The sequence below is a fragment of the Sporosarcina sp. SAFN-015 genome, from assembly GCF_059415085.1.
This window is the reverse complement of the sequence record NZ_JBPFDR010000001.1, coordinates 1-57,671: the sequence shown is the minus strand read 5'-3', so window position 1 is coordinate 57,671 and position 57,671 is coordinate 1. Positions and strand designations below refer to the sequence as shown.

Annotated in this window: 53 protein-coding genes (1 of these 53 running past the window's edge); 41 read left to right on the top strand and 12 right to left on the bottom strand. The window is 43.2% G+C overall.

Annotated elements, in window-relative coordinates:
- From pcaC to ACR65H_RS00145, 25 genes are all read left to right on the top strand, one after another.
- Positions 1-13, top strand: the end of a protein-coding gene (gene pcaC, locus ACR65H_RS00265) for a 4-carboxymuconolactone decarboxylase (protein WP_440498054.1). It extends 368 nt beyond the left edge of the window; the window shows 13 of its 381 coding nt (coding positions 369-381); the start codon falls outside the window, past its left edge; it ends in the stop codon at positions 11-13.
- A 23-nt stretch (positions 14-36) separates the two neighbouring features.
- Positions 37-960, top strand: a complete 924-nt coding sequence (locus ACR65H_RS00260; protein ID WP_440498053.1) for a hydroxymethylglutaryl-CoA lyase — start codon at positions 37-39, stop codon at positions 958-960.
- Positions 961-987: 27 nt separating this feature from the next.
- The gene (locus tag ACR65H_RS00255; RefSeq protein WP_440498052.1) at positions 988-1,794 is read left to right on the top strand and encodes an enoyl-CoA hydratase/isomerase family protein; all 807 of its coding nucleotides are present in this window, start codon (positions 988-990) and stop codon (positions 1,792-1,794) included.
- Between the two features lie 26 nt (positions 1,795-1,820).
- Positions 1,821-2,987: an acyl-CoA dehydrogenase family protein gene (locus tag ACR65H_RS00250; RefSeq protein WP_440498051.1), complete on the top strand. Its 1,167-nt coding sequence runs from the start codon at positions 1,821-1,823 to the stop codon at positions 2,985-2,987.
- 18 nt (positions 2,988-3,005) lie between these two features.
- Positions 3,006-4,367 carry an MmgE/PrpD family protein gene (locus ACR65H_RS00245; RefSeq protein WP_440498050.1) on the top strand — a complete coding sequence of 454 codons (1,362 nt, stop codon included), beginning with the start codon at positions 3,006-3,008 and terminating at the stop codon, positions 4,365-4,367.
- Positions 4,368-4,381: 14 nt separating this feature from the next.
- Complete coding sequence (locus ACR65H_RS00240; RefSeq protein WP_440498049.1) at positions 4,382-4,885, top strand: PaaI family thioesterase; 504 nt, start codon at positions 4,382-4,384, stop codon at positions 4,883-4,885.
- Positions 4,886-4,915: 30 nt separating this feature from the next.
- Positions 4,916-5,761: a fumarate hydratase gene (locus tag ACR65H_RS00235; protein ID WP_440498048.1), complete on the top strand. Its 846-nt coding sequence runs from the start codon at positions 4,916-4,918 to the stop codon at positions 5,759-5,761.
- Between the two features lie 11 nt (positions 5,762-5,772).
- Positions 5,773-6,327, top strand: a complete 555-nt coding sequence (locus ACR65H_RS00230) for a Fe-S-containing hydro-lyase (protein ID WP_440498047.1) — start codon at positions 5,773-5,775, stop codon at positions 6,325-6,327.
- Positions 6,328-6,352: 25 nt separating this feature from the next.
- Positions 6,353-7,270 (top strand): NAD(P)-dependent oxidoreductase, encoded by a 918-nt coding sequence (locus tag ACR65H_RS00225; RefSeq protein WP_440498046.1) that lies wholly within the window; start codon positions 6,353-6,355, stop codon positions 7,268-7,270.
- A 143-nt stretch (positions 7,271-7,413) separates the two neighbouring features.
- Positions 7,414-8,085 carry a GntR family transcriptional regulator gene (locus ACR65H_RS00220; RefSeq protein WP_440498045.1) on the top strand — a complete coding sequence of 224 codons (672 nt, stop codon included), beginning with the start codon at positions 7,414-7,416 and terminating at the stop codon, positions 8,083-8,085.
- 33 nt (positions 8,086-8,118) lie between these two features.
- The gene (locus tag ACR65H_RS00215; protein ID WP_440498044.1) at positions 8,119-8,811 is read left to right on the top strand and encodes a class I SAM-dependent methyltransferase; all 693 of its coding nucleotides are present in this window, start codon (positions 8,119-8,121) and stop codon (positions 8,809-8,811) included.
- A gap of 126 nt (positions 8,812-8,937) precedes the next feature.
- On the top strand, positions 8,938-10,326 hold the full coding sequence (locus ACR65H_RS00210; RefSeq protein WP_440498043.1) for an SLC13 family permease: 1,389 nt from the start codon (positions 8,938-8,940) through the stop codon (positions 10,324-10,326).
- 81 nt (positions 10,327-10,407) lie between these two features.
- Positions 10,408-11,484, top strand: a complete 1,077-nt coding sequence (locus ACR65H_RS00205) for a tartrate dehydrogenase (RefSeq protein WP_440498042.1) — start codon at positions 10,408-10,410, stop codon at positions 11,482-11,484.
- Positions 11,485-11,529: 45 nt separating this feature from the next.
- Positions 11,530-12,501: a 2-hydroxyacid dehydrogenase gene (locus ACR65H_RS00200; protein ID WP_440498041.1), complete on the top strand. Its 972-nt coding sequence runs from the start codon at positions 11,530-11,532 to the stop codon at positions 12,499-12,501.
- Between the two features lie 354 nt (positions 12,502-12,855).
- Entirely contained in the window at positions 12,856-14,007 is a 1,152-nt protein-coding gene (locus tag ACR65H_RS00195; RefSeq protein WP_440498040.1) for a Gfo/Idh/MocA family protein, read from the top strand.
- A gap of 27 nt (positions 14,008-14,034) precedes the next feature.
- Positions 14,035-15,015, top strand: a complete 981-nt coding sequence (locus ACR65H_RS00190; RefSeq protein WP_440498039.1) for an ABC transporter permease — start codon at positions 14,035-14,037, stop codon at positions 15,013-15,015.
- 12 nt (positions 15,016-15,027) lie between these two features.
- Entirely contained in the window at positions 15,028-15,906 is an 879-nt protein-coding gene (locus ACR65H_RS00185; RefSeq protein WP_440498038.1) for a carbohydrate ABC transporter permease, read from the top strand.
- A 15-nt stretch (positions 15,907-15,921) separates the two neighbouring features.
- Positions 15,922-17,535, top strand: a complete 1,614-nt coding sequence (locus ACR65H_RS00180) for an extracellular solute-binding protein (protein ID WP_440498037.1) — start codon at positions 15,922-15,924, stop codon at positions 17,533-17,535.
- Positions 17,536-17,597: 62 nt separating this feature from the next.
- Positions 17,598-18,239 carry a YesL family protein gene (locus ACR65H_RS00175; protein ID WP_440498036.1) on the top strand — a complete coding sequence of 214 codons (642 nt, stop codon included), beginning with the start codon at positions 17,598-17,600 and terminating at the stop codon, positions 18,237-18,239.
- 25 nt (positions 18,240-18,264) lie between these two features.
- Positions 18,265-19,473, top strand: coding sequence for an N-acetylglucosamine-6-phosphate deacetylase (nagA, locus tag ACR65H_RS00170; RefSeq protein ID WP_440498035.1), 1,209 nt, complete (start codon positions 18,265-18,267; stop codon positions 19,471-19,473).
- A 59-nt stretch (positions 19,474-19,532) separates the two neighbouring features.
- Entirely contained in the window at positions 19,533-20,264 is a 732-nt protein-coding gene (locus ACR65H_RS00165) for a GntR family transcriptional regulator (protein ID WP_440498034.1), read from the top strand.
- Positions 20,265-20,460: 196 nt separating this feature from the next.
- A complete protein-coding gene (locus ACR65H_RS00160; RefSeq protein WP_440498033.1) occupies positions 20,461-21,303 on the top strand; it encodes a class II fructose-bisphosphate aldolase in 843 nt (280 codons plus the stop codon).
- Positions 21,300-22,232 (top strand): 1-phosphofructokinase, encoded by a 933-nt coding sequence (gene pfkB, locus ACR65H_RS00155; RefSeq protein ID WP_440498032.1) that lies wholly within the window; start codon positions 21,300-21,302, stop codon positions 22,230-22,232. The genes ACR65H_RS00160 and pfkB overlap by 4 nt, the downstream gene beginning before the upstream one ends.
- A gap of 13 nt (positions 22,233-22,245) precedes the next feature.
- Positions 22,246-23,265 carry an SIS domain-containing protein gene (locus tag ACR65H_RS00150; RefSeq protein WP_440498031.1) on the top strand — a complete coding sequence of 340 codons (1,020 nt, stop codon included), beginning with the start codon at positions 22,246-22,248 and terminating at the stop codon, positions 23,263-23,265.
- A gap of 9 nt (positions 23,266-23,274) precedes the next feature.
- Positions 23,275-24,216 (top strand): ROK family protein, encoded by a 942-nt coding sequence (locus ACR65H_RS00145; RefSeq protein ID WP_440498030.1) that lies wholly within the window; start codon positions 23,275-23,277, stop codon positions 24,214-24,216.
- An 87-nt stretch (positions 24,217-24,303) separates the two neighbouring features.
- Here ACR65H_RS00145 and ACR65H_RS00140 read toward each other — a convergent pair whose 3' ends face one another.
- From ACR65H_RS00140 to ACR65H_RS00115, 6 genes are all read right to left on the bottom strand, one after another.
- On the bottom strand, positions 24,304-25,410 hold the full coding sequence (locus ACR65H_RS00140; RefSeq protein WP_440498029.1) for an ABC transporter ATP-binding protein: 1,107 nt from the start codon (positions 25,408-25,410) through the stop codon (positions 24,304-24,306).
- Positions 25,411-25,569: 159 nt separating this feature from the next.
- The gene (dgoD, locus tag ACR65H_RS00135) at positions 25,570-26,718 is read right to left on the bottom strand and encodes a galactonate dehydratase (RefSeq protein ID WP_440498028.1); all 1,149 of its coding nucleotides are present in this window, start codon (positions 26,716-26,718) and stop codon (positions 25,570-25,572) included.
- Complete coding sequence (locus ACR65H_RS00130; RefSeq protein ID WP_440498027.1) at positions 26,715-27,611, bottom strand: SMP-30/gluconolactonase/LRE family protein; 897 nt, start codon at positions 27,609-27,611, stop codon at positions 26,715-26,717. Before ACR65H_RS00130 ends, dgoD begins: the two co-directional genes overlap by 4 nt.
- Positions 27,604-28,251 (bottom strand): bifunctional 4-hydroxy-2-oxoglutarate aldolase/2-dehydro-3-deoxy-phosphogluconate aldolase, encoded by a 648-nt coding sequence (locus tag ACR65H_RS00125; protein WP_440498026.1) that lies wholly within the window; start codon positions 28,249-28,251, stop codon positions 27,604-27,606. Before ACR65H_RS00125 ends, ACR65H_RS00130 begins: the two co-directional genes overlap by 8 nt.
- 9 nt (positions 28,252-28,260) lie before the next feature.
- Complete coding sequence (locus ACR65H_RS00120) at positions 28,261-29,211, bottom strand: sugar kinase (RefSeq protein ID WP_440498025.1); 951 nt, start codon at positions 29,209-29,211, stop codon at positions 28,261-28,263.
- Between the two features lie 15 nt (positions 29,212-29,226).
- Positions 29,227-30,009 (bottom strand): SDR family NAD(P)-dependent oxidoreductase, encoded by a 783-nt coding sequence (locus ACR65H_RS00115; RefSeq protein ID WP_440498024.1) that lies wholly within the window; start codon positions 30,007-30,009, stop codon positions 29,227-29,229.
- A gap of 210 nt (positions 30,010-30,219) precedes the next feature.
- Between ACR65H_RS00115 and ACR65H_RS00110 the strand changes: the two genes are divergently transcribed.
- The 8 genes from ACR65H_RS00110 (at position 30,220) to gcvPB (ending at position 41,606) form a co-directional block, all read left to right on the top strand.
- Positions 30,220-31,413: an ROK family protein gene (locus tag ACR65H_RS00110; protein WP_440498023.1), complete on the top strand. Its 1,194-nt coding sequence runs from the start codon at positions 30,220-30,222 to the stop codon at positions 31,411-31,413.
- 170 nt (positions 31,414-31,583) lie between these two features.
- On the top strand, positions 31,584-34,658 hold the full coding sequence (gene ebgA, locus ACR65H_RS00105) for a beta-galactosidase subunit alpha (protein ID WP_440498022.1): 3,075 nt from the start codon (positions 31,584-31,586) through the stop codon (positions 34,656-34,658).
- Between the two features lie 23 nt (positions 34,659-34,681).
- The gene (locus tag ACR65H_RS00100; protein WP_440498021.1) at positions 34,682-35,971 is read left to right on the top strand and encodes an ABC transporter substrate-binding protein; all 1,290 of its coding nucleotides are present in this window, start codon (positions 34,682-34,684) and stop codon (positions 35,969-35,971) included.
- 65 nt (positions 35,972-36,036) lie between these two features.
- Positions 36,037-36,927 carry a carbohydrate ABC transporter permease gene (locus ACR65H_RS00095; protein ID WP_440498020.1) on the top strand — a complete coding sequence of 297 codons (891 nt, stop codon included), beginning with the start codon at positions 36,037-36,039 and terminating at the stop codon, positions 36,925-36,927.
- Positions 36,927-37,754, top strand: coding sequence for a carbohydrate ABC transporter permease (locus ACR65H_RS00090; protein WP_440498019.1), 828 nt, complete (start codon positions 36,927-36,929; stop codon positions 37,752-37,754). Before ACR65H_RS00095 ends, ACR65H_RS00090 begins: the two co-directional genes overlap by 1 nt.
- Positions 37,755-37,802: 48 nt before the next feature.
- A complete protein-coding gene (locus ACR65H_RS00085; RefSeq protein WP_440498018.1) occupies positions 37,803-38,588 on the top strand; it encodes an SDR family NAD(P)-dependent oxidoreductase in 786 nt (261 codons plus the stop codon).
- 27 nt (positions 38,589-38,615) lie between these two features.
- Complete coding sequence (gcvPA, locus tag ACR65H_RS00080; RefSeq protein WP_440498017.1) at positions 38,616-40,001, top strand: aminomethyl-transferring glycine dehydrogenase subunit GcvPA; 1,386 nt, start codon at positions 38,616-38,618, stop codon at positions 39,999-40,001.
- Positions 40,002-40,019: 18 nt separating this feature from the next.
- A complete protein-coding gene (gcvPB, locus tag ACR65H_RS00075) occupies positions 40,020-41,606 on the top strand; it encodes an aminomethyl-transferring glycine dehydrogenase subunit GcvPB (RefSeq protein WP_440498016.1) in 1,587 nt (528 codons plus the stop codon).
- 156 nt (positions 41,607-41,762) lie between these two features.
- On the opposite strand, the gene ACR65H_RS00070 is transcribed toward gcvPB, so the two are convergent.
- Positions 41,763-42,650, bottom strand: coding sequence for a PucR family transcriptional regulator (locus tag ACR65H_RS00070; RefSeq protein WP_440498015.1), 888 nt, complete (start codon positions 42,648-42,650; stop codon positions 41,763-41,765).
- 249 nt (positions 42,651-42,899) lie between these two features.
- Positions 42,900-43,973 carry an S-layer homology domain-containing protein gene (locus ACR65H_RS00065; RefSeq protein WP_440498014.1) on the bottom strand — a complete coding sequence of 358 codons (1,074 nt, stop codon included), beginning with the start codon at positions 43,971-43,973 and terminating at the stop codon, positions 42,900-42,902.
- Positions 43,974-44,159: 186 nt separating this feature from the next.
- Here ACR65H_RS00065 and ACR65H_RS00060 point away from each other — a divergent pair, with 186 nt between their 5' ends.
- Positions 44,160-45,455, top strand: a complete 1,296-nt coding sequence (locus ACR65H_RS00060; protein WP_440498013.1) for a serine hydrolase domain-containing protein — start codon at positions 44,160-44,162, stop codon at positions 45,453-45,455.
- A gap of 132 nt (positions 45,456-45,587) precedes the next feature.
- Here ACR65H_RS00060 and ACR65H_RS00055 read toward each other — a convergent pair whose 3' ends face one another.
- Together ACR65H_RS00055 and ACR65H_RS00050 are read right to left on the bottom strand one after the other, a co-directional pair.
- Entirely contained in the window at positions 45,588-45,983 is a 396-nt protein-coding gene (locus ACR65H_RS00055) for a VOC family protein (RefSeq protein ID WP_440498012.1), read from the bottom strand.
- 431 nt (positions 45,984-46,414) lie between these two features.
- A complete protein-coding gene (locus ACR65H_RS00050; protein ID WP_440498011.1) occupies positions 46,415-47,122 on the bottom strand; it encodes a DNA alkylation repair protein in 708 nt (235 codons plus the stop codon).
- Positions 47,123-47,323: 201 nt separating this feature from the next.
- Between ACR65H_RS00050 and rihC the strand changes: the two genes are divergently transcribed.
- Together rihC and rbsK are read left to right on the top strand one after the other, a co-directional pair.
- A complete protein-coding gene (rihC, locus tag ACR65H_RS00045) occupies positions 47,324-48,247 on the top strand; it encodes a ribonucleoside hydrolase RihC (protein WP_440498010.1) in 924 nt (307 codons plus the stop codon).
- A 24-nt stretch (positions 48,248-48,271) separates the two neighbouring features.
- Positions 48,272-49,147 (top strand): ribokinase, encoded by an 876-nt coding sequence (rbsK, locus tag ACR65H_RS00040; protein ID WP_440498009.1) that lies wholly within the window; start codon positions 48,272-48,274, stop codon positions 49,145-49,147.
- A gap of 155 nt (positions 49,148-49,302) precedes the next feature.
- On the opposite strand, the gene ACR65H_RS00035 is transcribed toward rbsK, so the two are convergent.
- Positions 49,303-49,653: a DUF192 domain-containing protein gene (locus ACR65H_RS00035; RefSeq protein ID WP_440498008.1), complete on the bottom strand. Its 351-nt coding sequence runs from the start codon at positions 49,651-49,653 to the stop codon at positions 49,303-49,305.
- 352 nt (positions 49,654-50,005) lie between these two features.
- On the opposite strand from ACR65H_RS00035, the gene ACR65H_RS00030 reads away from it, so the two are divergent.
- Positions 50,006-50,617, top strand: coding sequence for a hypothetical protein (locus ACR65H_RS00030; protein ID WP_440498007.1), 612 nt, complete (start codon positions 50,006-50,008; stop codon positions 50,615-50,617).
- A 207-nt stretch (positions 50,618-50,824) separates the two neighbouring features.
- Here the strand turns inward: ACR65H_RS00030 and ACR65H_RS00025 are convergent, their stop codons facing one another.
- Positions 50,825-51,484: a Crp/Fnr family transcriptional regulator gene (locus ACR65H_RS00025; RefSeq protein WP_440498006.1), complete on the bottom strand. Its 660-nt coding sequence runs from the start codon at positions 51,482-51,484 to the stop codon at positions 50,825-50,827.
- Positions 51,485-51,546: 62 nt separating this feature from the next.
- On the opposite strand from ACR65H_RS00025, the gene ACR65H_RS00020 reads away from it, so the two are divergent.
- From ACR65H_RS00020 to ACR65H_RS00005, 4 genes are all read left to right on the top strand, one after another.
- Complete coding sequence (locus ACR65H_RS00020; protein ID WP_440498005.1) at positions 51,547-52,689, top strand: aminotransferase class V-fold PLP-dependent enzyme; 1,143 nt, start codon at positions 51,547-51,549, stop codon at positions 52,687-52,689.
- 16 nt (positions 52,690-52,705) lie between these two features.
- The gene (locus tag ACR65H_RS00015) at positions 52,706-54,232 is read left to right on the top strand and encodes a Na+/H+ antiporter NhaC family protein (RefSeq protein WP_440498004.1); all 1,527 of its coding nucleotides are present in this window, start codon (positions 52,706-52,708) and stop codon (positions 54,230-54,232) included.
- 260 nt (positions 54,233-54,492) lie between these two features.
- On the top strand, positions 54,493-55,512 hold the full coding sequence (locus ACR65H_RS00010) for a hypothetical protein (protein WP_440498003.1): 1,020 nt from the start codon (positions 54,493-54,495) through the stop codon (positions 55,510-55,512).
- Positions 55,513-55,763: 251 nt separating this feature from the next.
- Positions 55,764-57,290, top strand: coding sequence for a Na+/H+ antiporter NhaC family protein (locus ACR65H_RS00005; RefSeq protein ID WP_440498002.1), 1,527 nt, complete (start codon positions 55,764-55,766; stop codon positions 57,288-57,290).
- The last annotated feature ends 381 nt before the right edge of the window (positions 57,291-57,671 follow it).

Below are 57,671 nucleotides of genomic sequence, written 5' to 3'. Positions count from 1 at the left end.
AGAATCCAAATAAGAACGCATACGAGGGGGATAACAATGGACTTCCCTAAAGAAGTACGGATCAATGAAATGGTTTTACGTGATGGTTTACAGCTCGAGAAAAAAATATTGACGGTTGAAGAAAAGAAGCTCCTCTTCTCATCCTTAAAGGACGCAGGAGTGAAGTCATTCGAGTTCGGCTCATTCGTTCACCCGAAGTTGGTGCCGCAAATGGCTACGAGTGGTGAATTGTTCGAAGAGATTGCAGGTGAGGCTGTAAACTTAGTAGCCCTTGTCCCAAATTTGAAGGGAGCAGAAAGAGCGAAGGAATTCGGAGTGGAACAGATCAACTTCGTTTTTTCGGCAAGTGACACGCACAATATGCAGAACGTCCATAAAACTACAGAACAATCGATCGCGGAACTGAAAGAAATAAATGACTTTTGTAATCAAAATCATATAGTTCTCAATACAACAATTGCTACTACATTCGGCTGTCCATTCGAGGGAGAGATCCCTGAAGAGCGTATTCTAGCTATTATTAATCAATTGCTAGATTTTACAATTCATCAGCTCTCTTTGGCTGATACGACAGGTATGGCGAATCCGAAGCAAGTCTATGAATTATTAACAGAAGTGAAGGCAGCATTTCCGGAGCAAAATCTCAATTTACATTTCCATAATACGAGAGGAATGGGGTTAGCAAACATACTCGCAGGGTTACAAGCTGGGGTGACAAGCTTCGATGCTGCTTTGGGCGGCTTAGGGGGATGTCCTTTTGCTCCGGGGGCGACAGGAAACGTTTGTACAGAGGATGTTGTTCATATGTTGCAATGTATGGGAATCCGGACGGATATCCGACTGGATGGACTGCTAGAAGCATCAGCTTTGCTGGAGACAATTATCGGACATCCGAATAACAGCTATCTCCTTAAAGCGGGACCGTATGATCGGAAATACGCTGTACCCATTTCACAATAGACGAGACCAATAATCAGGAGGGTGACTATGCAGTTGACAACGAGCAAATGGGAAACACTCAAACTGGATGAATCGTATGCAGAAGGCAATGTATACGTCCTGCAGCTTAATCGTCCCGAAGCTATGAATTCCTTAAATACATTGATGGCGGTTGAGCTTATTGAATGCTTATCAATCTTGAAAGATAAAAAGGATTTGAGAGTACTAGTTCTAACCGGCGCCGGAGAAAAAAGCTTTTGTGCAGGGGCGGATTTGAGAGAACGAAAAACAATGGATAATGAGCAGTGGAAAAAACAACATGATATTTTTGAAGATGCGTATCATGCCTTGCGAAATTTTCCGTTCCCGGTTATTGCGGCTATTAATGGATATGCCCTTGGGGGTGGCATGGAGATGGCCTTAAGTTGCGACCTCCGCTATATGGCCGAACATGCAAAAATGGGCTTGCCGGAAGTGACATTGGGAATCATCCCGGGGGTCGGGGGGACTCAGCTTCTTCCTAGAGCCATCCCTGTCGCGTTAGCAAAAGAATTTTTATTCAAAGGAAATCACATTACAGCAAAAAGAGCAGCCGAAACCGGTCTTGTGAACGATGTGTATTCCGGTGATGAATTATTCGAGAGGACAATCGAGTCGGCTCGTGAAATAGCTAAAAATGCTCCTTTGTCCCTTCAGTCGATTAAAAAGTCAATTGACAGGGGCCTTCAAACCGATTTACATACGGCCCTGTCAATCGAGTTGGACCAATATTACAAATGCGCTAACTCAGAAGATCGAAAAGAGGGCGTATTGGCCTTCAATGAAAAACGAAAACCAAACTGGCGAGGAATTTAACAAATAGGAATAGGAGAGTGTGTCACATGGTCACTACGAAAAGTTCTGCAGACGAAATTGAATTAATCCGAAAAAGCATACGTGCGTTATGCAGCAAGTTCCCGGAGGATTACTGGGCGAAACTAGATAAAAATAAAGAATACCCAGAGGAATTCATTAAAGCGTTAACGGATGAAGGATGGCTCTCCGTGTTGATTCCCGAAGAATATGGCGGAGCCGGGCTCGGCATGCTGGAAGCGAGCGTGATTTTGGAGGAGATTAACCGATCAGGCGGAAATGCTGGAGCGGGCCATGCGCAAATGTATACGATGGGTGCGCTGCTGAATCATGGTAGCGAAGAGCAAAAGAACCGGTTCCTGCCTAAGATTGCGACTGGTGAATTACGTTTGCAGGCATTCGGAATTACGGAGCCTACGGCGGGCAGTGATACGACGAGCATCAGTACGACAGCAGTCCGTAAAGGTGACAAATATATTGTAAATGGTCAAAAGATCTGGATTTCCCGGACGATGTATTCGGACTTGATGTTGCTGCTCGCAAGAACAACGCCAAAAGAGGATGTAGAGAAAAAGACAGATGGACTGAGCCTATTCATCTTGGATATGAACGATCAAAAAGATAATATTACAATCCGTGAAATCGATACGATGATCAACCATGCGACGACTGAAGTGTTCTTGGAAAACGTAGAAATCCCGGTTGAGAATTTAATTGGCGAAGAAGGAAAAGGTTTCCGATACGTATTAAGCGGCATGAATGCTGAGCGCATTTTGATCGCATCAGAAAGTATTGGCGATGGATATTATTTCGTGGATAAAGCCGTTCAATATTCCAACGAACGTGTTGTCTTCGATCGTCCTATCGGCCAAAACCAAGGGGTGCAGTTCCCGATCGCGAAAGCATATATGGATATTGAAGCTGCGAAATTGATGAGGGATAAAGCCGCGGCCATGTTCGATGCAAATGAGAAAGGCGGCGCAGAAGCGAATATGTCTAAATACTTGGCATCCGAAGCCGCTTGGAAGGCCGCCAATGCCGCAATGGATGCTTATGGCGGATACGGTTTTGCAACAGAGTACCATATTGAGAGGAAATTCAGGGAAGCGCGCTTATTCATGATAGCACCAATTTCTAATAACTTGGTTGTCAGTTTTGTAGGACAGCATGTTTTAGGAATGCCAAGATCATTTTAACGGAATGAGGGAGGGCAAATGAATTTGAGTGAAGAGTTGGCAAAGTATTATGCAGAACTAACATATGAAGATTTGCCGGAAGACGTAATTTCATTTACAAAGCTCTGTATATTGGACTACTTCGGTTCCGCGCTTGCAGGTATATCAAAAGCTCCAATCCAAATGATCAGCGAAGCAGTCGGGGAATTTGGAGGCAACCCTCAAGCTACTCTCTTAACAGGCGGCAAATCATCTGTCTTGAACGCTGCCCTCGTGAACGGTGCTTCCAGTCATATCGTTGAATTGGATGATATTCACAAGTCCTCCATCATCCATGCTGCAACAGTCGTCATACCGGCAGCGTTAGCTGTGGCGGAATGGAAAAAGCTGAGTGGCAAAGATCTTATTTTGGCTGTCGTTCTAGGTTACGAAATTTGCTTTAGAATCGGTGAAGCCGTTTCGCCTTCGCATTATCATTATTGGCATAATACAGCGACATGCGGAACGTTTGGCTCGGCGGTTGCTGCAGCGAAATTACTTCATTTAAATGAAGAAGCATTCATCAATTCCCTTGGAAATGCAGGATCCCAGGCGGCTGGACTATGGGAATTCATTGAAGATGGAGCTATGACGAAGCAGCTTCATACCGGGAAAGCCGCAATGAATGGCTTATTGGCAAGTTTATTGGCACAAAAAGGGTTTACCGGCGCCAAGAAGATTCTAGAGGGCGACAGAGGCTTTTTCAACGCTATGAGCGATGTTCATGATGGGAGCAAAATCACTAGGAATCTTGGAAATGAATATAAAATTTTGGAGAACTCATTCAAAGTGCACGCCTCATGCCGACATACGCATGCAGTCATCGATCTGGCAATAGAAATTGCAAACGAGAACAATTTTGAACTAGAAGATATCGATCATATCGACATCGGAGCATACAAAGCAACCTTGGAAATAACGGATAACAATGATCCAAGAACTGAATATGCATCCAAGTTCAGCGTTCAATATTGCACTGCTTTGGCATTGGTCAAGAAAAGCGCAGGATTGGATGACTTTGGCGGGGGAAATCTTTGGGATGCGACCATCCGCGGAGTAATGGACAAGGTGAATGTAGCATTGGATCCAAATATAAATGCTAACTATCCGAAAGAATGGGGAGCTAAAGTAACCGTCGTTCTGAAGAGCGGGGAAGCGTTTCGTAAACAGACTGATTTCCCTAAAGGCGACCCGGAAAATCCGGTTTCGACAGAGGATTTACGTAATAAATTCGTCAAGCTTGCAACAAGTTTGCCAGAAGAGAGCCGTCACCTTTTTGCGGACCGCGTGCTAGCGATTGAATCAATGGATAATATCGCTGATCTGATGGCCGAGCTGAATACGAATGTCCAATATATATAGAAAGAGAGTTTTCCATGATAACTCCTGATCATAACGACAAAGAGCTGCTAGAAACAATCGCAAGTAAACTGGATGGATTGTCAATCAAGCAATTAGAGGAAGTGGACTACTTACTATCCGCATATATGGATTTGTCCGAGCCGCAAGAAGGAAATAAAGCCTCTATGCATTTATACGGAAGGTTGACAGGTCTCAAGCAATTGGAAGAGGATCAAGTCGAAATGAGCTTGGGACCGCATAATGTCAATACGTATGGCGTAGCCCAAGGAGGCTCCCTATACACATTAGCCGATGTGGCAATCGGTTTTATGATATTGAGAAGACTTTCAGAAAATCAAAAAGTATTCACATTGGAAATGAAAATGAATTTTATTAAAAAAGGGTCAGGATCACAGTTACTAGCGCTCCCATCGATAGTAAGATGGGGGAAAACGACAATTGTCGCCGAATGTACAATTGAGGATTCCGAAGGGGATATCGTCGCTAAAGCTTTAGGTACGTTTTACGTCGTCAATTGATGGAAGGCGTGGGACAGAGGGGGGAAACGAATGAAGGAAATAACGTATGAAGATATCGTCCATCATGTCAAATTGATGTGTCAAAAGGTCAATTATGATTTAGGCGAAGATGTATACTCGGCATTCAAAAGAGCTTTACAGACGGAGAAATCCGATACAGGCAAAGAAATTCTCTCCCAATTGGTTGAAAACGCCGATATCGCAAAACGCGACCAAGTGCCAATGTGCCAAGATACAGGAACGGCAGTCTTCATCGTCGAACTGGGCCAAGATTGTAGAATAGCAGGCGGAAGTCTAATCGATGCAATTAATGAAGGGGTTGCAAAAGGCTACAGCGAGGGATACCTACGAAATTCAATGATTTACGATCCTCTTAACCGCAAGAATACAGGCAATAACACCCCAGCGATCATCCATATTGAGTTAGTGGAAGGGAGTCAATTGACTCTTCATATGACAGCAAAAGGTGGCGGAGCTGAAAATATGAGCAGCTTGAAAATGCTAAAACCTTCGGATGGCTTACAAGGAATTAAAGATTATGTATTGGACGTTGTGAAAGTAGCCGGACCAAATGCATGCCCACCACTAGTTGTCGGTGTTGGCATAGGTGGGAATTTTGAGAGGTGTGCCTATTTAGCAAAGAAGTCTTTATTCAGACCGATTGGCGTCCGCCATTCAAGTAAAGAGATTGCTGAGCTGGAAGAGGAACTCATTCAACAGATTAACCGCTTAGGGATCGGACCACAAGGAATGGGCGGAAGTACGACGGCGTTGGATGTGAAAATAGAATCGGAGGCATGTCATATCGCTGCGCTTCCGGTAGCAGTGAACTTAAATTGCCATGCTAGCCGGCATGAAACGGTTCAATTGGGGTAGGAGGCGTCATGATGCCGATAAAAATACAGCTTCCATTAACGGAAGAGAGTGTAAAGACATTAAAGGCCGGCGACCGCGTATTGTTATCCGGTACTGTATATACCGCGAGAGATGCGGCGCATAAACGGATGGTGGAGTTCATCGGGGAAGGGAAGCCATTGCCCATACAGTTGAGCGGCCAAGTCATCTATTATGTGGGCCCGACTCCTGCCAAGCCTGGAGAAGTAATCGGTTCGGCAGGTCCGACAACGAGTGAACGAATGGACTTGTATACGCCGGTTTTATTGGAAAAAGGTTTAAAAGGAATGATCGGAAAAGGGCATCGAAGTGAAGCGGTTAAGCAAGCAATGATAAATCATAGGGCAGTCTATTTTGGTGCTGTTGGAGGGGCGGCAGCTCTCATTTCCCGCTCCATCAAGTCATCGGAAATGATTGCTTATGAAGATTTAGGAACTGAAGCGATCCGTAAATTGGAAATCGAAAACTTTCCTGTCGTCGTCATTAACGATATATACGGTGGAGATGTATATAGGGATAGCGTATTAGAATTTAGACAAGACGGCTAGCGATTCCAAGCAAGGGGTGATGTAGATGAGAGTAGGAATTATTGGGCTAGGAAATATGGGGAGCAGGATCACGCAAAGACTTCTCGAAGTTGGAGTTTCTGTTGGAGTATACGACATCAATCAAGCCGCAGTAGATGAAATGGTTGCATTAGGAGCTGTTGCTGAACGCTCGCCTGCACATTTAGCAAGTAATTATCCATATGTTATTACCCTTTTACCGAATGCATTGATCGTTAAGGAGATCGTCCTCGGGGCGGAAGGTCTAGTACATGGGATGGGACCGGAAAGTCTGTTGATTGAGATGACGACTTCTGATCCTTCTTCAACAAAGGAATTGAATGAAACTTTAAAAAGCAAAGGTTTGAGGATGATCGATGCTCCTGTCAGCGGAGGTGTAGCGAAAGCGAGGAATGGCACTCTTTCCGTAATGGCAGGCGGTGAAGAAAGAGATTTTAAAGAGGTTGAATCACTTTTATGTAAGATCGGCAAAAATGTTATTCATGTAGGAGCAATCGGTGCGGGACATACAATTAAAGCGTTGAACAATATGGTATCTGCAACGACCCTTGCTGTTACAGGAGAAGCAATCGCGCTTGGCGTAAAGTTAGGCTTAGATCCCGATAAAATGCTCGCTGTCATTAATACGAGTACGGGAAGAAGTGTTTCAAGTGAGTTGAAGTTTCCTAGTCAAATAGTCAATCGGAAATTTGATTCGGGATTCACTCTCGATTTAATGGTAAAAGATTTAACGATTGCCAATCTCATAGCTGAAACTGAAAACGTCTCGTTGGATGTTGCTACTACGAATCTTCAATTATGGAAACAAGCTTCGGATCAGTTGGGAAAAGGTGCGGATCATACAATGATCGTTAAGCATATTGAAGAAAAATACAAAGTTGAAATCAAAAGCGTTCATGATTCGATGAACGTTATATCTTCATGAAAACGACGTCAGATTCTTATGAATTACTTTTGACTATTGGATAACAGCATATAAAATGGAAGGGAGCGTCTTTCGTATTACATAAGTAGTTTGTAAATGGAAGGCGCCTTTTATCTAGAAGTCAAATAGAAGCGAGGAAGAACATGAATAACTACAAACTGCCTGATTATGATCGAATGACGCTGCAATTCAAAGTAACAACTAGATTACGCGAACTCATTTTAAAAGGTGAATTTAAAATGGGGGAACGACTGATGCAAGAGGAATGGGCCAAAAAACTAGGTGTAAGCAGGATGCCTCTCAGGGAAGCGTTGCGCCAACTGGAAACGGAAGGCCTCGTTCATATTGAGCCGAGGAGAGGCGCAATCGTAACACCAATTTCAATTGAGGATATTGAGGAAATATATCGGTTGCGAGCATTATTAGAAGGAGAAGCTGTAGCGCAATCTTATAAATTTTTAACAGATGAAGACTTTGAAGAGTTAGAAGAATTATATATGAAAATGTCTAGCTTACTTGGAGATGACGAAGACATTGAAGAATATATGGTTCTCAATGAAAAATTCCATACAGTATTAATGGGAGGCTGTTCGTGGAGAAGGATTAAAGGATTTATCGATACGCTTTGGAAAGGAATTCCGTCTTATACGCCGAGTCTGCTCGCAAATACGATAGATGAAGGACGTAAAGAACATCTTCAAATGTTGGAATATGCTAGGCAAGGAAATGGCGAGGAACTAAGAAAAGTTACTGAAAAACATATATTAAGAACGAGAGATAACTTAATTAATATGATGAAAAACAACCAAAATTAAAGAGTCATACGATAGTAGATGGGGGGTGCTATAGTGCCTGAAAAGATGGAGTTCGATTCAAAGATTGCAGTTGAATATGACAGAGGGGTACGGCGGACACTTCCGACGTACGATCCTATGATGCGACTGTCCCAAACATTTTTACGTGCGAATCTTAAAAAAGACTCTTCTCTCCTTATTGTTGGGGGAGGAGGGGGCAATGAACTGAAAGCGTTTGGAACGACAAATCCAGGCTGGACCTTTACAGCTGTCGATCCGGCAAAATCGATGCTTGAGTTGGCGAAATTCAAGTCGCATGAACTAGGAATCGATAGTCGTGTGGAATTTATCAACGGAACGGTTGCGGATGTGCCGGAAGGATATTCTTTCGATGCCGCAACATGTATTTTAGTTCTTCATTTCATTGCAGACGTAGATGAAAAACTAGCGTTATTGAAAAAGGTAAAATCACATTTGAAGCCTGGTGCTCCGTTCGTACTTGTGAGCAAATGCGGCGATCCGGATGACCCTGAGTTTCAAATGCTCGTTTCCCTTTGGAAAGATTATTGGCTGGATACGACAAGCATGCCGGAAGAAAAAGTTGAAGAGCTCATGAAAGGTACGTTGACCGAATCTTCTATCCCCGAGCGAGACATTCGTAGATTGCTCGGCGAAGCTGGTTTCCACAAAATAGCAAATTTTTTTAGAACGAATCATTTTGCGGGCTGGGTCTGTTTCGCCGAATAAAGAAGTCTTTTGTCATAAAAACACAACCAGAGAATACATCTTTTTCGTTTATGACAAGAGTCAAGGGGTGTTGAACAGGAAAGGTTGTGGGCTTTATAAATGCGTAAGACGCAGGAAGCAACTCCGATGTTGTATATTGCTTTAGCGATTTTATGTTTCCTTGGCATGTTCTTCTTATTGCCTGATACATTTTCTACTACGGGGAAACTGATGATGAGCATTATCATCTTTGGCATTATTTTATGGTCATTGGAACCGATACCTATTGGTCTTACTGCGTTGATTTTGCTGTTGTTCATGCTAATCTTTAATGTGGCCGATTCATCGATCATCTTTAGCGGCTTTGCCTCCCCTGCCACATTTCTAATTGTTGCAGGGATGATGTTGGCGGCAGCCGTAAATGAAACGACTCTCATTAAGAGAATGACATATGAAGTATTAAAAAGATGGGGCAACAGTTCAAAAGGATTGGTAGGAAGCATAATTATTGTCCAACAGATCCAAGCTTTTTTCATTCCGTCGACAGCGGTCCGTTCAGCATTGATGTTACCGGTTTCGTCGATGATCATCGACACGATTGACGCTAAACCTGGCAGCAATCTGCGGAAGATGATCATGTTAGGCGTTGCTTTTGGCGGCGTTATTAGCGGTACGGCAGTTATGACCGCGGCGATTGGGAACATTTTGACTGTAGAGCTTTTAAATCGTTTTGCCGGCATTAACATAACGTATTTACAATGGTTCTACTATACATTTCCATTATGGCTCATCTTGATTCCTTCAATATGGTACTTATTGCTGAAAATATTTCCGTTACCTAAGGAACAACAATACTACCCTTTAATTCGAAAAGAGATGGAAGCAAGATTGAATGAAATAGGGCCGGTAAATAAACGAGAGATCCGCTGTTTGCTCATATTGTTTTTCATTGTCGGGCTTTGGTTGACAGAACCATTACATGGAATGCATCCGAGCATCCCAGCTCTAATAGGAGTTGTTCTGATGACGCTGCCTAAAATTGGCATTGCTGCATGGGAACCAATCGTGAAAATTGATTATAATACGGTCCTGTTGTTAAGTGTTACGTTGTCAATCGGCTATACATTTGTCGATTCTGGCGCAACGCATACAATCAGTCATTATTTAAGTGTGGACTGGTTTGTGACACTGCTGCAAAATCCTTTCATAACGATAATTGTTGTTATTCTTACAGCGCAGTTGTTCCATAAATTGATATCGAATGTTTCAACAGCCGTCGTCACGTTGGTGCCGATCATGATAAGTGTGGCGACAAATGCAGGGCTAGATCCGTTAATTGTCGGGTTTACGACTGGACTCACATGTCTCTTTGGATTCATTTTAATTGTGGAGTCAATGCCAAATGTATTGGCGCACAGCACGGGAATGATATCGCAAAATGACTTCTTGAAACCAGGTTTATATGCGACACTCATAACGATTATAGCTACCGTTTTTATTGCCTCCACATGGTGGAGATGGATAGGATTGATTTGAATTTGTTGTTCTATCATTATCTCGTAAATTGTTTGAATAGTTAGTAATATAATTGATTTATATAAAAAGGGAGGATTTTTGATGAAGAAATACAAAATCGCTTCGATACCAGGAGATGGAATTGGACGGGAAGTCGTACCAGCGGCAATTGATGTACTTCATACAATCGCGGATGTACATGGCGGATTAAAATTTCAATTTGAAGAGTTTCCTTATAGCTGCAACTATTACTTAGAGCATGGAAAGATGATGGATGACGATGGTCTTGAAAAATTGAAGAACTTCGATTCCATCTTTTTAGGGGCAGTGGGAGACGCCACACTTGTGTCCGATCATATTTCCCTTTGGGGACTTCTAATAAAAATCAGGCGTGAATTTGAGCAAGTCATTAATCTCCGCCCTGCAAAACTAGTTAAAGGCGTCCGTTCTCCATTAGTTAATCCGAAAGACTTCGACATTATGGTAGTCCGTGAAAATAGTGAAGGGGAATATAGCTCTGTTGGCGGGAGAATCTATCAAGGCGAAGACGAAATTGCAATCCAAAATGCTATCTTCTCAAGAAAAGGTACTGAGAGGGCAATGCGATTTGCATTTGAGCTGGCGGCCAAACGGAAAAAGCATGTAACGAGTGCTACAAAATCGAATGGAATCTTCCATTCCATGCCGTTTTGGGATGAGATATTTAAAGAAGTTGCCGCAGAGTATCCTGATATTAAAAGTGATTCGCAACATATCGATGCGCTCTCGGCATTTTTCATTACTCATCCGGATAAATTCGATGTCGTTGTTGCGAGCAACCTGTTTGGAGATATTTTAACAGACTTGGGCGCTGCCATTATGGGAAGCATCGGCATAGCACCAGCGGCAAACATCAATGTGAACGGAAAATATCCTTCTATGTTCGAACCTGTGCATGGTTCTGCTCCTGACATCGTTGGAAAAGGGATTTCGAATCCGATTGGACAAATTTGGACTGCTAAAATGATGTTGGATCATTTCGGAGAAGAGGAGCTCGGTCAGGAATTGTTGAATACGATTGAAGCTGTCACGAACGATGGATTCTTAACACCAGACATTGGTGGCAAGCATACTACAGCTGAAGTTACAGAACAAATTATCGGTAGATTGAAATCGGGTAAAGTGGCGATTGGAAATTAATCGTTAAGTGTGGTGAATGTAAATACGCAATAGGAGTGATTGTAATTGAGCGAAAAAGTGTTGATCTACAGTCCGCTTCCTGAAGATAGAATAAGAGAACTGGAAGAACAGTTTGCAGTTGTCATTGCCAAACCGGGGACTTCGGAATTCGAGGATGAGCTTCCTACAATAACAGGATTGATTGGTAGAGGATTAGAAGTGGACTCTCGACTTCTTGACCAAGCACCTTTATTGAAAGTTGTTTCAAATATTTCGGTAGGATATGACAATCTGGACATTGAGGAACTGACGAGACGGGGAATTTTAGCGACGAACACACCAGACGTTTTAACCGAAACAACTGCCGATGCCATTTTTGGCCTGTTAATCGCTACAGCGAGAAGAATTCCCGAACTCGACAAGTATGTGAAAGAAGGACAATGGCATGCAAGGTTAAGTCCGTCTCTCTTCGGTGTAGATGTACATGGGAAAACGCTTGGCATCATAGGGATGGGGAAGATAGGACAAGCGATAGCAAGGCGGGCGCACTTCGGGTTTCAAATGGACATCCTCTATCACAATCGGTCAAGGAATCTTGAGGCTGAAAAACAGTATGGTGCAACGTACTTGGAAATGGACGATCTACTGCGACAAGCGGACTTCGTTTGCCTGATGGCGCCACAAACGCCGGAAACTATTAACCTGATGAGCCGTCGTGAGTTTGAACTTATGAAAAATAGCGCAATTTTCATTAACGGATCAAGAGGTGGCTTAGTAAATGAGGATGATTTGGCGGCTGCTTTGAAGGAAGGCGAAATCCTTGCTGCAGGATTGGATGTCTATGTACAGGAGCCCATTGCAAAGGATCATCCATTCCTAGACTTACCCAATTTAGTGACCCTCCCACATATCGGATCGGCGACCGCTGAAACCCGTGCGAATATGGAGAAGATGGCTTGTCGGGACTTCATTGCCGCGCTGACTGGTAAGAGGCCGGGAGCGTTAATCAATAAAAATGTTATAGCAGATAGGGTTTAAGGAAAGGGAGATATAAGAAGGTGTAAAATATCAAAAGATTATTTATTGATATCAATGGAATAACATTAATTTTTCAAGAGGACAGCCTACTTATGGTTGTCCTCTAGTGATGCTGACCTTCAAAAAAAACAAAAAACTATCTTGACATGATTAAGACTACTCTCTATAATTCTCATTATACTAATGTTCAGAAATCAATTCTGGCATTTTTTATTTAGAGTAACTTGTACCAACAACCTAATGACGTGTTGTAGTGAATGACCAAATGATGTTGCATACATCCAATGAATTTTTTACGATGAGTTGAAAACGTTTCCATGATTTTATTTTATAAAAGGAAAGGATGGGGCCATTTTGAAAAAGGTGAGGATTGGGGTAATTGGTGCTGGTTTACGGGGAGGTTTGGCGCAGTACTGGCATAAGCCGGATGGCGAGTCTGAGATTGTAGCGCTTGCGGATATTTCTGAAGCGAGGCAACAGAAGTTTCAGGAAATGATTGGTTCTCCGTTGTTTTTAACGAAGGATTATCGGGATCTTTTGAACAAGGACGATATTGATGCGATTGCTGTCCTGTCACCGGATTATTTACATGAGGAGCATGTGATTGCCGCTTTGCAAGCAGGGAAGCATGTCTATTCCGAAAAGCCGCTAGCGATTACGGTCGAAGGTTGTGATCGGATTTTGGAGGCTTGGAAAGCATCGGGCAAGCATTTGATGGTCGGTTTCAATATGCGATATATGAGTATGTATCAGACGATGAAGGGTCTTATCGATTCAGGAGCGATTGGTGAGTTGAAAGCGGTTTGGGTCCGTCATTTTGTCGGTTTCGGCGGATACTTCTACTATCATGACTGGCACGGTCAATCGAAAAATACAACGTCGCTTCTCTTGCAGAAAGGGTCGCATGATCTCGATGTCATCCATTGGATTTCAGGGAGATACACGACGAGAGTGTCGGCGTTCGGCAGTTTGGATTACTATGGCGGCAATATGCCGAACAATTTGACATGTCCTGAGTGCAGTTTGAAGAAAACTTGTCCTGAGTATGTTCCACATACTTTCACGGAATGTGCATTCCGGGAAGAAATCGATGTGGAAGATAACAACATGCTTATTATGGAGCTTGAAGGCGGAGTGAAAGCATCGTATTTGCAATGCCATTTCACGCCGGACTATTCGCGCAATTACACGTTCATTGGAACGGAAGGCCGGATTGAAAACGATGATGTAAATGGAAAGGTTTATCTGAAAACACGGAAGACGAATACGTGGAAAGAATTCAGTGATGTCACGTATGACATGAAAGCTGAGAAGGGTAGCCATGGCGGGGCTGATCCGAAAATTGCACAAGACTTCGTTGAGCTCGTACTGTATGACAAAGAACCGCTAACGTCGCCTTTCGCAGGCAGGATGAGTGTTGCAGTCGGTTGCGCGGCTACTGAGTCTATTCGTTCAGGAGGCAAGGTGGTAGAGGTTTCACAAACATCTAGCATTGTACATAACTGATGATGTTTGAATGAAAGGGGTGTGTGTATGACCAATGTAAGTGAAAACGTCCAGTCGGTGAAAAAGTTGGAAGCGGATGAACGGAAAAAAGCAAAACGGAAAGCAAGGGCGAAGTGGTGGAAATCGATCTGGCAAAATTGGGAGCTCTACCTCCTTATTTCACCGGTCATCATCTATTTTATCGTGTTCCACTATTTCCCGCTTTATGGGCTGCAAATTGCGTTCAAGGATTTCATCGCATCAAAGGGAATCCTAGGTAGCCCGTGGGTAGGATTTAAGCATTTCGAACGGTTCTTCGACAGTTACTATTTTTGGAGATTAATTAAAAATACGGTAGGCATTGGAGTATTCACATTAGCCGTGTCATTCCCGATTCCAATCATTATCGCGTTGATGTTGAATGAAGTGAAAAGTTTGCGGTACAAGAAATTCGTCCAGACGGTTATTTATGCGCCGCACTTTCTATCAACCGTTGTAGTCGTCGGTATGCTCTTGCTTTTCTTGAAAACGGACGGGTTGATTAACCAAGTAATCCGCCTTTTCGGTGGATCTCCAATCGATTTCATTTCGGAGCCGGGATGGTTTAAAAGTTTGTATGTGTTTTCCGATGTATGGCAGACGATGGGATGGAGCTCAATCATTTACATTGCGGCACTAGCAGCGGTCGACCCGGCCCAGCATGAAGCGGCCATGATTGACGGGGCTTCCAGGTTCCAGCGTATTATCCATATTAATATACCCGCAATTATGCCGACCATCGTCATTCTATTCATCTTGAATGCGGGTTCTGTAATGGCGGTCGGGTTTGAAAAAGTGTACCTGATGCAAAATGAGCTAAACATGTCGGCATCCGATGTCATATCCACCTTCGTCTACCGAAGTGGAATATTGGAGGCGCAATATAGCTTCTCGGCAGCGGTCGGGCTTTTCAACTCCATTATCAATTTCATCATGCTCATCATGGTGAATCAGATTGCGAAGAAAGTGAATGAGACAAGCTTATGGTAAGGGGTGGGGCAATTGAGAGAGTCTAAGACTGATAGAACCTTTATATTTTTTAACTATTTCTTCCTTACGATAATCGCATTGCTCGTCATCTATCCGTTGATTTTTGTCGTAAGCGCCTCTTTGAGTAATCCGCAATACGTCATTTCGGGTGAGATGTGGCTTTGGCCGAAGGAATTCACGTTGGATGCATATGAGAAAGTCTTTAAAAACAAAGATATCATTACTGGGTTCATGAACACGGTGAAGTATACGGTTGCAGGTACAGTATTGAACGTCATTATGACGATTTTGGCTGCGTATCCACTATCCCGGAGAGATTTCAAAGGTAAGGGACTCATTATGGCGTTCATCGTCTTCACGATCTTTTTCAGCGGTGGATTGATTCCCACTTACTTATTAATAAAGGATTTGGGAATGCTGAACACGTTTTGGGTCATGATCATTCCGAACGCCGTAGCTGTTTGGAACATCATCATTATGAGGACTTTCTTCCAGTCGATTCCACATGAATTGCAAGAATCAGCGATGATCGACGGGTGCAGCAACTTCAGGATTTTGTGGAACATCGTATTGCCGCTGTCCTTTCCTGTCATTGCAGTTATGGTCCTTTTCTATGCAGTCGGCCATTGGAATTCATATTTCCAAGCTCTCATCTATTTGCAAGATCAAGATAAATTCCCTTTGCAGCTCATTTTGAGGCAAATTTTGATCCAAGGGCAGACAGACGACATGATCCAGACAACGAGCGAAAGTTTCCTGGCGCAGCAACTTAGTGTGGAAGGCTTGAAATATGCAGTACTCATTGTTGCAAATCTACCGATGCTTATGCTGTATCCATTCTTGCAAAGGTATTTTGTAAAAGGTGTCATGATTGGTTCACTAAAAGGATAATAGGGGGAGTTTGGTGTGAGGAGAAAATATTTTGCGGGTATGGCAGCAAGCCTATTGTTGTCAGCTGGAATTTTAGGAGCCTGTTCGAAAACGGACGGTGCTTCCGAAAAAGGGGACTTGGATAATGTAAACGAGACGGGTATGCCGATCGTGAAGGAGAAAATCCAAGTAGATGGCTTTGCAGCGAAGTTCTTCGCTTCGCAAGATTGGAACAATCTTATGCTTTGGGACGAATATGAGAAAATGACGAACGTTGAAGTCGATTGGACGACTGTCCAAACGGAAGCGTTGGCGGAAAAGAGAAACTTGTCGTTGACGAGTGGAGATTATCCAGAAATCTACTTTGCTTCGGCTTTCTCGAAAACGGATTTGTTAAAGTACGGGCAACAAGGAATTTTCCTACCACTGAATGACTATATCGACAAATATGCCCCGAATTTCAAGAAGCTTCTCGATGAAAATCCATCGGTGAAGCAAGGGGTTACGATGGCAGACGGAAATATTTATGGATTCCCGACGATTTATGACCCGCAATTCGAAGCACTTCGTGCAGGGGCACCTTGGGTCAAAAAAGAGTGGCTCGATAAATTAGGCATGAAGGAACCGGAAACGACGGAAGAGTTCTACCAAATGTTGAAAGCATTCAAGGAGAACGATTTGAATGGCAACGGGCAGGCGGACGAGCAAGGATGGGGAAGTGTTTATGGCATCAATCCTATGCTCTCCTATCTTCGTGGAAGCTTCGGATTGAACAAACAAGGCTCCATGAACATTAATCTGGACTTTAAGGAAGGGACGAATGAATTCCGATTTGTTCCTGCTACTGATGAATATAAGGAAATGCTCATGTATATGAATAAATTATATTCGGAAGGGTTAATTAACCAAGACGTATTTACAGTCGCTCCGCAAGACTTCACCGCTGAAATTTCGAAAGGGAATTATGGAGTGTTAGACGCCATCGACCCTGCAGAATTGGTGAAGCTTGATGGATATGTCGGATTGCCAGTCCTCGAAGGACCGAATGGAGAGCGTGCTTACAATACGGTTTCGAACGGTCTCGGAAATTTGGGAATGTTCGTCATAACGGATAAAGCGAAGAATCCGGAAGCGATGGTTCGTTGGATGGACTACTTCTATGGAGAAGAAGGGACGAAAATGTTCTTCATGGGCTTTGAAGGCATCACATATGAAGAAGATGACCAAGGGAATTTCAAATACCTTGAAACCATTACGAATAACCCGGACGGCTTGAATATGGACCAGGCGATCAGCGAATATTTGACATGGCCGGGCGGTTACTATCCAGGAATTGTTAGACAGAAATTTTTCCAAGGTGCCGAGTCGAAGGAAAATTCGACGTTGAATGCCGAGAAGGTGAAGCCTTACCGTATTAAAGACGAAGACATTTTACCTGGGCTGAACTATACAGTTGAAGAAAATGATAAAGTGAGCGCCATCATGACGGATATCCAAACATATGTGAATGAATCGACGGCAGCATTCATTACAGGAAAGATGGATTTCGGCAAATGGGGAGAGTACACAAAGAATCTTGAAAAAATGGGAATGCAAGATTACTTGGACGTTTCCCAGCAAGCATACGAGCGCATGGAAAAAGAAAAGTGATTGGAAGCTTATACGGAGGCCATCCTCCGTATGAGCTTTAGCATTTATGGGAGATGGTTTCAGTGGGGTTGACAGGGTGGAGAGGAAAATTATATTGGTTTGCGGAATTGGTAATGATGTTGGCGGTCGTCCAGCTGCTATGGATTGGATTGACGTTGCTCGGAGCCATCGTTTTTGGAGTCACTCCAGCTACAGTCGGGATGTTTCATGTCATGCGGAAAAGACTCCAAGGCGAGGATGATCTGAAAACGTTAGTTCGAAACTATTGGCAGACGTATAAGAAAGAATTTGTTACGTCGAATAAAATAGGCATCGTCTTAATTATTCTCGGTTATTTTCTAGTGCTGAATTTTCGGATCGTGTCAACAATCGGTGGGATGCATGGATTGGTTATGCTTGCATTGCTCAGTATGGTCCTGTTGTTATATGCGGTACTGGTAATGAATATCTTTCCTGTTTTCGCCCATTATGAGCTTCCCTTCACCCGATATTTTTCGACTTCCATTTTGCTAAGCATATCGTTTCCGCTTCAAGCGCTTATGTCGGTCATTGGTCTTTATGGACTGTATCGTCTTTTTTTATTCATTCCTGGACTGCTGCCTTTTTTCGGAATCAGTATAACCGTTCTGTTCCTGTCGTGGATGTCCTCTGGCATATTCCGTTTAAAAGGGAAGATGGACGGCACATTGCAGGCGGAAGACTAGTAGACTTGGAAAGGACGTTATGATCATGAAACCAATTTGGCTGCTGAATGCAACAATCGTATTGGAACGATCGATATTAGAAGACGGATACTTATGTTTGAAAGATGGTACAGTTTGTTCTCTCGGACATATGATAGAATGCCCGCCCATTCCTGATTGTGATCTGCAGTTTGATTGCCGATCAAGGAAACGGATCATCCCCGGTATGATTGATATTCATGTTCATGGTGCGGGCGGTTTTGATGTGATGGATGCTTCGGTTGAGGCGTTAGAAGGCATTGCAAAAAAACTTGCACAGGAAGGGACAACTTCCTTTCTTGCCACGACGATGACAAACCCGGTCAATCGGATCGATGAAGCGATGTCTGCTATAAAAACGTACCGTGAGCAAAATATGCAAGGCGTTCCTGAAATGATTGGCATCCATTTGGAAGGGCCTTTTATTCATCCGGCACAAAAAGGGGCTCAGCCGGAGCAGCATATTTTACGCCCCGATATTGAATTGTTTAACGAGTGGCAACGGTTATCGGGAGGGGCAATCAAAATTGTCACCTTTGCTCCTGAGATGGGCGATCGTTCCTTTGTTGAAAGGGTCGTTGAAGAAGGGGTCATCGCTTCGATTGGACATTCAAATGCGACATATGCAGAAACGTTGCAAAATGTGCGAAGTGGTGTAACACATGCGACCCATTTATTCAATGGAATGAGAGGGCTTCATCATCGCGAACCTGGAGTGGTAGGAGCAACACTGCTCGCTGACGACGTTTTTGTCGAAGTAATTCCGGACGGACATCATTTTCATCCTGATTTGCTGAAACTTCTATTGAGGCAGAAGGGAATCGAACGGACGCTTGTCATAACAGATGGCATCCGGGCAAAAGGAATGCCTGATGGGGTTTATGATTTAGGAGGGAACAATGTTATCGTGCAAGATGGAAAATGTACGTTAGAACAAGGGGCTTCCTTAGCAGGCAGCATCGTGACGATGAATGAAGCGAGGAAAAACATGGCGAAGTGGGGCGGCCTGTCATTGCTTGAGCAGACATACGTTACTTCATCGAATCAGGCAAAACGGTTAGGCATCGATTCCCGGAAGGGGTCCATTGCAGTAGGAAAAGATGCCGATATCGTCATTCTAGACGAAACGGACCAAATCGAAATGACAATCTGTAATGGGACGATTGCCTATGCATCCGCCAACTCCGATTTCAAGAGATTATATGATTTTATGTGAAATTTGCTGAAGTGATGATATATTGGAACTTGAAGAACAATTTAAAAGGATGAATTTGGATGAAACCATTAGATCAAGCAAGCATTATTCCATTATATTATCAAGTGAAGCAACGTTTAGAGGAGCGCATCAAATCTGGTGAATGGAATCCTGGCGATAAAATAGATTCGGAAAACCAGTTGATGGCTGCATTTAACGTTAGTCGAAATACAGTGAAAAAGGCCATTGAAGAAATGGTGCAAGAAGACATGCTTTACCGGATTCAAGGAAAAGGGACTTTCGTTGCGCACCCGAAGTTTGAACAATCGCTCGGAGGATTTTATAGTTTTAGCCAAGTGCTGCGCGATAAAGGCTTCAAACCTTCGGATATCGTTCTGGAAGTTGAAGAAGTGAGTCCTTCCTCGGCTGTGCGAAAAGGGTTGCAGCTTGAGCGCGAGGAAAAAGTGATCAAAATGAAACGTATCCGTTGTGCAGATGGGGAACCGATCATATTGGAATCCTCCTACATGCCCAAGTCAATCGTACGAAATAAGGATGATTTGTTTGATGTTGCAACGTCATCGCTGTACGACTTGCTGGCGAATCGTTATGGCGTTTCCGTCATCCGTGCGAAAGAGGCATTTGAGCCTGTTTTGATCCGGGAAGAAGAAAGCGTCCATTTGAAGACGGAAGTAGGAAAGCCTGCTTTGCTATTGGAACGTACAGCTTTTGATACGAACAATCGTCCGGTGGAATTTTGCATATCAATCGTACGTGGCGATCGCTGCCGGTTTTATACCGATTTAGTGTAAGTACATAGTTTATCTATGTGCTTCTCTCACTATTATTGTCCAGCTACAGGCGGCAGCCCCTCGAGTCGCTTCGGATTTGAAAGAAAAGGCAAAGTGCGCCTTTTTTTCAAATCCTCCAGCGCTTGTCGGGGCTAAACGCCGCCTTCCGCTTTTCGTTAGTTGTACCAACAACCCTATAATAGAGGAGGTTATGTAAATGCCATTAGTTACTACAAAAGAGATGCTAAAGGATGCTCGAGACAACCATTACGCAATTGGGGCATTTGGTGCACATAATTTGGAAATTATCAAGTCAATCATTGCAGGAGCTGAATCGGTCGGGGCTCCGGTCATTTTACAAACTACATCTAGTACATATAAATATGTCGGAATGCCTTATATGATTGCGATGGCAAAGGCGGCGGCTGAACAAGCGAAAGTGCCGGTCGCATTGCATTTGGATCATGGGGAATCTTTCAATGTCGTGATGGAATGTTTGCGGGCAGGTTATACGTCTGTCATGATAGACGGTTCGACTCTTCCGTATGAGGAAAATGTGATGCTCGTCAAACGCGTTGTGGAGGCTGCGAAGCCGATCGGGATACCGGTGGAAGCTGAACTTGGAACGATTGGCGGTGTGGAGGATGACCTCGTTATCGATGAAAGCATGGCGGTATTCACCGATCCGCAACTTGCTGGTGAGTTCGTACGGGAAACGGGTATCGACTCATTAGCCCCTGCTTTCGGAACTGCCCACGGAAACTACAAGCAAGAACCGGATTTACAATTCGATCTGCTTAGGAAGATCCAAGAAGAGACATCGATTCCATTAGTGATGCACGGTGCATCGGGCGTCAGCGAGGAAAGTGTGCGCAAGGCTTTGAATCTTGGTGTGGCGAAAGTGAATTTCTCGACAGAATTAAAGGACTTATTTGCCGATGAATTGCGTTCCTATTTCATTGAAAATCCAAATGAAAATGATCCAAGGAAATATTTCCTGCCGGCAAGAGAAGCGCTCATCGACTTAGTGAAAAAGAAAATTGAGATGCTGCAACGATGATAACAACGATCACATTGAACGCTGCAATCGATCAGGTTTACCGGATTGGTAGTTTGGATGTTGGCGGAGTCAATCGGATCTCGAATATGCACCAAGACGCTGGTGGAAAAGGCCTGAACGTCGCTAAAGTTCTTACTTCATTAGGCGCTGAGGTAGATGTCGGCGGTTTTTTAGGCGGCAGCAATGGTGAAAAAATCCGTCGCCTCGTGAAAGAAAAAGGGATTTCTGAACAGTTCATACCGATAGCTGGTGAAAGCAGAGTATGCTTGACTGTTATGGAAACTTCAACAGGGAAGGGCACAGAGCTGCTGGAAAGCGGCCCAGTCATTTCCGAGGATGAATGGAAGTCGATGCTAGACTGGTTGCGCGAGAAATCGAAGAAGACCAAATGGTTTGCATTGAGCGGCAGCTTGCCGAAAGGGTTGCCTGATGATGCTTACGCGCAAATGATCGATATCATTAATGCGAATGGCGCTAAGTCGGTGCTCGATACGAGTGGAATGGCATTGCGGTATGGCATAGAAGCGAAACCGTTTGCAATCAAGCCGAACGAGCAGGAATTTGCTGATATGGTCGGAGCAGAGTCCTTGTCCACGGAGAGGATGCGTAGAGAAGGATGCCGCCTTGTAGAACAAGGAATCGGGCATGTTTGTCTTACATTGGGAGGAAAGGGAGCGCTGTTTTGCAATCAATCAGGTTCCTTCCAGGCGGAAGCACCCATTATTGACCTCAAAAACCCTGTAGGGAGCGGAGATGCATTCATCGGCGGATTGCTGTACGGGTTTTCCTCTTCTGAAGATGATGTGGAAGCGTATAAGAGGGCGATTGCGTGCGGTTCTGTCAATGCGGCACACCCGGAGATCGGATACAGTGATTGGAATGAAGTCGTGGATGTAATGAAATCGATTGAGATTAACGAATTGAATTGAGGAGGAGATTACGATGATGCATACGTATAACGAAATTAAAAACCAGGCAGAACAGCTGCATAAGACTTATGAACTTTTGGAGAAGAAAGCTTTCAATTCGAGCGAAGTCGACCAAGTCCTCTTCACGGGATGCGGCACGTCATTTTACTTGGCTTCTTCGGCAGCGAGATACTATCAAAGCATAACGGGTGTGCTCGCCGCGGCTGTGCCGGCTTCCGAGCTGTTTCTTCATGCTTCTTCGTGGATCATACCAGGGAAGAATTATTTAGTAGTCGCTATTTCACGATCTGGGACGACATCGGAAATCATTATGGCATTGGACAACTTGAAGGAGAATGAGCAAATCCGTACATTGGCGATCACTTGCAATGGCGATACGGCAATGGCTGAGATGGCTGATGAAGTAATTGCTCTTGACCATATTTCGGAGAGAAGTGTTGTCATGACGCAATCTTTCTCAAATATGATGTATGCTTTGCAATTGTACGCAGTGAAGTGGGCTGGCTCTCAGCAAGACTTGAAGGAGCTTGCACTCATCCCGAATCTTGTGAATGGATTGATTTCGTCAGAGAACCAGACGAAGAAGATTGCGGAAGACTTGACGAAAAAACGATTCATTTATCTTGGATCTGGTCAATATAACGGATTGGCGAAAGAAGCTACATTGAAATTGAAAGAAATGACGCAAACAGAATGCGAAAGCTATTCCAGTCTTGAATTCAGGCACGGTCCCATTTCAATTGTAGACGAATCGACTGTTGTCATTCTACTTGCACAAAAGGAGACGGCCGCTTTTGATCAAAGTCTTGTGAAAGATATACAGCGTCTTGGCGGATATGTGCTTGTCATCGGACCAACAAATGAAGATTTTGAAGCGAATCAACTTATTCGACTGACTGGTGAAATTACCGACCGCAATCGTTACTCACTATACGTTCCGCTCCTTCAATTCCTGGCATATGAGCGTGCTGTCCGTCTCGGATACAATCCTGACCAACCGCGAAATCTTACACAGGTCGTCAAATTGGCGTAAGTGGATCGAATGGAATATATACTCGCGGCGGACATCGGAGGAACGAAGTTGGCGGTGGCGCTTTTCAGTATGGATGGGGTAATGGTCAGCTCCACTGTGAAGAAGAGTGAAACGGAAGACGGAGAATTGCTTTATCGCTTGTTTACGAACGCGTGTGATGAATTGTGCACGGAAGCCGGATTAGAACGAACGGCTATAAAGGGCATCTCAATTGGACTACCTGGTATCGTGGATGTGGATAAAGGGGTCGCGGTATTCCAAAACAATCTACCGTGGCGGGACTTTCCGATAAAGGAACGGTTGTCGGAGCTTTACTCTTCGGCAGATATCAAAGTGGATAACGATGTGTATATGGCTGCATGGGGAGAGTATAAACAGAGGGACTTTGCCGAAGAGTCTCTCGTTTACATCACGTTGAGCACAGGCATTTCCTGCTGCAGCATAATTGGCGGTCAATTCGTGCGAGGAGCGGGAATGGCTGGTGAAATAGGGTTCGGCATCGTGGATGATCGTATGTCGAGCTTGGAGACGCAAGTGTCGGGACCTGCAATGCAGATGAAAGCGAAAGCAGCTTATGCCAATCCGGAAATGTCGCTGCACGATGTAATGGACCGCTATTACGCAAATGACGATCAAGCGGTCTTCATTCTCAGCGAAGCCGTTAGGGCATTGGCAAGGGAAGTACACCATACACTTCTCCTGCTCGATCCACATGCAATCGTATTAGGCGGCGGTGTGTTCAACAACCATCCGCGACTCGTCGAAGCCGTGAAAAAAGAACTGGCCGATTATGTACAGCATCCTTTATTCAAAGGGAAAGAACGGCGGATTGAGCCGAGCCTTTTGAAAGGGGATGCGGGATTATGGGGCGCCTTTTTCCGCTTCGGAACAACAAGGAAGGATCCTGTGGAACAGGGTAATCCAATATACTATTTAACGAATGAGGTGTAGGATATGTTAATATCCTGCACCTTTTTTATGTTCGCGGTTATAGCAATGAAAAAGCCTTTGCTCGTCTGAAGAGCAAAGGCTTGTATATTATACCTCTTCTGTTATGCGCATTTCCGTCGTTTTATCAAAGAAATGGGCTTTTTCCAAGTCGAAGACTAACTGTAATTGTTGTCGAGGCTGAACATCCGCATCCGCATTCAATCGAGCGATGAATGATTGTCCTTCAATAGAGGAATATACCATCATTTCAGCTCCGGTCAATTCGGCAACATCGACCTGTACTTGCACAACGGAGTCAGACGAATGCTCAGTACCATCGCTCATATAATGGATATGCTCTGGTCTGACGCCAAGTATTACTTCTTCTCCAACGAGTCCCCGCTTTTCCAACAGTCGATATGCCTTTTCTGGAATCTTGAATGAAACAGGTCCGATGGCAAATTGTCCATCCTGTATGGTACCTGTAAAGAAGTTCATGGCCGGGGACCCGATGAATCCACCTACAAAGACGTTTTGTGGATTTTCGTATACTTCTTTTGGCGTCCCGATCTGTTGAATCAATCCATCTTTCATAACGACAAGACGCGTTGCCATCGTCATTGCTTCCGTCTGATCATGTGTTACGTAAACGGTTGTTGTACCCAAACGCTGATGCAATTTCGAAATCTCCGCTCGCATTTGAACCCGCAACTTAGCGTCAAGGTTTGAAAGAGGCTCGTCCATCAAAAACAATTTAGCATCCCGTACGATTGCCCGGCCGAGTGCAACCCGCTGTCTTTGTCCCCCAGACAAAGCTTTCGGTTTACGTGTCAAATATTCATCTAGCCCGAGAATGTCTGCTGCTTTTCTAACCCGTTCGTCAATCTCAGCTTTTGAGAATTTACGAAGCTTCAATCCGAATGCCATATTATCGTAAACGCTCATATGTGGATATAGCGCGTAATTTTGAAACACCATGGCGATATCGCGATCTTTTGGAGCAACATCGTTCATCAGTTTGCCTTCAATCCGCAGCTCTCCATCAGTTATCTCCTCAAGTCCTGCAATCATCCGTAACGTAGTGGATTTACCGCAGCCGGAAGGACCGACGAGGACAATGAATTCCTTTTCCTCGACGCGCAAATTAAAATCCGATACAGCAACGGCGTCATCCCCGTACTTTTTATAAATACGATCCAATACTAACTCTTCCATTGAAGCCACCCCTTTAATTAGTTCATACAGTAAGGATAGCAATGCAGCCGAAAGGGAGGTATGGACACGTTGCACAAAAAAGATTCGCAATGAATTGTGCACACTGTCTTCTTACCGAGAAGTGAGATTCTCAGCATCTTTGCCCCTTCCTGCCATCACTTACCACTCGGCAATCGATCCGTCTGCATGACGCCAAATTGGATTCTTCCATTGATGGCCGATTTTACTCATTTCTCTGACGTATTCTTCGTTAATCTCTATGCCCAATCCTGGCAGCTTTGGTATGTGCAAAAATCCATTTTCATACGTAAATGATTGGTCTTCTATTACATAATCAAGCATGTCGTTTCGTTCGTTATAGTGGATCCCTAAACTTTGCTCTTGAATAAAAGCATTATAGGACGTGGCGTCAACTTGTAAACAAGCAGCGAGTGCAATGGGACCTAATGGGCAGTGAGGGGCAAGTGCTACGTCGTAGGCTTCTGCCATCGAAGCAATCTTTTTCACTTCTGTTATTCCGCCAGCGTGCGACAGATCGGGCTGAATGATGTCCACATAACCGTCTGCCAAAGCCGTCTTAAAATCCCAGCGAGAAAACATTCTTTCACCGATGGCAATCGGTGTAGAGCTTAGCTGGCTTAGTACCTTTAACGCATCGTTCTGTTCAGGTAAAATAGGCTCTTCAATGAATAAGGGCCTGAATTGCTCGAGTTCTTTTATTAACACCTTTGCCATCGGCTTATGTACTCGGCCGTGGAAGTCGATTCCGAAGTCGATCGTATCGCCAAAATGATCACGCAGAGCGCCGATGCGTTCGATGACTTGATCGACTTTTTTATAGGAATCAATTATTTGCAGCTCCTCGGATGCATTCATCTTTACGGTATCAAAGCCGGTATTGACGACCGCTTGAGTCGAGGCGATTAAATCAGAAGGACGATCGCCTCCTACCCACGCATAAGTTTTGATTTTATCGCGACATGCACCGCCCATCAATTCATAGATCGGTGCATTGTAAAACTTGCCTTTAATATCCCATAGAGCTTGGTCAATTCCGGCAATTGCGCTCATTAAAATAGGTCCGCCCCGGTAAAATCCGCTTCGGTACATCATATTCCAGTGATCTTCGATATGAAATGGGTTTTTTCCAATAAGCTGTTCCATCATTTCGATGACTGCCGCTTTTACAGTATCCGCTTTTCCTTCGATGACAGGTTCGCCCCATCCAATTATTCCGTCAGATGTCGTGATTTTGAGAAATAACCAGCGAGGGGGAACTTTAAAAAGTTCATAGCTAACGATTTTCACACCGAAACATTCCTTTCTTCGGGTAGGTATGGGTACAACGGGAGGCCGGCAACCGGGATGTCCACGGAAAAGACACTTCCCGATAGCGGGAATTGGTGAAGCTCCTCAGAGCTTAGGCCGTCTCTCGCTGTTGTAATAAATAGTGTTCTGAAGTCTCGGCCACCAAATGTTACGGACGTGACATGGGGGGCGGGAATACTTATTTCATCCATAATTTCACATGTGGCAGGATTGAAATAGATGACTTTTGAGCCGCCCCACATTGCGATGTATAGACAATCATTGGAATCAATTGCTATACCGTCAGGTGTTCCATCGCTTTCCTCAAACGTATAGAGCGGTTTCCGGTCTTGGATTGCACCTGATTCCAACTCGAATTTGTATTCATAGATGGTGTTTCGTCCACTGTCCACATGATACATTTTCGTATTGTCCTGATTCCAAGCAAGGCCGTTTGAAATGATAATAGTAGATGCTGCCTTTGTGATTTGTTGATTGCCATCCAATCGGTACAGGTTTCCGTTAGGGGAGGAAGGTGCAAATTCCATAGTGCCAGCCCAAAAACGTCCTTTTGCATCACATTTGCCGTCATTGAAACGGTTGCCGGGCAACTCCGATTCAGGATCTGCGATGAACCGAAACGATTCTTGCCTTATATCAAAGAAAGAAAATCCATTTTCCGCAGCAACGAGTAATGTCTGTTCATCAACGAAGGAGAAGGCCCCGATATGCCGATCGGTTTGAATTGTTTTTACTTCGTTATCGTCCAAAGAATAGAAATGTAATTGCTTCTTCAGAATATCTGTCCAAAGTAAAGTATTCGTTTCAGCGTGGAACACAGGACCTTCTCCTAGCTCTGCTTCCATTTGGTAAAAAAGGTTCGCTTCACGCATTCCGTTTCACTCCTTGAACTTGTCTTACTAGTTTTTGTGCGGTATCCGTAATGGTCTGCAAATGGACGGTGTCAGGGTTTGTACAATTTGTATGAAGGCCGCTGCTCACTCCGAAGCCGGCACAGTCCATTTTCAAATACTGTTCGATCGTTGTTTCGTCAATTCCTCCGGTAGGGAGGAGCGGAATATGGGGAAGCGGACCTTGTAAATCCTTTATATAAGCTGGTCCAAATCTGTTTGCAGGAAATAATTTCACGATATCCGCACCATAGTCATACGCGTTTACAATCTCGGAAGGCGTAAGTGCTCCGGGAATGGAAACCGCACCTACCTCTTTCGTCCGCCTGATAACGGATTCGTTCAGATTAGGGGATAATATGAAACTTGCCCCAGCTTGGATATAGGAAGCAATCTGATCCGGATGTAATACTGTTCCTACACCAATCGTCAATAATCCACCGTATTTCTTTTTAAGATTTTCAATGATCGACAGGATATTTTCTGTATCCGCCGTTATTTCAATCAATCGGATATTCCCTTTCACAAGTGCCTCTACAATCGGATATATATCTTCTTCATGTAATCGCCTAAGAATCGCAATTATTTTATGTTCATATATGCTTGTTAGCGTCTGTTGCATGGCTCCTCCTTATCTACTTACATTGTCCGCTCGACTACCATTCATGAATTGTTCAAGTTCACGAGGGGTTGGAAGATTTGTAATGTCGCCGACTGCCGTTATTGCCAAAGCGCCCATCGCATTGGCAGTCCGGACGGTCTTCTCCAATGGAAGTCCATCCAGCAAGCCAGAAATGATTCCGGCGGCAAAGGCATCACCAGCACCTACAGAATCAACGATAGTCACGTCGAAGTGGGGAACGAAGCCTTCCTCCTCGGAAGTGAAATAGTAAGCACCTGTTTTTCCGTCTTTGATGACGATTGTCTTTATTCCCAATGAAAGAGCCGATTTGGCCAGTTCCTGTATCGTCTGCATGCCAAGCAATTGAGAGGCTTCCTGCACATTCGGCAAAAACACGTCCGCATACGATAAGATCTGCTTCAGCTTTTGCAAATACATAGGCTGTTTTAAAAACTTTGCACGGATATTCGGATCGAATACGACGGTCACTCCGTATTTTTTACACCAGTCCAATGCTTGCATGATTAGTTCATAGGCTGATTCGCTAATTCCTGGAGTGATGCCGGTCACATGAAAGATTTTTAATCCGATAAATTGTTCTTCCGACAAGATACCAGGGTGCATGTAAGAGGCGGCAGAACCGTCCCGATAATATTGAATGCGAATATCATCAAAATGCCTGATTTCCTTAAATAGCAACCCGGTCGGTCCTGCATCGCTCACTTTTACACATGATGTATCCACACCTTCTCCACGGACGAAGGATAATAGTGCTGTGCCAAATTCGTCGTCTCCGACTTGGCTGACCCAGCTGACAGAATGACCGAGGCGGGTGAGTGCAATGGCTACGTTTGACTCTGCACCGGCAAAAAAACGGGTGAATTCTGTACAGTAACGCATTGCACCTGGAGTTTTGGGCGAAAGGACTACCATGCTTTCCCCGATTGTCAACACATCCATTACCATCAGTCCTTTTTAGGCATATTTCGAATGATACAGTCTCGTACTTAGCCCGCCATCCAACGTTATACATGAACCTGTCATTTGGTTCACTAGACCGGAAGACAGAAAAACGCAAACGTTAGCCACTTCTTGCGGATTGCCCATCTTATTCGTCGCATGCAATCCATCCACTTCTTTTTGGATGAATTCCTGATCCTCAAATGTAGATAGCCAATTTTGGTGGTGATGCGTGTCCATAAATCCGGGACATACAGCATTTACACGGATACCATATTTACCAAGGCTCAATGCCAAACTCTTTGTAAATCCGACTACACCGGACTTAGCCGCAGCGTACATCTCCGTATCTGGCAGCGTTGCATGCACATGGTTGGAAGCGATGTTAATGATAGATCCGCCGCCATTTTCCTTCATGACACCCGTTATATATTTACTCGTTAAGAAAATGCTTCTTAGATCAGTATTCATGACGAGTTCCCAATCTTGCATTGTGCAGTCTTCAATCGATTTGAAAATTGTGATGCCTGCGTTATTGACAATGGTATCGACGGTTCCAAATTTATTCACAGCCGTCTCAATCATTTGTTTAATGCTGCTTTCATCAGTAACATCCGTTTGGATGAACAATGCTTGGCCACCATTTTCAGTAATTGTTTGTTCGGCGTCTTGACCTGCCTTTTCATCCACCTCTGCCACAATGACGATAGCTTTTCTTCTTCCATATTCTTCAGCAATTGCTCTTCCAATTCCTTTGCCTGATCCTGTGACAATTACGACTTTATCTGTCACATCCATTTCATCACCTACTTTATAATTTAAGAGAGAATATACTTACTTAATTAAATTAATTATCTAACTAGCGATAATACAACTGAAAAAAAGAATTCGAATACCAAAATTGTACAATAACTATCCAAATGTTGCAATCATTAAAATATTTATTAAAATATGTACCTGTGTATAATGGAAAAGAAACGATGCTCACTTGAAAAGATACAAGGAAGGATGAAGACATTGAGACATGGTACTTTTAAATGGATGAAGTCTATAAACCGGACGATCGTATTGAATAAAATTCGAAAAAACGCACCTATATCTAGAGCACAGATTGCTAGTGAAACAGGGCTTACACCGCCGACTGTCGGCAATATTGTCAAAGGATTGCTGGAAAAGGGGCTAATCAGGGAGACGCAATTGGGAGAGTCACAGGGAGGACGCAAACCAACTCTCTTAATGTTGAATAGCAATTATCTTTTTGTCATAGGAGTGGACGCTGGACCAGCTCATATTAGATGCATCCTTACCAATTTGGAGGGACAAACAATAAAAGAGTATACTAGTCCATCCATAAAGGGCATTTCTGAAGAGCGATTCTTGCAAGAAATGATCATCGGCATTCAAAATTTGCTCCATGCGGACATTCCGAAAGAGAAAGTGATCGGCATAGGGGTTGCTATGCATGGGGCTGTAGATGCAGTGACTGGGACAGGTTTATTCGCTCCTAACTTAGGATTTAAAAACGTACCGATTAAGCAGCGTCTTGAGGAAGAATTCGACATGGATGTCACAGTCGATAATGACGCCAGAGCGATGGCAATGGGTGAATATTGGTTTGATGAGCATGGAGGTCTGGAGACGCTCGTGGCGCTTAATATTGGCAGCGGTGTCGGATCAGGAATCATTTTAAACGGGAAGCTTTTTTACGGCGCGCAAAGCGTGGCAGGGGAAATTGGACATATGACGATCGATTTGTATGGAGAGCTCTGCGAGTGCGGAAATGTTGGATGTTTGCAAACCCTTGCAACAGGCGATGCCATTGCGAGACAGGCCAAAAAAGAAATGACGCTTGAGATGATTAATCAATTGGAGGAACCTTTGTCTGGTGAAACGGTCTATAAATTGGCCAAGGAAGGCAATGAAATAGCAATTCGAGTGCTGGAGAGAACCGGAACAGTCATCGGCATCGGGATTATCAATCTGATCCATTTGCTCAACCCGGAGCGAATTGTCATTGGAGGAGGCGTATCCATGGCAAGTGAATTTATTATGCCGAGCATAAAAAGAGCAATCCAAGATAGGGGATTGACGCAACAAGTAAAGGATACGGAAGTCGTGTTAGCTAAGCTTGGATCAGATAGTACCGTCAAAGGAGCCATAGCAATTGTTTTAGACACGTTATTCCATCCGAAGAATAGTTAATGATAATTCTAGTTAAAACATTCCGAAAACTATTGACAGCGAAAAAACGAAATGCTAGAATCCTAATTAATTAATTTAATTAACTAAGCGATTTGCTCTACGAATTCGAATGTCTTATACGGTTTAGCAAATAGAAAGATATTCTTAGTTAGGGGCGAAAGGGGAAAGCAATGGCAAACTATAAAGTTTGGGAAGATTACACAATGACCGGCATCCAAGTATTGAAAAGTCGGGCATACTTCCATGCGTTCAGTACGAAAAGAAACGCAGAGAAAAATGATTTCTCTTCTGAAACAACTTATAAGTTGTTGAATGGAGAATGGAAATTCTTATTTTTGAAGGCGCCGGAATACTCGCCGGAAGGATTTGAAAATGCGGATTTTGATACCGAAGCATGGGATTCGATAGAAGTCCCGAGCAATTGGCAGATGAAAGGATACGGCAACATGCACTATTCAGATCTGTGGTACAACTTTCCGATCAATCCTCCCTATGTGCCTACCGAAAATCCAACCGGCATTTACAAAAGGAGCTTTTACATCCCAGCTGATTGGCTGAAGGAACAAACCATACTTCGCTTCAATGGCGTAGATTCCGCTTTTCATCTTTGGATCAACGGCGAGGAAGCCGGCTATGGAAAAGGTTCTCGTTTGACTACCGAATTCGACGTGTCATCTTACGTCCAGGAAGGTTGGAATGACATTACCGTCAGAGTATACCAATGGTCTGATGGAACCTATTTGGAAGATCAAGATATGTGGTGGTTAAGCGGCATATTTCGGGATGTGGAGCTTTTTACGCAAAAAGTGACCGGAATCCAGGATTTCAAAATAGAAACCGAATTGGATGAGAAATATGAAAGCGCTCTACTGCGAGTGACAGGACAATTCCGCCATGTGAAAACGGGCTGTTCCATACACTATGAACTATTCGATGAAGACGGAAAGAGCGTGTTCCAAGAAGAAGTCGACATTACTGAAGAGACGAATGTCTTTGAAAAGAAGGTAGAAGCTCCGAAACTATGGAGTGCAGAATGTCCATCGTTGTATCAGTTACTTATAACTTTTATGTGTAACGGTGAAATCCAGGAAGTTGTGAAGCAAAACGTTGGTTTCAGAATGATAGAACTGAAAGGCAAAACGTTCACGGTGAATGGTGCCGCCATTAAGTTGAAAGGTGTAAACCGACACGATTACAACCCGCGAACGGGAAGGGTCGTATCGAAAGAAGATATGATCAAAGACATTACATTAATGAAACAACATAATATCAATGCGATCCGGACGGCACATTATCCGAACTCTCCGTATTTCTACGAGTTATGTGACAAATATGGCATGTATGTCATTGATGAGGCCGACGTTGAAACACATGGATTTGAATTGACCGCCAACTACAACCGGATTGCTGATGGAGCTGACTGGGAGAAAGTGATGGTTGACCGGATGATACGCATGGTCCAGCGTGACAAAAACCATCCTTCCATCATTATGTGGTCATTAGGAAATGAATCGGGATTTGGTCATTGTTTTAAGAAGATGGCAGAAGCGGCAAGAGAAATCGATTCAACTCGTTTGATCCATTATGAAGGTGATTCGAAGGCAGAGGTCACTGACGTATATTCGACGATGTATACATGGATTGAGAATCAGCCAAAAGGCCGTAAGACAATGAACGATATTATCGAGTTGAGTGAAAAACCGCATGTTCATTGCGAATACGGCCATGCGATGGGGAACGGGCCAGGTGGATTGAAGGAATATCAGGAACTGATTTATGCACATGATCATCTACAAGGCGGCTTCATTTGGGAATGGTTTGATCATGGAATTGAGACAGTCGGAGAGAATGGCGAAGTGTATTATCGCTATGGCGGTGATTTTGGAGATGACCCGACAAATGGAAACTTCTGCATTGACGGACTCCTGATGCCCGATCGTACTCCATCGCCGGCATTACTAGAGTACAAGAAGGTTATCGAACCTGTTCATACTCATGTGATCGACTTGGAAAAAGGACACCTGAAAATTGAGAATAAGTACGATTTCATCTCACTAGACCATTTGACGCTGAACTATGAAATTACGATGGATGACACCGTCCTTTCAAGCGGGGAGTTCCCGTTGCCATGTATACCGGCGCGGTCGGGGAAAGAAATTACGCTTCCTTTCGATTTTGATTTCCAAAAGGTGTATGCGGGTGATGTGTTAATAACCATCTATTACTCAACAAATCGATTTACTGACTGGTGTCAGGCTGGACATGTACTTGCGACAGCCCAGTTCGAGCTGCAAGTGAAGAAAGAGGAAATAGAATTGGCTCCTTCCGGAGAGATCTTTGTCGAAGAATCACAATGGCAACTGACTGTCTATTCGGAGCGATTCAAATGGGTCTTTGACAAAATTGCAGGCAAATTATTGGCGGGGACAAAAGACAATGTCGAGTTGATTGAAGCGGGACCAAGATTACAATTTTGGCGGGCGCCGATCGACAATGATATGTATCTGTTAAAAGACTATAAAGAGAAGTATTTTATGCATTTATGGCATGAAAGGGTGGAGCGTTTCCATTTTACAAAGGAAGACAACAAGGTTGTTATTTCCATCGATACTGTAAACGGGACGACGAATGCCTCTTGGTTTTACCGTTGCAGCCAGCAATATGTAATCTACCCGAACGGAGATATCCAGTATGAAGTAAGTGGCAAGCCATCAGGGGAATTGGACCAAGCTCCGTTGATGATTCCGAGGATTGGTGTCGAAATGAAGCTCAACAAAACAATGGACCATATTAAGTGGCTTGGGAAAGGGCCAGGGGAGTCCTATTCCGACTCAAAACAATCGCAGCTAATCGGAGTTTACGATAATAACGTGGATGGACTATTTACCAACTATGTACATCCACAAGCAAACGGAAACCGAACAGAGACGAGATGGATGAGTGCCACCAATTATAATGGTGCAGGACTTATGGTAACAAAGCAAAACATGGATTTTGACTTTAGTGCATCGTATTACGAAGAGGCCGATTTGGAACAGGCAAAGCACACCATTGAGCTAACGAAGAGAGATTATATCGTCCTCCATATCGATTATAAGCAAAACGGACTTGGCTCTAATTCATGTGGCCAGAACCAATTGGAAACGTATCGCTGTAAATTTGAAGAGTTTCAATTACAAGTGAAAATTTCCTTGTTCTCGAAGAAGGAGAGAGACGAGAAATTGATTTATCTGGAAAAATTATAAAAGGGAAGCTGAGGGGTGTAAAGATGAGAAAAGCATTCTTGTTTTTAACAATGGGAGTTTTACTGTTGCTGGCAGCTTGTTCAAACAAAGAAAACGGCGAAGCAAGCTCTGATTTTGCAGACGGGGAGATTGGCGGTGAAATTACTGTATGGGGATGGGATGTAGCGGCTGAAACATTTAAAGCTTCCATCGAAAAATTCAATGAAAAGTATCCAGACGTTACCGTGAAGGTTGAAGATTTTAGCAGCGGTGATTTATACGAGAAGCTGACTGTCGGATTGGTGTCAAAGGGGGCTGGATTACCTGACGTTATCTTAATGGAAGATGAAAGGATTCCAGGCTATTTAAAGCAATTCCCGAATGGCTTTGTGGATTTGTCGAAGATGGGATATGACAAGCATAAGGAATTGTTCAGCGAATCAAAGCTGGAAAGTGTCACTGTAGATGGAAAGCTGGGCGCGGCGCCTTGGGATATCGGTCCGGCAGGCATCTTTTACCGTGTAGATCTTTTCGAGGAAGCAGGCATAAATGCTGATGATATTAAGACGTGGGATGACTTTTTAGAAGCAGGCATCCAGATGAAAGAAAAAACCGGCGTGAAAATGCTTCCGATTGATATCGCCAATTACGCCGGCGTCTTTGAGATGATGATGCAGCAGCAGGGCAAGTCCTATTTTGATGAAGATGGGAACATCGACATCGATTCCGAAGAAGCGATCCGTGCTATGGAGATGGTGAAGAAATTTTATGATGAAGGAATCGTTTTAAATAACAGCGGATGGAATGGCATTGTAACGGCAACAGTCAACGGAGATGTGGCAACGATTCCTTATGGCGCTTGGTATTCGGGGACGATTATGGACCAAGCTCCGGATTTGGCTGGTAAATGGGACATGTTCTATTTGCCGGAGTTCAAAGAAGGCAGCTCACGATATGCAAACGTGGGCGGTTCAGCGATTACGATTTCAGAGTACTCAAAAAACAAAGCGACCGCCTATGCTTTTGTAGAATACTTTACTACCGATAAAGAGATTCAATTATTAGGGTTTGAAAAATATGGTTTATTTCCGTCTTTGAAAACTACTTATGATTCACCTATTTTCACCGAAGAAAGTGAGTTTTTTAACAACAGTCCAATTTTTAAAAAGTTCGCGGATATCGTTGGGGAAATTCCTAAAGTTACAGCGACAGAATATAATGCCCAGGCTGGAAAAATCATGGCGAATACGCAGGCAACCATTCTATTGGATAATAAGCCGGTCAAAGAGTCATTGGAAAATGCAAAAAAACAGTTAGAAAATGAAATTAACTAAGGTTGGAGATTAAGTCTGCGAAGAGGAATGCCCCCGTTCCTCTTCGGACATTTGGGGTGAAAGGTATGAATGTAAACAAGAAGAAAGAGAGATTATTTCAGATTTCACCAAAGACAGCACCCTATTATTTCTTAGCACCTGCTGTCATTTTCCTACTTGCCTTTACGGTTTATCCTGTCATTTCGTCATTGGTATTAAGCTTTCAAAGTACCAAAGGCGGAATTACCGAGTTCGTCGGATTGGCCAATTACTCCAAATTGTTTCGGGACCCGGTTTTTTACAAGTCGTTAGGCAATACGTTCCAGCTGCTTATCATCCAAGTTCCTATCATGATCACGTTATCGGTGATCCTTGCCACTTTGCTGAATTCAACCGCTTTAAAATTTAAAGGTTTGTTTCGTACGGCATTTTTCTTGCCTGCTATCACAGCTTTAGTAGCCGCATCTTTAGTATTCATGATTATTTTGGATGAGCACTATGGATTGGCAAACTATTTTTTAAGCATGTTCGGAGTGGAGCCGATCAGTTGGCTAAGCCACCCGTTTTGGTCCAAGGTTGCGGTTGTGACAGTGATGACGTGGCGGTGGGTCGGATACAATATGGTCATCTTTTTAGCAGGCTTGCAAACTATCCCGGATGAACTGTATGAGGCGGCAGAAATAGATGGCGCGAGTACGTTAAAAAAGTTTTTTAAAATTACATTGCCTCTGCTTAAACCGGTTTTCATTTTTACCATTGTCATCTCGACAATTGGCACGCTCCAGTTATTTGATGAAGTGTATATCCTGACAGGGGGCGGTCCGAATAATGCGACGATGACGATCACTCTATATTTATATGAAACTGGATTCAAGTATTTCAATTTCGGATATGCATCGGCAATGGCGTATGTGTTGGTAATTATCATCGCTGCTATTTCTTGGTTGCAGATCAAACTGATCGGAGATGAAAACTAATGAAACAATCAGCTGTACGTACAAAAATAGCCATGTATGCTTTTCTGTTGATTGGTGTCATTATTTCATTGTTTCCATTTTACTGGATGATTATCGGCTCTACTAAAACGTCAGGACAGATTTTAAGTATCCCTCCCTCATTAATGCCGGGAACTCATTTGTTTGAAAACATGAAGTCATTGAACGAGTCGATGCAAATTGGAAGGGTCATTTGGAACTCCATTTTCATTTCATTTACTTCAACATTTTTAAGTGTTCTCATCGCATCAATGGCAGGTTACGCCTTCTCGAAATATAACTTTAAGGGGAAAACGGTAAGTTTTTTCATTATTTTATGTACGTTGATGATTCCTTTTCAAGTCACTTTAATTCCACTTTTTGAAATTATGGTGAATCTAAATTGGTTGAATACATACCAAGCGATTATCCTGCCTTCTTTAGCTTCTCCATTTGCAATCTTTTTGATGAAGCAAAATTTAGGGACTGTTCCGGACTCCATGATTGAAGCTGCAAGAATTGACGGGGCGGGGGAGTTTAAAATTTTCTTCAAAATAATCTTGCCGACAATGCGTCCAGCAATTGCGGCCGTATCGATATTTCTTTTCATGTCTCAATGGAATAGCTTGCTTTGGCCGCTCATTACGTTGAAGACAACTGAAATGTCGACATTGCCTGTCGCTCTTTCCGGTTTGATCGGATTGGCTCGTATCGATTATGGACAGGTCATGTTAGGAACAACATTATCCATTATTCCCATACTCATTTTTTTCCTAGTATTCCAGAAGAACTTTGTGTCAGGAATTATGGGTGGTTCCATCAAAGAGTGACATTCGGAATTCGAAACGTACGAGAAAAGAAAAGGAGACTTGTTTCAAATGAAAAACATTGCAGAAGAGCTTTTGAATGTTGAAGGGAAAGTTGCCGTCGTAACAGGTGGAGCATCCGGGATCGGTTTTGCAACGGCTAAGTTATTTACAAAAGTGGGCATGAAAGTCGCCCTTCTGGATATTAATGAATCTCTCGTTCATGAAAAGGCAAAAGAGCTAAGTGCTGATGCGAGTTCGGCTGTCGGATATAAATGTGACGTAACGAGTGAAGAGGATTGTAAAAAAGTGACGGAGGATATCGCTCGAAAGTTTGGACGGATCGATGTTTTATTTAACAATGCCGGAATTATCACACGGAAAACGGTCGTCGACCACACGTCTGAAGAATGGGATCGGGTTGTGAACGTTTCGCTAAAAGGTGTTTTCCTATTATCCAAGTATGTGATCCCTGTTATGGAAAGAAGCGGAGGCGGAAGCATTATCAATACAGGCTCCGGCTGGGGTCTTAAAGGTGGGGATAATTCAGCGAGTTATTGTGCTGCCAAAGCGGGGGTCGTCAACTTGACGCGTGCGATGGCGATTGACCACGGTCCTTCCAAGATCCGTGTAAATAGCATTAATCCAGGGGATACTGACACGCCTTTATTGCGCGGGGAAGCAAAGCAATTGAATGTTGACGAAGAGGCATTTTTGAAGTCTTCAGGAGCTGACCGGCCGCTTGAACGTATCGGAACACCTGATGATATTGCAAAGTCTGTCCTATTTCTAGCTAGTGATCTAGCTGGGTGGGTCACAGGAAGTGCACTAGTAGTAGATGGCGGAGGATTGGCGTAAAACTATTTTTATTAGGAGGAGTTAATATTGACTGAATTTGCACATCCGTATATACCGAATTCGGAGCCGAAGATCAAGGAGCAAATGCTGAAGGAAATTGGAGTTGAAAAGGTAGAGGATCTATTTGACGCTATTCCGGACGAACTTCTTTTCAAAGGGAGCATGAATATACCGGAATCGTTATCAGAAATGGAATTGCGAAAAACTGTCCAAGGGACGATGAATAAAAATACGAGCACCCAAGAAGTCATCAGCTTTTTGGGCGGCGGATGCTGGGAGCATTACATTCCCGCAGTCTGTGATGAAATAAACTCCCGAGCTGAATTTTTAACCGCTTACGCAGGAGATGAATTCGAAGACCATGGCCGCTATCAAGCACTCTTTGAATATCAAAGTTTGCTGGGAGAGTTGCTTGAAATGGATGTAGTGAACATCCCGACGTTCGACTGGGCTCAAGCTATCGCAACTTCCATCCGAATGGCAGCCCGAAAGACTGGAAGAAAAGTTGCCCTCGTTTCCGGAACGATATCGCCTGAACGGCTCCAAGTCGTCAAAAATTATTGCTCACCTGACATAAAGATCGAACTAGTCAGCTACAGCGAAGAGAACGGCAGAATGAGCATAGATGACTTGAAAAGCAAACTCGATGAATCGGTTGCGGCTGTCTATTTCGAAAACCCGAGCTATTTAGGTTTTATTGAAACTGAAGGAAAAATGATCACTCGTCTTGCACGGAGTGCTGGAGCAGAGTCGATTGTCGGAGTAGATCCGATTTCGTTAGGGGTGCTCGAAACGCCAAGTAAATATGGGGCGGATATTATTTGCGGCGAACTTCAATCATTAGGGGTCCATATGAGCTACGGCGGCGGATTATCAGGTTTCATTTCAACCCGCGATGAAATTGAATATGTCCAAGAGTTCCCTTCCCGCTTATTCGGAATTGCTCCTACGATTGTAGACGGGGAATATGGATTTGGGGATATTCTCTATGATCGTACTTCATTTGCAAAGCGGGAAAAGGGGAAGGAATCGGTGGGCACACAAACTTCCATGTGGGCTTTAACGGCTGGGGTTTACTTGGCTTTGATGGGACCGCATGGAATGAAAGAAGTGGGCGAGCTCATCATGCATAATTCACGATACGCCATCGAGAAGTTGAAAGAAGTGAAAGGGATTACTCCTTCAAAATTCGGAAGCTTGAATTTCAAAGAATTCGTAGTCGACTTCAGCGGGACAGGGAAAACAGTAGCAGAAATTTCAAAGGCGCTAAAAGCGAAAGGGATTTTTGCAGGAATCGATTTATCGAAAGAATTCGAGGAGCTTGGGCAAAGTGCATTATTTTGTGTAACGGAAGTCCATTCCAAAGAAGATATCGATACATTAGTGGAAGCGTTGAAGGAAATTATCGAATAAGAAAGCGAGGAATGAAAAGTGAAAGTACAAAAATTAGAACAACATGATGTGCGGGCATTTCAGCAAGCCAAATGGGATGAACCACTTATATTTGAACTTCACACGCCTGGTCAAAGAGGCGTTCAGTTACCAAATGTGAATCCTGACATCCAAGAGGTGACAGGAGACGTGCTATCTGAATTGCCTGCGGAACTGCGCCGTGGAAAAATTGAAGGGTTGCCGGAAATTACACAAAATCGTGTCCTCCGACATTATTTACGTTTATCACAGGAAGTCATTGGCGCGGCAATGAATGTAGAAATGGGCCAAGGAACATGTACGATGAAATATTCGCCTATCGTCAATGAGGAATTTGCGGCAAGCCCTAAAATTGCGGCACTGCATCCGAAGCAAGATATGGATACGGTCCAAGGGATACTAGAGATTACGTATAATTTGGATCTGTATATGAGAGAGATTTCAGGGATGGACAAGTTCTCCTTTCAATCAGGTTCCGGAACGCAAGCTCTCTTTGCGATGGCATCCATCGTCCGCGCGTATCATGAATCTCGAGGAGAAGGGGAACAACGTGACGAAATCATTACGACAATCTTCTCCCATCCATCGCAGGCTTCAACAGCTGCCGTAAAAGGTTATAAAGTGATTACATTGTATCCGGATAAGGACGGTTATCCTGATATTGAGGAATTGAAAAAGGTCGTTTCCGACAGAACAGCCGGGTTTGTCGTAGCGAATCCGGAAGATACAGGTATTTATAATGATAAGATCAAAGAGTTTACAAAAATTGTCCATGAAGCTGGCGGAATTTGTTATTACGACCAAGCGAACGCGAACGGCCTATTAGGCATTACCCGTGCAAAAGAAGCAGGATTTGACATGTGCTTCTTCAACTTGCACAAAACGTTCTCCACTCCGCATGCATCAGGCGGTCCTGCTGCGGGAGCTTTAGGAGTGACGAAAGAATTAGCAAGCTTTCTCCCGGCGCCATTGGTCGAAAAAGAGGGAGGCCGCTACATGTTGAATGACCAGCTCGAGCATTCGATAGGCAAAGTGCGCTCCTATCATGGTGTTCCACAAAATATTCTACGAGCGTATGCATGGATCCGTGCCCTTGGAGCGGATGGTTTAAAAGCGGTTGCAGAGATTGCTGTTCTCAATAATAACTATTTATATACAAAAGTATTGGAAATCCAAGGCGCCAGTGCCCCGTATATTAAAGGGAAACGACTTGAGCAAGTGCGTTACAGCTGGGAAAAACTGACGGAGGAAACGGGTGTCACGACAGACGACATCTCAAGACGTATGGCAGACTTCGGCCACCAATATTGGACAAGTCACCATCCTTATGTCGTTCCAGAACCATTCACTCTTGAGCCGACAGAATCGTATTCCAAAGCTGATTTGGATGAATATATTAATTCATTGAGCCATATTGCCAAGGAAGCATACGAAAATCCGGAGAAAGTAAAGAACGCTCCTTATCACACTTCGATTCATCGAATTAAGGATGACGATTTCTTCGAAAACCCAGACAAATGGGCAAACACTTGGAGAGCCCTTCAAAAGAAACATGGCGGGTTAAAAGTGTTTTATGAAGGCGAATGAGGAAAAGAAATAAGTAGTGGACAGATTCATCCTTTTGGTGGACAGGCAAAAGCCTTTCTCGCCATTAGGATGGGATCTGTCTTTTTATTATCTATTGGAATAGTGTACAGGGCGGCAACCTTCCAAAGCCGGTAACGTATTGTGCACACTGTCTTCTTACCGAGAAGCGAGCAAGCTGGCGCAATACGCTACGAGTGCACCGTCGAAATTACGGACAGATATACCTGTCGTTTCTTGAAATTTGGCAAGTCGATAGTTCAACGTATTACGATGAATATGCAATTTTTCGGAAGTGACGGAGGCGTTGAATCCATTTTCAAAAAACGCTCTCACTGTATCCAGCATGCTGTCGTCGTACCCGATCGGTTCAAGAATTTCTCTTTGCAACATCTCGTACATTTCTTGTGATGCTTGACGGATAAAGAAAGAAGGGAAGAGGAGTTCCATTGTAAAAATACGTTCTTTTGGCAGTAAAGTTATGCCTTGCAAGAACCACTCTGCCTCCTTGGCAAATTTCGTATGATAACAATTATCAGCCGTATGAAATTTCCCGATGTATAGTTTAGTTTTCATAAAGAAATCGGCTTCTAGCGCACTTACAAACGAAGCCAAATCTTCGGTGGTTTGTATATAAGTCGATTTCTGTTCGATCAAAACCGCTTGGTCAGCTGATATGTATACAAATTGCATGCTGTCATCAAAAAATGCATTTACTGCATCCTCCAGCTCCTCAACATCGACATTTCGAAGCATCAGATGAATGGCCCGGATTTCTGTTTTATTGCCGATAGGCGAATTGCCTGTCCCCTCCAAAAAACGAATCCATCTTTCCATTGTCGGAGTAGATGGGGAAGGAGTATATGGCACTTCCGTGAAAAAGGAAGCTAGCATCGTATAGTCACGCGTCGAAACATCCGATTTCAAAACCCGTATCCAGCAGTTTTCATGTGGATGATGAAAAAGGTATTCATGCTGTCGAGTTAAAGAAGGCCGGGACGATAAGATTTCAAGAGATGGAAATAAAGATGTCATTTCAGATAACATTAAAATTCGCTCCCTCCATCGGTGATTCTTATTACTAGTATACAATGGTCGAGTTATTAATTGATGAAAAGAATATATCTATTGAATATGAGAAGTTATCTATCGAATACGTGAAGTTATCTATTGAATAATGAAAGTTATCACCAAAACGGGGCTTTTTGACTAACCATAATGCTGTTCTTTCCGATATTTCTTTCTAAAATGAAAAGCTCCTTGGAAGCTGCCACTGCCAAGGAGCATACAATTATTCTACTTCTCTCCCACAAACACCCGCAAATTCACAATGAAATACTCCCAAAACTGAATGCCTTCACTCTGGCCGAAGAGCGTCACTTTAATATTATTCGCCACCAAGTCTCCGTTTGTTTTGTCTTTCGGTGCCTTCAGCATATCTGTCATTAATTCTTGGAGCTGCTGTTTGGCAGCTGTACGATTGTCGACGACATTGATGAGCGGGCCGTCCGCGATGCGTATGTGAGAAACGCCGAGGGCCAGGAGCTTGTCAGAGAAGAAGCCAAGGCCTTGGATTGCTTTTAATCCTTCGTCGCGATTAAAGGCAGTCATCGTTAGTGTATCGGTTTTTTGATCGTACGAGGCTTGCGATACTTTTTTTCCGTCTTTTTCGATGGCGCTGTTTTCAAGGACGATGGCTCGAATTTTTGTTTTCGTTTCTTCGGCGATGTTAGCGGCTCTTACTAAGTCTTCCGAGCGTACGACAAATGATGCCATTTGTGCGCGTGTGACGTTTGCATTCGGTTCGAATGTGATTGACGTTTTTCCTTTCGTCACTTTGTTTTCAACGAGCGTTCGGACATGTTTTGCGTACCATGCGGAATTGCTGACGTCCTTGAAAGGGTTTTCCGAATTCGCTTCGAGCGGAAGTTTATAGCTCAAGTCAATGATCTTCGAGGCGTGTGCACGTGTCATCGGTGCATTCGGCCGGAATGTGCCGTCTTCGAAACCTGAGATGTATCCTGCATTCGCAAGTGCAGCGACATATCCGTAGTACCATTGGTTTTTATTCAAATCTTTGAAGCCTGGATCTTTCACGTTTCTCGTATCAAGTTTGAGAGATAACGCTAAGATTTTCGATGCATGCGCACGCGTCAATGTCGCATCCGGCTGGAATGTGCCATCTTCATAGCCTTGGATGATGCCCCTTTCGGCCAAGTTCAATATTGCAGCATGGTGGTCTGAGCTTTTCGGCACATCTTTGAATGAAGTGACGGCTGCATGAGCGGAAACTGATGCTGCAATGGACAATCCAGCAGCCAACGATATGATGAATGTATATAGAAAAGTATTTCTCATTGTCTTTTTCATAGTATTTCCCCCGAGTGAATCTAAATTTTGATAAAAAAGAATATTTGTATCAACTATATCATAGTAGATTCACAGACAGTAGCGAAGGTGTACATACTTCCTTTTCAATCTTGTTACAAATTCGCAAAAGTGATGATAGAATTGATGAAAAGAGTGGGAATTATTTCACGAAGGGGGACGATGCAATTGAGTCGATGGGGAAAATTTGAAGTGTTCATCGAAGAAATGATGAAAGCTGAGCACATACCTGGAGTTGCAGTAGCGATTTCCGAGAACGGGAAAACGATATACCAAAAAGGTTTTGGAACGAAGGATTTGGAAGCGAATGAGGCCGTCACTCCTGACACTATTTTTGGTATCGCCTCCGTCACGAAATCATTTATCGCGCTTGCGATCATGAAGCTAGCAGAGGAAGGGAAGTTGCAAATTGACGATCCAGTTACGAAGTATCTTCCTCGTTTCCGATTAATCGGGTATGACAATATCGACGAAATCAAGATCCGTCATCTTCTATCCCATACGAGCGGAATCGCTACAATGGAGAGAAAGGAAGAATTGAGCGGATTTGAAGAACATCTTCGCTACATAAATGAAACCGAGCGAACGATCTTGGGGAAGCCTGGGGACTATATTTGTTATAACAATGATTTGTTTCTATTATTGGGCGCTATTATTGAACAAGTGACCGGGGAAAACTATAAGGATTACATACATAAATTGATAATAGCGCCACTGGGGATGAGCCGAACGACTTATCATCTGCATGAATTACATAGCTTTGATAATGTGACGAAACCTTATGTGCTAGAAAACGGTACACCAACAATTTGTGAATGGCCATCATTAGGGAACTATGCTGTTGGCGGCGGCATTCGGTCGTCCGTATCGGATTTGCTGAAGTATGGCAATGTATTTCTCGATACACGTGAAGAGGAAATTATCGGTCGTGCATCAATTGAAAAAATGACTGAAGCCGTCCATTATATTGGCGGAAATAGCTATTACGGGTATGGTCTTCAAACGACGCCTAACTATGCTGGTGTTACATTGGTCGAGCATGGTGGGGGACAACCGGGTGTATCGTCAAATTTTGGCTTTGTTCCAGAACGAGGAATTGTTGCAGCCGTTTTAACGAATATGAGTGACGTAAGTGCAAATGCCATTTGGCTTGCAGCAATCAATACCGTTCTTGGTCTGCCAATTGACGAAAAGAGGAGCACAGAACCGCAATTTGATATGAAACCAGAACAGCTCCAGCGCATAGTCGGAACGTATCGATCTGGAGAGGGAGCGGAAGTGGAAATCACGCTTGAAGATGGAACGATTATGGCGACAGTATCAGGGAAGACTTACAAACTTCGAGCGAGTGATGAAAGAACTTTCGTTATGATGCCGATTGAAAAGCCTTTACGATTCTTTTTTGATGAGAAAGATGATGCGTGGGCGTTATTTTTAGGGTTGAGGATGCTTGTGAAAAATTAGAAGTTCGCTTTTATGCGTGTTTTAAGAGATTTCTGCGGGATTGTGGCATGGGGACGGGTGGACGCGATTGAAAGAGAAAAGGTTTTAAAAAAGAGCTGTCCTGGAAACTGGGACAGCTCTTGCTGCTATATTCTATTTCGCATTCTCATCGGGTTGATGGATGCCGAAAACATTGCCTTCCGTGTCGAGATAATAGCCTTGCCACGCCATGCCGGGAAGGGCGTGTTTAGGCAATGCGACTGTGCCGCCGTTCGCCATGATCTTGTCGTGTGTGTCATCGTAATTCTCCACACCCATTGTACAAGCAAATCCGTTCATTGCTTGTCCTGGTTCTGGCCGCGCACCTTGCCGTTGCATTAATGCACCGTTAATTCCCATTTCGCTATCATCGCCCGTCACTGCTCCGAAGTAAGGCATTCCCGCGTAATCAGTCCAGTCTTGGAATGACCATCCGAATACTTCCCCGTAAAACTTTGTAGCCCGCTCCATGTCATCCACATGAATTTCGAAATGAATTAATCTCCCCATGGTTTCCTCCTGTAATTTTACTTTCGAATATTTAGACTTGTTCGATTAATAATATCACCTTACGAATAATTGTGTAAATGATTATCTATTGAATATGCGTAGTTATCTATTGAATTTGGGGAGTTATCTATTGAATTAGATGAGTTATCTATTGAATTTGAGAAGTTATCACCGAAATGGGAATTTCCGACCGGCAAATGAAGGATAAAAAGAGCTGTCACTTCATATGATGTTGGCTTATGCGAAGAGGTTTCGTCTGTTTTATGACGGAATAAACGGTGCCCGTTCGGCAAGCAATTCAGTTTATTTAATGCAATTGTATGAAAGCGAAAAAGAAAGCTGGTCAGGATTGAATCTGACTGGCTTTCCATTGCGTATTCATGTCATTAAGTGAATTGTCATAAATGTGCCTTGCAAAGACACCAATTTAATTAGCATCTTACATATTTGCGTTTGAAGCCGATTTTGCCTCTGTCGATTTCCTTTTGGATGTTTTCGTATGCGTTTAGGATGGTGGCTTTTTTATTGTCCCGTTTCATTTCGACCGGGCCGACTGCTTTGGCAGTTTCGACTGCCACTTCATGAAGCGGCAAATAGGAGAAGCCGACGGTGAAGATGAAATTGTTCATGGCGGATTTTGTTCGTTCCGGAGCGTCAAGGATTGTGTTTTTCACAGTATCAATCATATTGGCAAGCTTGTCCTTGGAAAATTCGACGTCAGGCCGATTCCCTAGAAGCCAGCAATAGCAGCTCCAGCCCGCTGACATCCGTAACTCATCGCCGCTAGCGATCCATTTATCGGCAACCTCCTGTGCGATATCCGCTTCCGCTAACGTAACAGCCACGACATAATCGGACAGCATATAAAAATAGGCTGAATCGATCCAGCGGTCATAATCCGCCACTGTCATTCCGTTCGGATCTGCGATGATGCCGGCAAAGTACATCGCGTCGTAGTTTCCTGTCGCATACAGCTCCTCCGCTAAAGCTTGGTCGATTCCGATCTTCTTAGCGATCGGTTTCATTGCGCCTGTCGCAACGCCGAAAAGCGGTTCGTGCGCGCCATTGGACATATACACTTTTTTCGTCCGTTCTTTACCGAGCGCCTCGAGTTCTTGCATGACTGTTTCTAAATTCATTGTATGGGCACTTCCTTCATGGGTTTATCTTATCTATTTATTCATTATACTATTCGCAATACAACGATCCAACTTCTCAACACAATCAACTACCTAGGAAGGATGCATTAGTAACAAATAAATAATATAGAACCGTGATGTTTCTAAAACGTTCTTTTATAATAGGTGGGGCGTATAATTAGAGAAATGAGGAATGATTTTATGAAAACACCGATTATTATCGATACAGATCCGGGAATCGATGACGTCATTGCCATTACGGCAGCATTGTTTGCAGAAGAACTTGATGTGAAATTGATTACAACAGTCGGTGGCAATGTTGGCATTGAAAATACAACGACTAATGCAGTAAACTTGGTGAATTTCTTAGGGAAAGATATACCGGTAGCAAAAGGCGCGGATCAACCGTTGCTGAATAAATTAGTTTCCGCTGCCAAAGTTCATGGAGAAGGTGGAGTTGGCGGCTATCAATTTGAAACGGAAGAGAATAGTACACTGCTTTCTAATAAACATGCGGTTGAGGAATTAAGGGATGCCATTCTTCATTCAAACGAGCCGATTACGCTTGTGCCGATTGGACCTCTTACGAATATCGCATTGCTTTTGAAAATGTACCCCGAAGTAAAAACGAATATTAAAGAGATTGTCCTTATGGGCGGAGCGGTTAAAGGTGGCAACAGGACGCCGGTAGCTGAATTTAATATGTTTGTGGATCCGCATGCGGCTAAGATTGTTTTTGATGAGAATGTCAAAATCGTCATGTGCGGATTGGATGTGACGTTGCAGACTCGGATTTCAACCGATGATGTAAAGGAAATCAAAGGCTACGGCAAAGTGGGAGAGATGGTTAGCCAAATGCTCAGTTACTATGACAGCCCTTCCTCCACCGAAACAGAGATGTCAATTCACGATCTGTGTACGATAATTTATTTGACGAGACCGGAATTATTCGGACTTAGAAGGGCAACTGTTAATGTCGTCACGGAAGGTGAAGCATCAGGATGTACGCTCACGAATTATAATGAAGAAGGACATGTGCACGTAGTCTTGGATGTCGATGTTGAGGAATTCAGACGCGAATTTATTGCGACGTTCAAAAAAGTGCATGACCAGTTAGGGTATTAATGAATCCGGAAAGAAGTGATAAAAATGATAACGGTCATTGGCAGTATGAACATGGATTTAGTGGTCGACACAAATAGGGTGCCGGAAAATGGGGAGACGATCTTAGGGAAGGATTTCTATACGTTTCCGGGCGGCAAAGGCGCAAATCAAGCGGTTGCGGCTGCACGGCTAGGCGGAAATGTCCATATGGTCGCGTGTGTCGGGAATGACGTGTTCGGAACGGAATTGACCAGGAATTTACAAGAACAAGGAGTGGACACTGCAAATGTATCGTACTCCTCGGAAAAATCTACAGGAATCGCTAACATTATTTTATCGGAAAATGATAACCGGATTATCGTAGTGCCCGGCGCGAATTACGAATTAAGACCGTCAATGATTGAAGGCTTGCGGGACATGATCAAAATGAGCAATGTCGTCGTCATGCAACTGGAAATTCTGCCGGAAACAGTTAAAGCGGTATTGAAAATTTGCGATGAGTTGAATATTCCAGTCGTTATGGATCCGGCGCCAGCGGAATTCTTCGACCGAGACATGATTTCTGGCATCCAATACATAACGCCAAATCAGTATGAATGTGAGCAGCTTTTTGGCGTCCAGATGGATGAAGCGCTGGAGATGTATCCGAATCAATTGATCGTAACGCTAGGCAAGGACGGCGTTCGCTATTTTGACGGGGAGAAGCATATTCATATTGAAGCTATTCGGACAAATGCAATAGACACGACAGGCGCGGGAGATACGTTTAATGGCGCGTTTGCATATGCAATCAGCCATCAATATGCGTTATACGATGCGGTAAGGTTTGCCAATGCGGCATCTTCTTTATCTGTTGAGAAGTTAGGTGCCCAGACGGGAATGCCGACGAAGGCAGAGGTAGAGGCGCGTTTAGCTCTCTGAGGTGCCTGTGTAGCACACAATTCTGTTTATTCACTACAATTGTATTTTAGTTGAAATGAAAAGTCGGCCATGAATGTTAATGGCCGACTTTTTGGTGTGTTTATATGCTTAAAGTTGAATTGTCATAAATGCTTCTTGCACAGGCACCGACACAATTAGGATTTGTTAGTTGTGGAATTAAACTGGATTGTGTCATCAACGCGGATTTTCTGTGTTTTAACTGTGCCGAGAGGGAGGACTAGTGTTGCGTATGCGTTTTTTACAGGGGATACGGCCCGCCACGGTTTACGATAAGACATTGTTTTAATAACACGGTTTGTTTTATTAAGAAATATGATGTCAATTGGATGACTTATAAAGAACATACGCAAAGAATTGCATGGTGTAAGTAGAATACCTTTATCAACTAGTGGACCTTTGTAACCTAAACGGCTTTTGAATCTGGTCCAAATAGTATCAGCACGTTTGATTTGAAATGGTAGAAGAACGGTTTTAGAAATGACCATCAAGCCTCCTTTTTAACTAGCTTATTCATTAGTATTCGTAAAGATTCATTGGGAAAATTCCCGGCGATGTTTATTGTGATGCTTGGACCATTGGTGATTTATTTGTTGCAGTTTGTTTTTTGAATTGTTCGGATGCTCACGTAGCGCACAATTCAGTTTATTCGATACAATTGTATATTGTTGAAAGGGGAAGCCAGTCATTTCGGGAGATGACTGGCTTTTTGGTATGTTTTTAGCTTTGGCATGAATTGTCATAAACGTTTGGTGCACAGGTACCGAAACATATTTTACTTTATATAAGCAAACATTAGACAACCTTATACCTGAATAAGATATAAGGGGAGGGGAAGGAATGTCAGTAAAGTCTCACCTAATTGTTAGGAATGTAGAAAATATGATATCAAAGGATTTAGGAGAGGATGTTCAAAAAGTATTTAATGAGATTGCAGAAACAACGAATGCACAATCATTCGATGCATTAATGTTTAATGGTACAGTCATTATTCTAGGTAATAAAAAGGTAACAGCACAATCAAAAATTAACATAACGAATCCTCGAATACTTACGGATCATGCATTAAAAGTAGAAAAAGAATTACAGCACAAGATAAGACAGTTGAAGGTGGATTATGAACTAAATCAAGCCCAAACAGAAAAACTTGTTGATAGTTATAATGCTGAAAAAAAGCGGTTGAAGAATAATGAGATAGAACTTCTAACTAAGAAAGAAATGCTGGAAAGGTTAGCAGTGGAAATTAAGGAGAAATCGGTTGAAGAAAAGCTATTGGACTTATTATCAGTTAAACATGATGAGTTATATAAAGTTTTAGATAAATTCGAAGTAAATTTTGTTCATATTTCCGAAGAAGTGAAAAAGGATACAGTCGGGATGAATGATAATCTCTGTATTCGTCTTCAGGAATTTTCAAAAGAAATAATGGAGGATCAAGAACATCTAGTTTAGCTACTAGTCGCGATAAAAAAGCCCCGTGCGAACAAGAGCACGGGGCTTTTGGCAATCCCATTTGTAGCGTCTTCTTATTTTCAATGGAGTTGCTTACTTTGGAAACATCCTGGACGAGTATAGCAGTTGATATTAAAACATTCGGAAAATGTAAAATAGTTTACATCATTTTAGCAGATTATCTTTTATACTCGGTTTATGAAAGGTTTATTCATTAGGAAGAATATTGTTTACCGAGGGGATGATATAGTACCTGCCATCTTTTATTATATAGCCCTGCTGGATTAAGTCATTAACCAAATTTGCGACAGTGACTCTGCTTGTCCCTATTAGATCTGCGAGCTCTTGCTGTGTAAATTGCATATAGATCCTTTTGTAGTCACTGTCCAAAGGAATGCCGAATTGATTTGCAAGATGGAAGAGAGCGTAACGGACTCGTGTTTCAGAATCATAACACGCTACTAATAAATTGGATAATGCAATGGTTTGAGCTTTCCTGTCAAGTGTATTTGCGTATTGCGCCATAAGTATTGGGTTATTCCGAAGCAGCAATAAGAATTGTTTTCGTTCAAACTCTACAACAACTGTAGGAGATGCTGTAATTGCACTTTCAAAGTGATAGTCGTTTAGGGTTGAATCGCCTATGAAGGTGCCATCACACATGATGATTAGTGCTTTTTCCTTTCCTTCATGAGAAGTGTGAAACAGACGCACTCGGCCTCCTTTGATTAGATAAATGAACGCTGCTTTTTCATTCAATGTATATATAACTTCTCCGGACTCGATCATTTTGGTCGTGCCTTGATGAATGATGGATGTCCAGTCGTTGTTTGGGAGTTGGCACCATGGAGAGAGCTCTTTGAACAAAATACTCACATCCTTTACACACAGATTAGATTTATTCACATACGAAAGGATTGAAGAAAATAATGATTACGATGATAACTCCTCAACAATTTAGAAGTGAATTTACGATTTTAAAAGAAAAGATCCAACTTTCCAGTTGCTCGCAAAGTGCGCTTCACCAGTCCGTGAAATCATCGATTGTAGATTACGTTCAATCATGGGAGCACGATGGGATGAACTGGAACAGGTGGATGGAAAAATGTGAAGAAGCTCGTGCCCTTTTTGCAAAGCAGATCAACGCGAAACCTGCCGAAGTGGCTATCGTATCAAGTGTTTCACATGCCGCCGCCGCAGTTTCCACTAGTTTAAAGCCAATAGGTGGCCGAAATAAGATTGTTATTACAGACTTTGACTTTCCTACGATCGGTCATGTGTGGCAGTCGGCTGAATCTCCATTTGCAATTGAATATGTGGAACAGAATAAGAATGCTACAAACAGTATTGAAGACTATGAGCCATATTTAACAGATGACTTATTGCTTTTTTCAACATCTCATGTCAATTATTATAACGGATATAAGCAAAACCTTCAGGAAATTTCACAAAGGGTACACGAAAAAGGGGGATATGTTTTTGTTGATGCCTATCAATCCTTCGGACAAACACCAATTGATGTTAAAAGAATGAATGTCGATTTCCTTGCAACAGGCATGCAAAAATATGCTTTTGGAGTTCCGGGAATTGCTTTTCTCTACGTTAATGAAGAAGTTGCGGAAACTTTGACGCCAAAGATCACAGGTTGGTTTGGTCAAATGAATCCCTTTGCTTTTGACATTCGTGGAAAGGACTATGCATCTGCCGCGAGGCGTTTTGATTCTGGTACTTTTCCGATGATCAACGGCTATGCGGCAAGTGCTGCTTTGGCCTTGTTGGACAAATTGGATATAAGTTTAGTTGAAAAGCATTTAGCTCACTTATCGCAAGTAGCTGCAGCCGAGATTGCGAAGATGGGGTTAGTGAATCGAAGTTTATTTCCAGTAGACGAAAAGGGTTCAACAACTGCAGTATTTGTAGAAAACGCTTCCAACATTGAAAGGATATTAGCAGGCGAGGGGATCATTGTGTCTGCGCGGGGGGATGTACTCAGAATCGCTCCTCATTATTACAATACGGAGGAGGATGTCAAACAAGCTATTCAAGCTTTAGCAACAGTTATATCCGACTAACAAAGGGGGAAGTGGAATGGGGAATCAACATAGTACGCTCGAACAAAAGGAATCGTTGAAGTTTTACGGTGGGGTGCCGGTATTACTTATTCCTTTTGCAGTGATGTTTATAGGGATTTTATGGTTGGGTATTAGTGGAGCAGCTTTACCTGAAGCATTTTGGCCGATGATTTTACTAGGTATCTTTGTTGGTCTTCTTCTTGCGAAAAATAAAAAAGTATATGTAGAAGCACTGATTGAGGGCATTACATCAAAAATGTTGGCAATCATGTTACTTGCTTGGTTTATGGCAGGTATCATGGCGAAGTTACTGTCTGAAGCTGAACTGGTCCAGGGACTAGTTTGGGTGTTTCTTGAGATGGGGGTATCTGTTGCATGGTTTCCGCTAATTGTATTTCTGATAACTTCATTAATTTCCATGTCTACTGGAACAGCTGTAGGAACACTTGTAGCGGTCAGCCCGATTCTGTTTCCTGTTGGCTACTTGCTAGGCGCTGATCCAGTATTGATTATAGGTGCAATTATTGGTGGTTCATTTGTCGGAGACAATCTTGCTCCGATTTCTGATACTACTATTGTGTCCGCCTATTCTCAAGGAACTACAATTGATAAAGTAGTAAAGAGTCGATTGAAATATGCTGCTGTTGCTGGGATGTTAACATTAATAGCCTATGTATATTTTGCGATAACGGCTGAGTCTGGAGGAACGGTAACACCTCCTGATGAACTTAACCCGTTAGGTCTCGTCATGATTGCTGTTCCATTACTTCTCCTATTTTTAATGTGGAGAGGGAAAGATCTTGTAGAAGCTCTGCTATATGCTAATGTAATTGGGATTCTGCTAGCTTTGTCGCTCGGTTTGATAAATGTTGGGAGCATACTTATGATTAACCGAGAGGAGTTCACCGCGGGTGGAATCATAATCGACGGGGTTATGGGGATGGTTGGTGTTGCCGTATTCACTATTTTTTTAATGGGTATGATTGGGACGCTGAACAGAGGGCATTTCCTTGATTGGCTTATGGAGAAAGCGAGTAAAGTAGCAACGACTCCAAGAAGAGCAGAGCTCACCATTGTAATTGTAGCGTTATTCGTCAATGCTTTAACGACAGCAGGGACACCAACAATGGTGATGCTCGGTGATTTTGTGAGAAGGTTAGGGCACAAATTTAAAATAACTCCTTGGAGACGTGGAAATCTATTGGATGCATGTTCAACGTCAATTATAGGATTTTTACCATATTCCGTTGCTGTATTAATTCCATTCGCCTTTGTCGGTGGAATGGTAGATATGTCGGCACACCCTAATTTTACCCCAGTAGGAGTTGCTCCTTTTGTATTTTATTGTATAGCGATGGTTTTTGTTATGCTCATGTCAGCATTTACTGGGTTCGGTCGTGATTACATGACGGATGCCGAATATGACGAGGAAACAATTGAATTATATGGAACCGAGAAAGAAGAAACAATGATAGTAAAAGAACAAGAGAAACGACCAACCCCTTCTGCAGAGCTACAATTAGAAACCTCAGGAGTGGAATAAAATAATCCGAAGCATGTGTATCATCCAATTTTAGTTATTCATTACAACTGCATCTTGCAGGAGTGGAAGCCAGTCATTTGGGGAAATGGCTGGCTTCTTTTATTTTTTGAAATAACAAATTTCGTATCTATCGATAGTCCCAAGCATTCATGCCGAAAGATTCGTTTTGTCCTTAATTGTACTAGAAGCTGAAACTCTATAGCACTGTCTTCGTAGTAGAAGGAAGTGGTTATTGATAGTGGAAAGGAGCGATTTAAAGGATGAGACAGCGAATATTAATGGTGTTTTCGGCTTTATTCATAATTATGTTGTTGGTCGGTTGTACGAAGAATGAGGATGATAGTGTAACGGAAGCAGCTGATACTCCTGAGAAAGTTGAAGGGGAAGAGGCGGATGGTGAGGAAGAAGTTCCTGAAGAGAGTGAAGTTGAAATTGTTAAACCAGCTGAACATCTTGGGGAAATGGAAATTGAGTTTGCCGGAACCGCTTCTATTGAAGGATCGGAAGTGAAAGTTGTTGGACAGACGAATTTGCTTGAAGGGTCAATACTATTCATTGACATGGATTGGGTGGAAGGAACGCTGTTCGGTGGCAACAATACTGCCATTGTTGAGCATGACGGGAGTTTTACGTATGAAACTAAGCTGCCGGATAAGGTGGATGGGATGATTACGTTGGAGCTGAAATTTGAACCAGCGCAGCAGAATGACGAGATTAGAGAGCATTACGGGGAATCCGGCGAGAATCTCGAAGGGCCTTTTATTCGCCAGTATGATTATAAAATGAAGGAAATTGTGTACAAGAAGGCATCTGCAATCGTGGTGCTGCCTCGTGAAGAAGGGGCGGTAGAGGTTGAGATTACACCGCCGACTTGGAACAAGCCTGATGATTACGGTTCTACGTGGATTCGGATCGAGCCGACAAAAGTCGTGAAGGATGAGAGCTATATTTATGTTGATGGGACTAGTAATTTGCTTGAGGGAACAAGTTTACGTGGACGCGCCATTCTGCCAGGTTATATTACCTCAGGTTTTATCGGTCATACGACAGTAAATCCGGATGGATCGTTTAGTATTATTTTTGAAAATCCGGAAAGCAATACGCGGATTAAAAATCTTGAAGAATACGAAATAACGGTAGAAACCGATTTGTATAATACATTATTCGCAACAGCGATTGAGGCATATGGCGAGAATGGTGAGAAAATGACAGGTGACCTGATTGAGGAGGAAGGTGATGGTAAGAAAGCTATAGTAAGGATAAAGGAGAGGAAGGAATAATTTTTTGGGGTGACTGTGCAGCACATAATTCAGTTTATTAACTACAATTGCATATTTTAAAACTAGAAAGCCGATCAAATTGACCTTTGGTCGGTTTTATTTGCATTTAAATACAAATAATTAAGTAGTCATAATCGCACCTTGCACAGGCACCGATAAAAATGTATTTTCATAATCTTCTATTGCATATTAACGAATACTTATGTATTATTATGCAATAATATAAATATATATTGAAAGGAATTGAGTTTATGGAACATATGGGTCTCTTATCTTTAATTCCCCCGCTGATTGCGGTAATTTTAGCGATTGTTACGAAAAACGTTATTATATCTTTATTTTCAGGTGTTTTCGTTGGTGTAATTATTCTTGTCGGCGGTAATCCGCTAACTGCTACGACAGGAGTGATTGGAGATTATTTATTCCCGCAGCTGACTGATAGTTATAATGCGGCTGTGCTCGTTCTATTATTTTTCATCGGCGGCTTTGTCGCGCTTATGGAAAAGTCAGGTGGTGGAGCGGCGCTTGCGGCTGCTTCAGTCAAGTACATAAAAACTAGGGCAAGTGCCCAAGTGTCAGCTTGGTTTGGGGGCATCGTCATTTTCTTCTCTGACCTTGGAACGCCGCTTATTGTTGGTCCCGTTTTTGAAAAGATTTTTGATAAAGTGAAAATATCTCGGGAGAAGCTCGCTTGGATTATTGACTCCACTGCTTCACCAGTAGCTGTTCTTGTCCCGTTCATCGGGTGGGGCGTTTATATTATGGGACTGATTCGTGCGGAGTTCGATAAGGTAGGGATTGCCGACTCCGAATTTAGTACGCTAATTCAAGTCATTCCATTTCAGTTTTATGCAATTCTAACAGTGTTGCTCGTGCCGTTGATTGCATTTACGAAATTTGATTTTGGACCGATGGCAAAAGCTGAAAATCGCGTGCGTCAAACGGGTCAACTTTATTGGCCTGAGTCAAAACCGCTCCGAAAGGCGGAGGAAATGAAGGAATATACGAAAGGCAGCCGTACGATTCTCATTTGGCTTCCGCTTCTCGTTTTATTCGTTACGTTGTTCGGTTTGCTCATCTCCAAAGGGTTTCCTGTCACACCAGTTCCAGGCGGCGATTTCCGTGTAGCGCTTAGCACGGCGTATTTGTTTGCGGCCATTACGATTGTCATCCTGATGATCGTTTATAAAGTAAAGAAATTCAATGAGATCTTTGATATTTATACAACTGGTATGCAAAAGATGGTATACGTGGCTGTGACGCTTGTCCTCGCATGGTCGCTTGGGAAAGTGATCGGAGAAATGGGAACTGCAGCTTTCATCGTAGAAGTGACGAAAGGGAATGTGCCGGCGTTCATCATTCCTGCCATACTATTTGTCGTCGGTGCGGTCATGTCCCTCGCTTCCGGTACATCTTGGGGAACGTTCGCCATCATGCTGCCGATTGCGATTCCGATGGCCGTTTCACTAGATGCTCATATGCTTGTATGCATTGGAGCGGTATTGTCTGGAGGGATTTTCGGAGACCATTGTTCGCCGATTTCAGATACGACGATCCTTTCATCAACAGGAGCGGGTGCGGATCATCTCGATCACGTCAAAACCCAATTCCCATATGCAGCGTTGAATGCATCAGTCGCTCTCGTCGGCTTTGTCGTGGCGGGATTGACGGGAAGTGTGTATACACTCGCGCTAGTCGTCGCTCTTCTCCTTGCCGCCACTGTATTTTTATCTAAAAGGAATACAGCAAAAGTAGGAGCGGAAGTAAACGCTTCTTAATAGGGTGCCCACTTTAATAGAGTGCCTGTGCAGCGAACAATTCAGACTATGCACTACAATTGCATGTTAAAAATAGAGGAAGCCGATGATAATAATACGTCATTGGCTTCCTTTTGTATTTTTATACTTTGCAGCGAATTAACATAATTGTTTCTTACACAGGTACCGAAACAATTCAGTTTATTCACTACAATTGAATAGTGTGGAAATGGAAAGTCAGCCATTGAAGCTGATGGCTGACGTTTTGATGTGTATTTATGCTGTATATTGAATTATCATAATTGCACCATGCACAGGCACCGCTCATTAGCGTTGCACGGATACCGTAAAAAGTTATTACTTTCATTTTTTACCAGTCGACTTGCTGTAAATAAATTCAAA

Excerpts from the sequence above, each read along its gene's own strand:
- ACR65H_RS00260 (WP_440498053.1), top strand. The coding sequence starts at position 37 with ATGGACTTCCCTAAAGAAGTACGGATCAATGAAATGGTTTTACGTGAT.
- ACR65H_RS00255 (WP_440498052.1), top strand. The coding sequence starts at position 988 with ATGCAGTTGACAACGAGCAAATGGGAAACACTCAAACTGGATGAATCG.
- ACR65H_RS00250 (WP_440498051.1), top strand. The coding sequence starts at position 1,821 with ATGGTCACTACGAAAAGTTCTGCAGACGAAATTGAATTAATCCGAAAA.
- ACR65H_RS00245 (WP_440498050.1), top strand. The coding sequence starts at position 3,006 with ATGAATTTGAGTGAAGAGTTGGCAAAGTATTATGCAGAACTAACATAT.
- ACR65H_RS00240 (WP_440498049.1), top strand. The coding sequence starts at position 4,382 with ATGATAACTCCTGATCATAACGACAAAGAGCTGCTAGAAACAATCGCA.
- ACR65H_RS00235 (WP_440498048.1), top strand. The coding sequence starts at position 4,916 with ATGAAGGAAATAACGTATGAAGATATCGTCCATCATGTCAAATTGATG.
- ACR65H_RS00230 (WP_440498047.1), top strand. The coding sequence starts at position 5,773 with ATGCCGATAAAAATACAGCTTCCATTAACGGAAGAGAGTGTAAAGACA.
- ACR65H_RS00225 (WP_440498046.1), top strand. The coding sequence starts at position 6,353 with ATGAGAGTAGGAATTATTGGGCTAGGAAATATGGGGAGCAGGATCACG.
- ACR65H_RS00220 (WP_440498045.1), top strand. The coding sequence starts at position 7,414 with ATGAATAACTACAAACTGCCTGATTATGATCGAATGACGCTGCAATTC.
- ACR65H_RS00210 (WP_440498043.1), top strand. The coding sequence starts at position 8,938 with ATGTTGTATATTGCTTTAGCGATTTTATGTTTCCTTGGCATGTTCTTC.
- ACR65H_RS00205 (WP_440498042.1), top strand. The coding sequence starts at position 10,408 with ATGAAGAAATACAAAATCGCTTCGATACCAGGAGATGGAATTGGACGG.
- ACR65H_RS00190 (WP_440498039.1), top strand. The coding sequence starts at position 14,035 with ATGACCAATGTAAGTGAAAACGTCCAGTCGGTGAAAAAGTTGGAAGCG.
- nagA (WP_440498035.1), top strand. The coding sequence starts at position 18,265 with ATGAAACCAATTTGGCTGCTGAATGCAACAATCGTATTGGAACGATCG.
- ACR65H_RS00165 (WP_440498034.1), top strand. The coding sequence starts at position 19,533 with ATGAAACCATTAGATCAAGCAAGCATTATTCCATTATATTATCAAGTG.
- ACR65H_RS00160 (WP_440498033.1), top strand. The coding sequence starts at position 20,461 with ATGCCATTAGTTACTACAAAAGAGATGCTAAAGGATGCTCGAGACAAC.
- pfkB (WP_440498032.1), top strand. The coding sequence starts at position 21,300 with ATGATAACAACGATCACATTGAACGCTGCAATCGATCAGGTTTACCGG.
- ACR65H_RS00150 (WP_440498031.1), top strand. The coding sequence starts at position 22,246 with ATGATGCATACGTATAACGAAATTAAAAACCAGGCAGAACAGCTGCAT.
- ACR65H_RS00145 (WP_440498030.1), top strand. The coding sequence starts at position 23,275 with ATGGAATATATACTCGCGGCGGACATCGGAGGAACGAAGTTGGCGGTG.
- ACR65H_RS00140 (WP_440498029.1), bottom strand. The coding sequence starts at position 25,410 with ATGGAAGAGTTAGTATTGGATCGTATTTATAAAAAGTACGGGGATGAC.
- ACR65H_RS00130 (WP_440498027.1), bottom strand. The coding sequence starts at position 27,611 with ATGCGTGAAGCGAACCTTTTTTACCAAATGGAAGCAGAGCTAGGAGAA.
- ACR65H_RS00125 (WP_440498026.1), bottom strand. The coding sequence starts at position 28,251 with ATGCAACAGACGCTAACAAGCATATATGAACATAAAATAATTGCGATT.
- ACR65H_RS00120 (WP_440498025.1), bottom strand. The coding sequence starts at position 29,211 with ATGGATGTGTTGACAATCGGGGAAAGCATGGTAGTCCTTTCGCCCAAA.
- ACR65H_RS00115 (WP_440498024.1), bottom strand. The coding sequence starts at position 30,009 with ATGGATGTGACAGATAAAGTCGTAATTGTCACAGGATCAGGCAAAGGA.
- ACR65H_RS00110 (WP_440498023.1), top strand. The coding sequence starts at position 30,220 with ATGAAGACATTGAGACATGGTACTTTTAAATGGATGAAGTCTATAAAC.
- ebgA (WP_440498022.1), top strand. The coding sequence starts at position 31,584 with ATGGCAAACTATAAAGTTTGGGAAGATTACACAATGACCGGCATCCAA.
- ACR65H_RS00100 (WP_440498021.1), top strand. The coding sequence starts at position 34,682 with ATGAGAAAAGCATTCTTGTTTTTAACAATGGGAGTTTTACTGTTGCTG.
- ACR65H_RS00095 (WP_440498020.1), top strand. The coding sequence starts at position 36,037 with ATGAATGTAAACAAGAAGAAAGAGAGATTATTTCAGATTTCACCAAAG.
- ACR65H_RS00090 (WP_440498019.1), top strand. The coding sequence starts at position 36,927 with ATGAAACAATCAGCTGTACGTACAAAAATAGCCATGTATGCTTTTCTG.
- ACR65H_RS00085 (WP_440498018.1), top strand. The coding sequence starts at position 37,803 with ATGAAAAACATTGCAGAAGAGCTTTTGAATGTTGAAGGGAAAGTTGCC.
- ACR65H_RS00070 (WP_440498015.1), bottom strand. The coding sequence starts at position 42,650 with ATGTTATCTGAAATGACATCTTTATTTCCATCTCTTGAAATCTTATCG.
- ACR65H_RS00065 (WP_440498014.1), bottom strand. The coding sequence starts at position 43,973 with ATGAAAAAGACAATGAGAAATACTTTTCTATATACATTCATCATATCG.
- ACR65H_RS00055 (WP_440498012.1), bottom strand. The coding sequence starts at position 45,983 with ATGGGGAGATTAATTCATTTCGAAATTCATGTGGATGACATGGAGCGG.
- ACR65H_RS00050 (WP_440498011.1), bottom strand. The coding sequence starts at position 47,122 with ATGAATTTAGAAACAGTCATGCAAGAACTCGAGGCGCTCGGTAAAGAA.
- rihC (WP_440498010.1), top strand. The coding sequence starts at position 47,324 with ATGAAAACACCGATTATTATCGATACAGATCCGGGAATCGATGACGTC.
- rbsK (WP_440498009.1), top strand. The coding sequence starts at position 48,272 with ATGATAACGGTCATTGGCAGTATGAACATGGATTTAGTGGTCGACACA.
- ACR65H_RS00035 (WP_440498008.1), bottom strand. The coding sequence starts at position 49,653 with ATGGTCATTTCTAAAACCGTTCTTCTACCATTTCAAATCAAACGTGCT.
- ACR65H_RS00030 (WP_440498007.1), top strand. The coding sequence starts at position 50,006 with ATGTCAGTAAAGTCTCACCTAATTGTTAGGAATGTAGAAAATATGATA.
- ACR65H_RS00020 (WP_440498005.1), top strand. The coding sequence starts at position 51,547 with ATGATTACGATGATAACTCCTCAACAATTTAGAAGTGAATTTACGATT.
- ACR65H_RS00015 (WP_440498004.1), top strand. The coding sequence starts at position 52,706 with ATGGGGAATCAACATAGTACGCTCGAACAAAAGGAATCGTTGAAGTTT.
- ACR65H_RS00010 (WP_440498003.1), top strand. The coding sequence starts at position 54,493 with ATGAGACAGCGAATATTAATGGTGTTTTCGGCTTTATTCATAATTATG.
- ACR65H_RS00005 (WP_440498002.1), top strand. The coding sequence starts at position 55,764 with ATGGAACATATGGGTCTCTTATCTTTAATTCCCCCGCTGATTGCGGTA.